Origin of the sequence: Aureimonas sp. D3, assembly GCF_001463805.1 — a bacterium.
Lineage (GTDB): Bacteria > Pseudomonadota > Alphaproteobacteria > Rhizobiales > Rhizobiaceae > Aureimonas > Aureimonas ureilytica_A.
The window spans coordinates 1-57,671 of the sequence record NZ_BBWM01000014.1 but is presented as its reverse complement, the minus strand read 5'-3'; the positions used below and the strand labels follow the sequence as shown (position 1 = coordinate 57,671).

General features: G+C 66.6%; 45 protein-coding genes and 1 pseudogene (1 of these 46 running past the window's edge). 32 read left to right on the top strand and 14 right to left on the bottom strand.

Annotation, left to right across the window (positions count from 1 at the left end):
• The 3 genes from AUL36_RS04525 to puuE all read right to left on the bottom strand — a co-directional run.
• Positions 1-492, bottom strand: partial view of a phosphatase PAP2 family protein gene (locus AUL36_RS04525; protein ID WP_082655555.1) — the 5' portion only. The gene continues 438 nt to the left of window position 1, outside the view; only the first 492 of its 930 coding nucleotides appear in the window; its start codon is at positions 490-492; the stop codon falls past the left edge of the window.
• A 285-nt stretch (positions 493-777) separates the two neighbouring features.
• Positions 778-1,272: an ureidoglycolate lyase gene (locus AUL36_RS04520; protein WP_062218479.1), complete on the bottom strand. Its 495-nt coding sequence runs from the start codon at positions 1,270-1,272 to the stop codon at positions 778-780.
• Between the two features lie 4 nt (positions 1,273-1,276).
• Positions 1,277-2,710 (bottom strand): allantoinase PuuE, encoded by a 1,434-nt coding sequence (gene puuE, locus AUL36_RS04515; protein WP_062218478.1) that lies wholly within the window; start codon positions 2,708-2,710, stop codon positions 1,277-1,279.
• A 187-nt stretch (positions 2,711-2,897) separates the two neighbouring features.
• On the opposite strand from puuE, the gene uraH reads away from it, so the two are divergent.
• The 14 genes from uraH to glgB all read left to right on the top strand — a co-directional run bounded on the left by uraH (position 2,898) and on the right by glgB (position 22,746).
• Positions 2,898-3,269 carry a hydroxyisourate hydrolase gene (gene uraH, locus AUL36_RS04510; protein ID WP_058635148.1) on the top strand — a complete coding sequence of 124 codons (372 nt, stop codon included), beginning with the start codon at positions 2,898-2,900 and terminating at the stop codon, positions 3,267-3,269.
• Positions 3,270-3,274: 5 nt separating this feature from the next.
• Positions 3,275-4,717, top strand: coding sequence for a xanthine dehydrogenase small subunit (xdhA, locus tag AUL36_RS04505; RefSeq protein ID WP_062218476.1), 1,443 nt, complete (start codon positions 3,275-3,277; stop codon positions 4,715-4,717).
• The gene (xdhB, locus tag AUL36_RS04500) at positions 4,717-7,119 is read left to right on the top strand and encodes a xanthine dehydrogenase molybdopterin binding subunit (RefSeq protein ID WP_156418256.1); all 2,403 of its coding nucleotides are present in this window, start codon (positions 4,717-4,719) and stop codon (positions 7,117-7,119) included. The genes xdhA and xdhB overlap by 1 nt, the downstream gene beginning before the upstream one ends.
• On the top strand, positions 7,116-7,985 hold the full coding sequence (gene xdhC / locus AUL36_RS04495) for a xanthine dehydrogenase accessory protein XdhC (RefSeq protein WP_062218474.1): 870 nt from the start codon (positions 7,116-7,118) through the stop codon (positions 7,983-7,985). The genes xdhB and xdhC overlap by 4 nt, the downstream gene beginning before the upstream one ends.
• A 13-nt stretch (positions 7,986-7,998) precedes the next feature.
• Complete coding sequence (locus tag AUL36_RS04490; protein ID WP_062218472.1) at positions 7,999-9,525, top strand: ABC transporter ATP-binding protein; 1,527 nt, start codon at positions 7,999-8,001, stop codon at positions 9,523-9,525.
• Positions 9,525-10,676 (top strand): ABC transporter permease, encoded by a 1,152-nt coding sequence (locus tag AUL36_RS04485; RefSeq protein ID WP_062218470.1) that lies wholly within the window; start codon positions 9,525-9,527, stop codon positions 10,674-10,676. Before AUL36_RS04490 ends, AUL36_RS04485 begins: the two co-directional genes overlap by 1 nt.
• A complete protein-coding gene (locus AUL36_RS04480) occupies positions 10,673-11,596 on the top strand; it encodes an ABC transporter permease (RefSeq protein WP_058601324.1) in 924 nt (307 codons plus the stop codon). Before AUL36_RS04485 ends, AUL36_RS04480 begins: the two co-directional genes overlap by 4 nt.
• Positions 11,597-11,622: 26 nt before the next feature.
• Positions 11,623-12,708: a BMP family ABC transporter substrate-binding protein gene (locus AUL36_RS04475; protein ID WP_062218468.1), complete on the top strand. Its 1,086-nt coding sequence runs from the start codon at positions 11,623-11,625 to the stop codon at positions 12,706-12,708.
• Between the two features lie 305 nt (positions 12,709-13,013).
• The gene (locus AUL36_RS04470; RefSeq protein ID WP_062218466.1) at positions 13,014-14,276 is read left to right on the top strand and encodes a urate hydroxylase PuuD; all 1,263 of its coding nucleotides are present in this window, start codon (positions 13,014-13,016) and stop codon (positions 14,274-14,276) included.
• A 39-nt stretch (positions 14,277-14,315) separates the two neighbouring features.
• Positions 14,316-15,683, top strand: coding sequence for a guanine deaminase (gene guaD / locus AUL36_RS04465; RefSeq protein WP_062218464.1), 1,368 nt, complete (start codon positions 14,316-14,318; stop codon positions 15,681-15,683).
• A 107-nt stretch (positions 15,684-15,790) separates the two neighbouring features.
• Positions 15,791-16,639, top strand: a complete 849-nt coding sequence (locus tag AUL36_RS04460) for a fumarylacetoacetate hydrolase family protein (RefSeq protein WP_062218462.1) — start codon at positions 15,791-15,793, stop codon at positions 16,637-16,639.
• Between the two features lie 131 nt (positions 16,640-16,770).
• Complete coding sequence (locus AUL36_RS04455; RefSeq protein ID WP_082655553.1) at positions 16,771-18,819, top strand: alpha-1,4-glucan--maltose-1-phosphate maltosyltransferase; 2,049 nt, start codon at positions 16,771-16,773, stop codon at positions 18,817-18,819.
• Between the two features lie 94 nt (positions 18,820-18,913).
• Entirely contained in the window at positions 18,914-20,467 is a 1,554-nt protein-coding gene (locus AUL36_RS04450; protein WP_062218460.1) for a maltokinase N-terminal cap-like domain-containing protein, read from the top strand.
• Positions 20,467-22,746: a 1,4-alpha-glucan branching protein GlgB gene (gene glgB / locus AUL36_RS04445; protein WP_062218458.1), complete on the top strand. Its 2,280-nt coding sequence runs from the start codon at positions 20,467-20,469 to the stop codon at positions 22,744-22,746. The genes AUL36_RS04450 and glgB overlap by 1 nt, the downstream gene beginning before the upstream one ends.
• Before the next feature lie 50 nt (positions 22,747-22,796).
• Here glgB and AUL36_RS04440 read toward each other — a convergent pair whose 3' ends face one another.
• From AUL36_RS04440 to AUL36_RS04425, 4 genes are all read right to left on the bottom strand, one after another.
• Positions 22,797-23,978 (bottom strand): GGDEF domain-containing protein, encoded by a 1,182-nt coding sequence (locus AUL36_RS04440; RefSeq protein WP_062218456.1) that lies wholly within the window; start codon positions 23,976-23,978, stop codon positions 22,797-22,799.
• Positions 23,979-24,097: 119 nt separating this feature from the next.
• Positions 24,098-24,991, bottom strand: coding sequence for a transglutaminase family protein (locus AUL36_RS04435; protein ID WP_062218454.1), 894 nt, complete (start codon positions 24,989-24,991; stop codon positions 24,098-24,100).
• Positions 24,992-24,998: 7 nt separating this feature from the next.
• Entirely contained in the window at positions 24,999-27,371 is a 2,373-nt protein-coding gene (locus tag AUL36_RS04430; protein ID WP_244497026.1) for a circularly permuted type 2 ATP-grasp protein, read from the bottom strand.
• On the bottom strand, positions 27,361-30,678 hold the full coding sequence (locus AUL36_RS04425; protein ID WP_062218452.1) for a transglutaminase family protein: 3,318 nt from the start codon (positions 30,676-30,678) through the stop codon (positions 27,361-27,363). Before AUL36_RS04425 ends, AUL36_RS04430 begins: the two co-directional genes overlap by 11 nt.
• A 194-nt stretch (positions 30,679-30,872) precedes the next feature.
• On the opposite strand from AUL36_RS04425, the gene AUL36_RS04420 reads away from it, so the two are divergent.
• The 7 genes from AUL36_RS04420 to AUL36_RS04390 all read left to right on the top strand — a co-directional run bounded on the left by AUL36_RS04420 (position 30,873) and on the right by AUL36_RS04390 (position 41,991).
• Positions 30,873-32,054 (top strand): zinc-binding metallopeptidase family protein, encoded by a 1,182-nt coding sequence (locus AUL36_RS04420; RefSeq protein WP_062218450.1) that lies wholly within the window; start codon positions 30,873-30,875, stop codon positions 32,052-32,054.
• Positions 32,055-32,216: 162 nt separating this feature from the next.
• The gene (treZ, locus tag AUL36_RS04415) at positions 32,217-34,100 is read left to right on the top strand and encodes a malto-oligosyltrehalose trehalohydrolase (protein WP_062218448.1); all 1,884 of its coding nucleotides are present in this window, start codon (positions 32,217-32,219) and stop codon (positions 34,098-34,100) included.
• Positions 34,093-35,949: a 4-alpha-glucanotransferase gene (malQ, locus tag AUL36_RS04410; RefSeq protein ID WP_062218446.1), complete on the top strand. Its 1,857-nt coding sequence runs from the start codon at positions 34,093-34,095 to the stop codon at positions 35,947-35,949. Before treZ ends, malQ begins: the two co-directional genes overlap by 8 nt.
• The gene (treY, locus tag AUL36_RS04405; RefSeq protein WP_062218444.1) at positions 35,946-38,669 is read left to right on the top strand and encodes a malto-oligosyltrehalose synthase; all 2,724 of its coding nucleotides are present in this window, start codon (positions 35,946-35,948) and stop codon (positions 38,667-38,669) included. Before malQ ends, treY begins: the two co-directional genes overlap by 4 nt.
• A gap of 178 nt (positions 38,670-38,847) precedes the next feature.
• On the top strand, positions 38,848-39,633 hold the full coding sequence (locus AUL36_RS04400) for a ThuA domain-containing protein (RefSeq protein ID WP_062218442.1): 786 nt from the start codon (positions 38,848-38,850) through the stop codon (positions 39,631-39,633).
• The gene (locus tag AUL36_RS04395) at positions 39,630-40,688 is read left to right on the top strand and encodes a Gfo/Idh/MocA family protein (protein WP_062218440.1); all 1,059 of its coding nucleotides are present in this window, start codon (positions 39,630-39,632) and stop codon (positions 40,686-40,688) included. The genes AUL36_RS04400 and AUL36_RS04395 overlap by 4 nt, the downstream gene beginning before the upstream one ends.
• Positions 40,689-41,100: 412 nt before the next feature.
• Positions 41,101-41,991, top strand: a complete 891-nt coding sequence (locus tag AUL36_RS04390) for a DMT family transporter (protein ID WP_058598929.1) — start codon at positions 41,101-41,103, stop codon at positions 41,989-41,991.
• A gap of 150 nt (positions 41,992-42,141) precedes the next feature.
• Here AUL36_RS04390 and AUL36_RS04385 read toward each other — a convergent pair whose 3' ends face one another.
• Entirely contained in the window at positions 42,142-43,053 is a 912-nt protein-coding gene (locus AUL36_RS04385) for a glycosyltransferase family 2 protein (RefSeq protein WP_062218438.1), read from the bottom strand.
• A 311-nt stretch (positions 43,054-43,364) separates the two neighbouring features.
• Between AUL36_RS04385 and AUL36_RS04380 the strand changes: the two genes are divergently transcribed.
• Together AUL36_RS04380 and AUL36_RS04375 are read left to right on the top strand one after the other, a co-directional pair.
• The gene (locus AUL36_RS04380; protein WP_062218437.1) at positions 43,365-44,192 is read left to right on the top strand and encodes a DeoR/GlpR family DNA-binding transcription regulator; all 828 of its coding nucleotides are present in this window, start codon (positions 43,365-43,367) and stop codon (positions 44,190-44,192) included.
• A 129-nt stretch (positions 44,193-44,321) separates the two neighbouring features.
• Complete coding sequence (locus AUL36_RS04375) at positions 44,322-45,542, top strand: MFS transporter (protein WP_244497025.1); 1,221 nt, start codon at positions 44,322-44,324, stop codon at positions 45,540-45,542.
• Positions 45,543-45,580: 38 nt separating this feature from the next.
• Here AUL36_RS04375 and AUL36_RS23125 read toward each other — a convergent pair whose 3' ends face one another.
• Positions 45,581-45,739 carry a DUF3309 family protein gene (locus AUL36_RS23125; protein ID WP_082640506.1) on the bottom strand — a complete coding sequence of 53 codons (159 nt, stop codon included), beginning with the start codon at positions 45,737-45,739 and terminating at the stop codon, positions 45,581-45,583.
• A gap of 98 nt (positions 45,740-45,837) precedes the next feature.
• A complete protein-coding gene (locus AUL36_RS23120) occupies positions 45,838-45,996 on the bottom strand; it encodes a DUF3309 family protein (RefSeq protein ID WP_192843472.1) in 159 nt (52 codons plus the stop codon).
• Positions 45,997-46,246: 250 nt separating this feature from the next.
• On the opposite strand from AUL36_RS23120, the gene ispG reads away from it, so the two are divergent.
• The 3 genes from ispG to AUL36_RS04360 are packed head-to-tail and all read left to right on the top strand — an operon-like array spanning position 46,247 to position 48,957.
• Entirely contained in the window at positions 46,247-47,515 is a 1,269-nt protein-coding gene (gene ispG / locus AUL36_RS04370; protein ID WP_058598886.1) for a flavodoxin-dependent (E)-4-hydroxy-3-methylbut-2-enyl-diphosphate synthase, read from the top strand.
• On the top strand, positions 47,512-48,375 hold the full coding sequence (locus AUL36_RS04365) for a lytic transglycosylase domain-containing protein (RefSeq protein WP_062218431.1): 864 nt from the start codon (positions 47,512-47,514) through the stop codon (positions 48,373-48,375). Before ispG ends, AUL36_RS04365 begins: the two co-directional genes overlap by 4 nt.
• Positions 48,376-48,378: 3 nt before the next feature.
• Complete coding sequence (locus AUL36_RS04360; RefSeq protein WP_062218429.1) at positions 48,379-48,957, top strand: histidine phosphatase family protein; 579 nt, start codon at positions 48,379-48,381, stop codon at positions 48,955-48,957.
• Between the two features lie 5 nt (positions 48,958-48,962).
• On the opposite strand, the gene AUL36_RS04355 is transcribed toward AUL36_RS04360, so the two are convergent.
• The 3 genes from AUL36_RS04355 to AUL36_RS04345 are packed head-to-tail and all read right to left on the bottom strand — an operon-like array spanning position 48,963 to position 51,758.
• On the bottom strand, positions 48,963-50,108 hold the full coding sequence (locus AUL36_RS04355; RefSeq protein WP_062218427.1) for an amidohydrolase: 1,146 nt from the start codon (positions 50,106-50,108) through the stop codon (positions 48,963-48,965).
• An 11-nt stretch (positions 50,109-50,119) separates the two neighbouring features.
• Positions 50,120-50,824, bottom strand: a complete 705-nt coding sequence (locus AUL36_RS04350; RefSeq protein ID WP_062218425.1) for a helix-turn-helix transcriptional regulator — start codon at positions 50,822-50,824, stop codon at positions 50,120-50,122.
• Positions 50,825-50,843: 19 nt separating this feature from the next.
• Positions 50,844-51,758: a polyprenyl synthetase family protein gene (locus AUL36_RS04345; protein WP_062218423.1), complete on the bottom strand. Its 915-nt coding sequence runs from the start codon at positions 51,756-51,758 to the stop codon at positions 50,844-50,846.
• A gap of 326 nt (positions 51,759-52,084) precedes the next feature.
• Here AUL36_RS04345 and mtgA point away from each other — a divergent pair, with 326 nt between their 5' ends.
• Both mtgA and rpmF read left to right on the top strand, forming a co-directional pair.
• Complete coding sequence (gene mtgA / locus AUL36_RS04340) at positions 52,085-52,771, top strand: monofunctional biosynthetic peptidoglycan transglycosylase (RefSeq protein WP_058598927.1); 687 nt, start codon at positions 52,085-52,087, stop codon at positions 52,769-52,771.
• Between the two features lie 264 nt (positions 52,772-53,035).
• Positions 53,036-53,221 (top strand): 50S ribosomal protein L32, encoded by a 186-nt coding sequence (gene rpmF, locus AUL36_RS04335; protein WP_019998007.1) that lies wholly within the window; start codon positions 53,036-53,038, stop codon positions 53,219-53,221.
• A gap of 487 nt (positions 53,222-53,708) precedes the next feature.
• Here the strand turns inward: rpmF and phaR are convergent, their stop codons facing one another.
• Complete coding sequence (phaR, locus tag AUL36_RS04330) at positions 53,709-54,311, bottom strand: polyhydroxyalkanoate synthesis repressor PhaR (RefSeq protein ID WP_062218421.1); 603 nt, start codon at positions 54,309-54,311, stop codon at positions 53,709-53,711.
• A gap of 267 nt (positions 54,312-54,578) precedes the next feature.
• On the opposite strand from phaR, the gene AUL36_RS04325 reads away from it, so the two are divergent.
• The 4 genes and pseudogenes from AUL36_RS04325 to AUL36_RS04310 all read left to right on the top strand — a co-directional run.
• The gene (locus AUL36_RS04325) at positions 54,579-55,763 is read left to right on the top strand and encodes an acetyl-CoA C-acetyltransferase (RefSeq protein WP_062218419.1); all 1,185 of its coding nucleotides are present in this window, start codon (positions 54,579-54,581) and stop codon (positions 55,761-55,763) included.
• 218 nt (positions 55,764-55,981) lie between these two features.
• Positions 55,982-56,707, top strand: coding sequence for a beta-ketoacyl-ACP reductase (locus AUL36_RS04320; RefSeq protein ID WP_062218417.1), 726 nt, complete (start codon positions 55,982-55,984; stop codon positions 56,705-56,707).
• A gap of 125 nt (positions 56,708-56,832) precedes the next feature.
• Positions 56,833-57,168, top strand: coding sequence for a PepSY domain-containing protein (locus tag AUL36_RS04315; protein ID WP_058601260.1), 336 nt, complete (start codon positions 56,833-56,835; stop codon positions 57,166-57,168).
• 320 nt (positions 57,169-57,488) lie between these two features.
• Positions 57,489-57,671 (top strand): annotated as a pseudogene (locus tag AUL36_RS04310) (hypothetical protein); the annotation flags it as partial.

The following is a 57,671-nucleotide window of genomic DNA, read 5'->3' as shown; positions in this document are numbered from 1 at the left end:
CAAAACGCCATAGCTGGTCACCATCGCATAAGCCCGTGCCGGTTGCGAGAAAACGGCTAGCAGAACCGGCACGAGAACCAATTGCAAGGCGAAGCTTTGGTAGGCTTGTAAAAGAGCCTCCGCCAGAAGCCAGCGAGCATCGACGAAACGGATGAAGCCGTTCCAGTCGAAGCCGAGGGTCGCGTCCATGCGGGCCAGCGCCTCGTCCGCGAGGAGATGGTCGGCGCCCATCGCGATATAGGTCGAGATGCCGACCGGCACCGTCAGAAGAAGACCGCACATCACGCAATCCAGAGCGACGCGCAGCATCTCCATCCGCTGACGGATCGCGTAGAGGACGACACCGCAGGCAAACGGAAGGCTGATCCCATAAAGCTTGGCCAGTTCCCCGAAATCGATCGCGAGATCCGCGAGCCATGCGAGCGGAAAGACGACCAAATGCGAGAGAGCCGTCAGTCCATAAAGCAACCGACGGGGACTTGTCGTAGCCATGCCAACACCGAATCGAACGCGCCATGATTGTGGTTACGTTCGCATGCGGCTGTGAAGAAGGCCTCAACGCAAGAGATTGAAAAGATGAGGTATTGTCGGCTTTTGGGTGCAGGTTGGACCTGATGATCCGCGATCCTGATGATATGGATCGGGAGCCATAACACTCAAGGCGGGTGCAAAATGCCGGATGTTGGAAAGGCGCGATGGCCATCGCATCCGGCCTCAGGTCTGATCGAAACCTGTCGCCTGTTCCGGTCAGTCCCGTCGGGTTCGAGAGCCCGTGATCTACGCCGCCTCGATGCGCACGGGCTCGGGCAGGAAGAATTCCACGAGATTGCTGCCCGTGCCGCCCCGGTCCACGACGAGGAAGTCGGACATGTCCTCCAGCGAGATCAGGGGGTGGTGCCAGGTGCCCTTGGCATAGGAGACGCCCTGCTTGCCGCTGGCGAGAAACGCCACCGGCTCGCCCGGCTGGCCGCCCTCGTCGGGCGCTACGACCACGAGATAGGGGCGGGCGTCGAGGGGCATGAAGGCCTGGCTGCCGAGCGGGTGGCGCTCCAGCATGGCGATCTCCAGCGGCAGCGCGAAGGGCTTGCCCCGGAAGATCGAGATGAGCGCATGGCCGCCGCCCGACGCCACGTCCACCGGCGCAATGTCGTGGAAGCGCGTCGTCGTGCCATTGTTGATGAGGCGGATTTCGGTCGCGTTGTCGGGCTCGATCACCTCGCCGAAGGGGCGGAAGCTGTCGGCGTCGAGCGGGCGGGGCGTCAGGCGCTTCAAGGATTTATTCTCCGAGGATCGCGGTGATGCGCAGGCGGGCGATCTTCTCGACCTCGCGGCAGGCGGTGGCCAATTCCGTGGCCGGATCGTTCTCCACCCGCGCCTCGAAGGCCCGAAGGATCGCGTGTTTGTCGAGGCCCCGGACGGCGATGATAAAGGGGAAGCCGAAGCGCCCGACATAGCGCGCGTTCAGCTCGGTGAAGCGGGTCAGTTCGTCCGGCGTCAATTGGTCGAGCCCGGCGGAGGCCTGCTCGGCCGAGGATTCGGCGGTGAGGCCGCCGGCGAGCGCGAGGCGACCGGCGAGATCGGGATGGGCGCGCAGAACGGCGAGCCGCTCGACCTCGCTGGCGCGCCGGAAGGCGACCGCGAAGGCGGCCGAGAGTCCCTGCGCCGTGTCATGCGCCTGACCGATGCCGCGCTCCAGCACGCGCTCGGCCAGATAGGGCGAATGCTCGAACACGCCGCCGAACATGCGCAGAAAGATGTCGCGCTCCAGCCGGCTCGGCTGGATGGAGGGCTTGTAGGGGAAATGCTCGCGCCAGTGCTTGGCGATGTCGGCGCGCGTGGCGACCCAGACATCGGGCTTCGAGCCGATATAATCGAGGAAGCGGGCCAGCGCCTGCGCCCGTCCCGGGCGGCCGACGAGCCGGCAATGCAGGCCGATGTTCAGCATCTTGGCCTGACCCTTCTCGCCTTCCTCGTAGAGGCAGTCGAAGGCGTCCTTCAGATAGGTGTAGAACTGCTCGCCCGTGTTGAAGCCCTGGGGCGTGGCAAAGCGCATGTCGTTGGAATCGAGCGTATAGGGCAGGATGAGAAGCGGCTTGGTGCGCGTTTCCTGCCAATAGGGCAGATCGTCGGCATAGGCGTCGGAGGCGTAGAGGAAGTCGCGCTCGGCGGCGAGTTCCAGCGTGTGCTGCGAGGAGCGGCCGGTGTACCAGCCGAGGGGCTTTTCGCCCGTCACCGCCTCATGAAGCTCAAGCGCCTCGTCCATATCGGCGCGCTCGGCCTCGATCGTGTGGTCGCGGTAGTCGATCCATTTCAACCCGTGCGAGGCGATCTCCCAGCCGGCTTCCTGCATGGCGGCCACCTGCTCGGGGCTGCGCTCCAGGGCGCTCGCGACGCCATAGACTGTGACGGGAAGGCTGCGCTCGGTGAACATGCGCCAGAGCCGCCAGAAGCCCGCCCTCGCGCCATATTCGTAGATCGATTCCATGTTCATGTGGCGCAGGCCCGGCCAGGGAGCCGCGCCGACGATCTCCGACAGAAAGGCTTCGGAGGCCTTGTCGCCATGAATGATCGCGTTCTCGCCGCCTTCCTCGTAGTTCACCACGAACTGCACGCAGATCTTGGCCGAGCCCGCGCCGCCGGGGTTGGGCCAGCGCGGATCGGGCGCCCGGCGGCCATATCCAAGCATGTCGCGGGGATAGGAAGTCGTCATGGCGCTTGGTCTCCGGGAACGTGAGGTCGCTTCTGCGATACGACGATCGCACGGCAATTTCCATGCCGCCGTTTTTCGCCGGTGTTTTCCGGCTTCTCACATTGGAGGCGTTCGAAGGCTGGACGAGCATGGGCGAACCGGTGCAGACTACCTGACCGGATGGTCAAAACCAAAGGTTCCTCGATTCATGGCAGCCAATGACGCGCCGGCCGGCCGGCTGACGACGCATGTCCTCGATACGGCGCGCGGTGTGCCCGCGAGCGGGCTCGAGCTCGTTCTCCACCGGGTGGAAGGCGATCGGCGCGAGCTGGTGGTGGAAACCCGCACCAATGCGGACGGGCGCTGCGACAAGCCGCTGCTGGAGGGCGAGACCTGCCGCTTCGGCGTCTATGAGCTGACCTTCTTCTGCGGCCCGTATTTCGACCGCTCCGGGCTTCAGCTGACGGAGCCGAAGTTCCTGGACGACGTGGTGATCCGCTTCGGCGTGGCGGAGGCCAAGCACTATCATGTGCCTCTGCTGATCTCGCCCTTCGGCTATTCCACCTATCGCGGGAGCTGAACCAGATGGGCGAGGCGATCCGCTTTCTGCTGAACGGCGAAGAGCGCATGGTGGAAGGTCTACCGCCGACCACCACGGTTCTCGAATATCTGCGCGGCGCGCGCGAGCGGCTGACCGGCACCAAGGAAGGCTGCGCGGAAGGGGATTGCGGCGCCTGCACCGTGCTTCTCGAAGAGCCTGACGGCGAAGGGGGTCTCCAGCGCCGCGCCGTCAACGCCTGCATCCTGTTTCTGCCGGCGCTGCATGGGCGCTCGGTCGTCACGGTCGAGCATCTCGGCCGGGACGGGCTGCATCCGATTCAGGAGGCGATGGTCGAGCGCCATGCTAGCCAATGCGGCTTCTGCACGCCCGGCTTCGTGATGCAGCTTTATTCCGGCTGGCGCACGGGCGCGCTCAGCGACCGGCAGTCGGTCAAGGACGTCATCTCGGGCAATCTCTGCCGCTGCACCGGCTATGGGCCGATCGTGGAGGCCGGGCTCGACCTCGCGCGCCGGCCCTTGCCGGACACGTCCGCCGAGGATGCCGCGACGGCCGAAGCTCTGCGCGCGGCGCGCGGCGAGGGCGTCTTCCGCTACGAGGCGGACGGGCGGCTCTGGCTCTCCCCCGGCAATGTGGACGATCTCGCCGACACCTATGCCGCGCACCCGGAGGCGACGCTGGTGGCCGGCGCGACGGATGTCGGCCTCTGGGTCACGAAGCAGCATCGCGATTTTCCCGTCATGATCGACGTTTCGCGCGTGGAGGATCTCCGCCATATCGAGGAGGGGCCGCATTCGCTCTTTTTCGGCGCTGCGGTCACACATCGCGAAGCGCGGGCGCGGCTTGCCGACATCCACCCCGATCTCGACGAGGTCATGCGCCGCTTCGCCGGCTATCAGATTCGCAACACGGGCACGGTCGGCGGCAATATCGCCAATGGCTCGCCGATCGGCGACCTGCCGCCCATGCTGATTGCGCTCGGCGCCAATCTCTTCCTGCGCCGGGGCGAGACGATGCGAAACCTGCCGCTGGAGGATTTCTTCATCCAGTACGGCAAGCAGGACCGCGCACCGGGCGAATTCGTCGCCGCCGTGGAGGTGCCGCTTCTGGAAGCGAACGAGCGCTTTGCGGCCTACAAGATTTCCAAACGCCTGGACTCGGACATTTCGGCCGTGCTCGCGGCCTTCAAGCTGACGCTGGACGGTGGCGTGGTGATGAGCGCGCGCCTTGCCTTCGGCGGCATGGCGGGCACACCCAAGCGCGCGGCGGCGGCGGAAGCGGCGCTGATCGGCCGGCCCTTCGATGCGGACAGCGTGGCGCGGGCGGCCGAGGCTTTGCGAGAGGATTTCCAGCCGCTGGACGATCTGCGCGCCAGCGCGGACTATCGCCTGCAAGCCGCCGCCGGATGCCTGGAGCGCTTTCGGCTGCAACTCGCCGGCGTTCCCTCGCGGATCGAAGAGGTGGCCTGATGGACGAGACCCGCGTTCAGGACCGGGGCGAGGCCGGCACGGTCGGCATCGAGGCGCTGGACGAAGCGCCTGCTCTGCCGCAGACCCGGCTGAAGGGCGGCGTCGGCCAGCCGATCCGCCATGACAGTGGAGCCAAGCACGTCTCGGGCGAGGCGCACTACCTGGACGACGATCCGGAGCTTCCCGGCACGTTGCAGGTCTATCTTGCCATGAGCCCCAAGGCCCATGCGCGCATCCGCGCGATGGATCTTGCCCCCGTGCGCGCGGGCGAGGGCGTCGTCTGCGTGCTCTCGGCCGAGGATGTGCCGGGCATCAACGATTATTCGCCCGTCTTCGGGGACGATCCGATCTTCGCAGACGGCATCGTGCAATTCGTCGGCCAGCCGCTTTTTGCGGTCGCCGCACCCAGCCTGAAACAGGCCCGCGCCGCTGCAAAGCTGGCCGTGGTGGATTACGAAGACCTGCCCGCCGCCGTGACGATGGACGAGGGCGTCGCCTTCGCCGATGCGGCCGGCGAGGACCTTCTAACCCCACACGAGATGCGTTTAGGCGACGCGGCCTCGGCGCTGGCCGGCGCCCCGCATATCGTGGAAGGCCGGGTCGAGACGGGCGGGCAGGATCATTTCTATCTCGAAGGCCAGATCGCCTATGCCTGGCCGCAGGAGGATGGCGACGTCGTCGTGCGCTCCTCCACACAGCATCCGTCCGAAGTGCAGCACAATGTGGCGAAAGCCATCGGCCGCGCCGACCATGCGGTGACGATCGAGGTCCGGCGCATGGGCGGCGGCTTCGGCGGCAAGGAATCGCAGCCCGCGCTGTTTGCCTCCGTCGCGGCGCTGGTCGCGCTGAAGACCGGCCGCCCGGCCAAATGCCGGCTCGACCGCGACGACGACATGGAGATGACCGGCAAGCGGCACGAGTGCCGGACGGACTATCGCGTCGGCCATGACGGCGAGGGGCGGCTGGTGGGCGCTGAGTTCCAGCAGTTCATTCGCTGCGGCTATTCCAAGGACCTGTCGGGCGCGATCGCCGACCGGGCCATGTTCCATGCCGACAATGCCTATGACCTGAAGGCCGCCCATATCCATTCGCGCCGCCTGAAGACGCACACCGTCTCCAACACCGCCTTTCGCGGCTTCGGCGGGCCGCAGGGTATGGTCGCGATCGAGCGGGCGATCGACCGGATCGGCTTCGACCTCGGCCTCGATCCGCTGGATGTGCGAAAGCGCAATTTCTACGCCGCGATGGGCACAGGCGAGCCGGGCCTGACGCCTTATCATCAGAAGGTGGAGGATAGCGTCATCGCGGAGATGGTGGAGGAACTCGAAGTCTCTTCCGACTACCGCGCCCGGCGCGAGGCCGTGCGGGCGTTCAATGCCAAAAGCCCGATCCTCAAGAAGGGTCTGGCGCTGACGCCGGTGAAGTTCGGCATTTCCTTCACGACCTCGCATCTCAACCAGGCCGGCGCGCTGGTGCATGTCTACAAGGACGGCTCGGTTCACTTGAACCATGGCGGCACGGAGATGGGGCAGGGGCTCTTCACCAAGGTCGCGCAGGTGGTGGCCGAGGAGTTCCAGATCGACGTGGAACGGGTGAAGATCACCGCGACCACGACGGCCAAGGTGCCCAACACCTCGGCGACGGCCGCGTCCTCCGGCTCGGACCTCAACGGCATGGCCGCGCAGGCCGCCGCGCGCACGATCAAGGAGCGTCTGATCGCCTTTGCCGCCGAGCGCTACCGCGTCGCGCCTGATGCCATCGAGTTCCTGCCGAACCGGGTGCGGATCGGCGCGGTGGAAAAGCGCTTCTCCGATCTCGTCGGCGAAGCCTATCTCGGCCGCGTTTCGCTCTCCTCTACCGGCTTCTACGCCACACCCGGCATCCGCTACGACCGCGAAACGGCGAGCGGCAAGCCGTTCTATTACTACGCCTATGGCGCGGCCTGCGCGGAGGTCGTGATCGACACGCTGACGGGCGAGAACCGCTTGTTGCGTGCCGATATCCTCCACGATGTCGGCCAGTCCTTGAACCCGGCGCTCGATCTCGGCCAGATCGAAGGCGGCTTCATTCAGGGCATGGGCTGGCTGACGACGGAGGAACTCGTCTGGGACAAGGCCGGACGGCTGCGCACCCACGCGCCCTCCACCTACAAGATCCCGACCGCCAACGACCGGCCGGACGATCTGCGCGTGAAGCTCTGGGACAAAGGGCGCAACCCGGCCGCCACGATCTTCCGCTCCAAGGCGGTGGGCGAGCCGCCCTTCATGCTGGCGCTCTCGGTCTTTTCGGCGCTGATGGATGCGGTGATCGCGGCTGGCGAAGGGCGGCGCTTCCCCGCGCTCGACGCCCCGGCGACGCCCGAGCGCATTCTCGCGGCCGTGCGCGCGGTACGCGCCGCATGAGCGCGCTGCCCGCCCTTCGCACGGCCATGGCCGAGGGGCGGCCTGCGGTTTTCGTGCGGGTCGAGGAGGCGCGCGGCTCCACCCCGCGCGAGGTCGGCGCTTTCATGCTGGTGACGGCAGAGGCTTGCGAAGGCACGGTCGGCGGCGGCGCGCTGGAGATGGAAGGCATTGTGGAGGCCCGGCGGCTGCTGGCCTCCGGCGAGAGTGAAAGCCGCCTCGCGATCCCGCTCGGCCCCGCCATCGGCCAATGCTGCGGCGGCCATGTGACTCTCGGGTTTCGTCGTCTCGACGCCGCGCTTCTGTCGGACATGGAAGCCTTGGAAGCGCGCGAGCGCGAGGCCTATCCTCCTGTCTATGTGTTCGGGGCCGGCCATACAGGGCAGGCGCTGGCGCGCGCGCTTCTGCCGCTGCCGCTTCAGGTCGTGGTGATCGACACACGCGCCGACCGGCTGGCGACGCTGCCAGACGGCGTCGAGCGCCGCTTGCGCGCCGTGCCCGAGGCCGAGGTGCCGGGCGCGCCCGCAGGCTCGGCTTTCGTCGTCCTGACGCACGATCATGCGCTGGACTTCCTGATCGCGGCCGAAGCGCTGCGGCGCACGGACGCCGCCTATGTCGGAATGATCGGCTCGCGGACCAAGCGGGAAACCTTCCGCCGCCGCCTGGACGAGGCGGGGGAGGGGGCTCTGGTGGGGCGGCTCGTCCTGCCGATCGGCGGTGGTCGGGTGCGCGACAAACGCCCGGCCGTGATCGCCGCTTTGGCAGCTGCCGAAATCTTGACCGCCCTCGCATCCTCCTGTGAGGAAAACCACTGCTCAGGCTTTGCGCTTGTGCAAAACGAGTGCAATAACATCTCGGTTGAACCGTAGCGGACCTTTGCCCATGGCGCCTCGTCTTGAGCTTCAGTCGATTTCGAAGCGTTTTCCAGGCGTCGTGGCCAACGATGACATTTCCTTTTCCGTCGCGCCCGGCGCCATCCATGCCCTGCTCGGGGAAAACGGGGCCGGCAAGTCCACGCTGGTGAAGATCATCTACGGCGTGCAGCAGGCCGACGAGGGCACGATGCTCTTCGACGGACAGGCCGTGCGTATCCAGTCGCCCCGCGAGGCGCGCCGGCTCGGCATCGGCATGGTGTTCCAGCATTTCTGCCTGTTCGAGGCGATGACGGTGCTGGAGAATATCGCGCTCGGCATGGACGATCCGCCGCCCCGGCGCGAGCTGGAGGCGCGCGTGCGCGAGGTCATGAGCGCCTACGGGTTGGGGCTCGACCCGCATCGCGAAGTCCACACGCTTTCGGTCGGCGAGCGCCAGCGCATCGAGATCGTGCGCGCGCTTCTGGGCAAGCCGAAGCTTCTGATCATGGACGAGCCGACATCCGTTCTGACGCCGCAGGAGGTGGACGCGCTGTTCGGCGTTCTCAGGCAGTTGCAGGGCGAAGGCTGCTCGATCCTCTATATCTCGCACAAGCTGGACGAGATCCGCACCCTCTGCTCGACGGCGACGATTCTGCGCGGCGGTCGGGTGGTGGGCACTTGCGATCCGCGGCAGGAAACCGCGCGCTCCATGGCCGAACTGATGATCGGCGGCTCGCTCAAGGCTCTGTCGGAAAAGCCGGCTTCCAGCCTCGGCCGGGAGCGTTTTTCCGTCTCCGGCCTCTCGGCGCCCGGCCTGCCGCCCTTCGGCACGAGCCTCAAGGCCATTTCCTTCTCCGTGCGCTCGGGCGAGATTCTGGGCATCGCGGGCGTCGCCGGCAACGGGCAGAACGAGCTTCTGGAAGTGCTCTCCGGCGAGCGCACGGCGGGCGTTTCGGGCAACGTGCGCATCGACGGGCAGGATTTGGCACGCCTCGGCGTCTCCGCGCGCCGCCGCGCCGGGCTCGCCACCGTGCCGGAAGAGCGCAACGGCCACGCCGCCGTGCCGGATATGACGCTTTATGAAAACGCCATTCTCTCGGCCCGCGCGCGCAAGGGGCTGGCCTCGGGCGGTTTGTTGCGCATGGGCGCGGCGAAGAGCTTTGCCGAAAGCGTCATCAAGGGTTTCGGCGTCAAGGCGACGGGGCCGCGCGCCGCCGCGCGCTCGCTGTCCGGCGGCAATTTGCAGAAATTCATCATGGGTCGCGAGATCGGGCAGGAGCCGACGGTTCTCGTCGTCTCGCAGCCGACCTGGGGCGTCGATGCCGGCGCGGCCGGCTTCATCCGGCAGGCCATGCTGGATCTGGCCGCCAAGGGCACGGCCATCGTCGTCGTCAGCCAGGATCTGGACGAGCTTCTGGAACTCTGCGACCGGCTCGCCGTCATCAACGAAGGGCGTCTGTCGCCGGCCATGGACGTGAAGGGCATTTCGATCGAGCGCGTCGGCCTTCTCATGGGCGGCATCCATGGCGAGACTCATGCGGAGGTGGCGGCCTGATGGCTCTTCGCTTCGTTCCCCGGCGCGAGCCGAGCCGCGCCATGCTGATTGCGACGCCGGTTCTGGCTGTCGTGCTGACGCTGCTCGTCGGCGCGATCGTCTTCACCCTGCTGGGCTATGACGGGCTCGGCGCGGTGCGCGAGATTTTCGTCACGCCGCTCTTCGATCCCTATCGCTGGCAAGACCTTCTGGTGAAGGCCGCGCCGCTCGCCATGATCGCCGTCGGATTGTCGGTCGGCTTCCGCGCCAATGTCTGGAACATCGGCGCGGAGGGGCAATACGTCATGGGCGGCCTTGCCGGCACGGGCGTCGCGCTCATGACGCTCGACATGACCGGGCCGTGGATTCTGCCGCTCATGGTCGTCGCGGGCATCATCGGCGGCATGGTCTGGGCCGCTATTCCCGCCTTCCTGCGCACGGCGCTGGGCGTCTCGGAAATCCTGTCCAGCCTGATGCTGAACTATGTCGCCATCCAGATTCTCTATTATCTGATGCGCGGTCCCTGGAAGGACCCGATGGGGTTCAACTTCCCGCAGACGGCCATGTTCTCGCCCGACCAGACGCTGCCCTTCGTCGTGCCGGGCACGCTGATCCATCTCGGCATTCCGGTGGCGCTCGCGCTGGCGCTCGCGCTCTGGTTCGCGGTGTCGCGCACGGTCGCGGGCTTTCAGGTGCGCGTCGTAGGTCTCAGCCCGCAGGCCGCCCGCTATGGCGGCTTCCGCGAAACGCGCGTCGTCTGGATGACCATGGCGCTCGGCGGCGCGCTGGCCGGTCTCGCGGGTATCTTCGAGGCCGCCGGCCCGTTCGGTCAGATGGTCCCGGCCTTTCCGGTCGGCTACGGCTTCACCGCCATCATCGTCGCCTTTCTCGGTCGCCTCCATCCGCTCGGCATCGTGCTGGCCGCGCTCGTTCTGGCGCTGACCTATGTCGGGGGCGAAAGCGCGCAGACGGCCATCGGCCTGCCGGCCGCCGCCATCGGCGTGTTCCAGGCCATGATGCTCTTCTTCCTGCTGGCGGTGGACATTCTCGTGCGCTACCGCCTGACCGCGTCGGGCGGCGGCAGCGGCGCGCCGGTCGGCCTGCCGGCCAAGAGCGGCCCGGCCACCGTGCCCGCCGCTGAGACCAAGACCGGAAGCGGAGTGCCGGCATGAACGAGGCTCTGATCGTCGCCATCATCGTCGCGGTCGTGACTTCGGCGACGCCCATCCTGATCGCCGCGCTCGGCGAACTCGTGGTGGAGAAGTCGGGCGTTCTCAATCTCGGCGTCGAAGGCATGATGCTGATCGGGGCCGTCACCGGCTTCATCGTCTCGGTGTCGACAGGCGTTCCGGCGCTCGGCGCGCTGGGCGGCATGGCGGCGGCCGCCGCCGCCTCGCTGATCTTCGCCTATCTGACGCTGACGCTCACCGCCAATCAGGTGGCGACGGGTCTGGCGCTGACGATCTTCGGCACGGGCGTTTCGGCGCTGGCGGGCGCATCTTTCGTCGGGATCACCACGCCGGTCTTCGGCTCGGTCTTTCCCGCAAGCTTGAGCGACGATCCGATCTGGCGCGTCCTGTTCGGCTATTCGCCCATCGTCTACGCCTCCTTCGCGCTGACCTTCGCCGTCTGGTGGTTTCTCAAGCACAGCAGAGCCGGCCTCGTGCTGCGGGCGGTCGGCGAAAGCGATTCCTCGGCCCATTCGATCGGCTATCCCGTGTTGAAGGTGCGCTATCTCGCGGTGCTCTTCGGCGGGGCCATGGCCGGGCTGGCGGGGGCTTACTATTCGCTGGTGCTGACGCCCATGTGGGCCGAGCGGCTGACCGCCGGGCGCGGCTGGATCGCCATCGCGCTCGTGGTCTTCGCCTCCTGGCGGCCGGGGCGGCTTCTGCTCGGGGCCTATCTCTTCGGCGCGGTCATCACGCTGGAGCTTCAGGCCAAGGCGGCCGGTTGGTCGCTGCTGGCACCCGAGTTCCTGACCAGCCTTCCTTATCTGGCGACGATCCTCGTCCTCGCTGTTATCTCGGGGCGGTCGCGCACGCGCAGCGCGGCGCCGGCCTGCCTCGGCAAACCCTTCCGGGCTTCGGCCTGATATCCGATCATCTCAAGGAGTTCTCGATGATCCTTCTCAACCGCCGTCAGGTTCTTCTGGGAGGCGCCGCTCTCGCCGCCACGCTCGCGATCGGCGCTCCGGCCTTCGCGCAGGTGAAGGATCGCCCGGTGAAGGCCGCCTTCGTCTATGTCGGCCCGGTCGGCGATTTCGGCTATTCCTTCGCCCATGACCAGGGTCGCAAATATCTGGCCGAGAAGCTGGGTGATAAGGTGCAGACGACCTTCGTCGAGAACGTCGCCGAAGGGCCGGACGCCGAGCGCGTCATCCGCAAGCTCGCGCAGGACGGCAACGACATCATCTTCTCGACTTCCTTCGGCTTCATGAATCCGACGCTGAAGGTCGCCAAGCAGTTCCCGAAGGTGAAGTTCGAGCACGCGACGGGCTATCAGACCGCGCCGAACATGGCGGCCTACAATTCCAAATTCTACCAGGGCCGCGCCGTGCTCGGCACCATCGCCGGCATGATGTCGAAAACCGGCAAGGCCGGCTATGTCGCTTCCTTCCCGATCCCGGAAGTCGTGATGGGCATCAACGCCTTCACGCTGGCGGCGCGCAAGGTGAACCCGAATTTCGAGACGCAGGTCGTCTGGGTGAACTCCTGGTACGACCCGGCCAAGGAAGCGCAGGCCGCCGGCGCGCTGCTCGATCAGGGCGCGGATGTCATCACCCAGCACACCGACTCGCCCGGCCCCTTGCAGGAAGCCGAGAAGCGCGGCGCCATCGCCTTCGGCCAGGCTTGGGACATGACCAAGTTCGCCCCGAACGCACACATGACCGCGATCGTCGACAATTGGGGGCCCTATTATGTCAGCCGCGTCAACGCGGTGGCCGATGGCACCTGGAAGACGCAGGACGTCTGGCTCGGCATGAAGGAAGGCGAGGTCGAGATGGCCCCCTTCAACTCCAAGATGCCGGACAACGTGAAGGCCGCCGCGCAGAAGATCGTGGACGAGACCAAGGCCGGCACCTACGAGGTCTTCACCGGCCCGATCAAGGACCAGTCGGGCGCCGACAAGATCCCGGCGGGTCAGGTCATCCCGGATGCGGACTTGCTCAAGATGGACTGGTACGTCCAAGGCGTGCGTAACTAAGACGGCTCGCGCTGGCGGTCATCCAGCGCGGTTCGCTGCGCTTCCGATGCTCGCGGACACAAAGTCCGCTCCGCTTCGGGTCTCGCGACTCCACGCTGGCTGACTCGCCATCACGACCCTCCGGTCGGCGCCCTATAACGGGAGGCCGGCCGAGCGAGCGACGAGTTCCGAAAGGGCGTTACGCGCCCTTTCCCAAACGCCTGGCTCCTCCCACCGTCTCCTGAACGGCGAGGGGCCCGCAAAGGCACATCGGATTCATTTTGAGGCGTTCCGCGACAAGGGGGCGGCGTCTCGGGGGTCATCCCATGTGGACTTATCTTTCCGAATGGCTGCAATTTGGCGTGCGTTGGGTGCACGTCGTCACCGCGATCGCCTGGATCGGATCGTCCTTCTATTTCATCGCGCTCGATCTGGGCCTTCGAAAGCCGCATGGCGCGCCCATGGTGGGCGTCGGCGGCGAGGCTTGGCAGGTCCATGGCGGCGGCTTCTACCATATCCAGAAATACATGGTCGCCCCGCCGCACATGCCGGAGGACCTGACCTGGTTCAAATGGGAGAGCTACGCGACTTGGCTGTCGGGCGCGGCGCTGCTCTTCCTCGTTTACTATCTCGGCGCCGATCTTTATCTGATCGATCCCGCCAAGGCCGATCTTCCGGCCTGGGCCGCAGTGCTCATCGGCGTCGCCGGGCTGGCGCTTGGCTGGGTCGTCTATGACCGGATCTGCAAGTCGCCGCTCGGCAAGAACGACTCGGTGCTGCTCGGCATCGTCTTCGTCTATGTCGTGGCGGCGAGCTTCGTGTTCAGCCAGCTCTTTTCGGGGCGCGGGGCCATGCTGCACACGGGCGCCATGATCGCGACGATCATGACCGCCAATGTCGCCATGCTCATCATCCCCAACCAGAAGATCGTGGTGGCGGACCTCAAGGCCGGGCGCTCGCCCGACCCGCGCCTCGGAGCGGCGGCCAAGCAGCGCTCGCTCCACAACAACTACCTGACCCTGCCGGTCATCTTCCTGATGCTGTCCAACCATTATCCGCTCGCCTTCGCGACGGAATGGAACTGGGCTATCGCCGGGCTGGTGCTCCTGATCGGCGCGGTCGTGCGCCACTTCTTCAACACCAAGCACAAGACCGGGCAGCATCTCTGGTGGTGCTGGGCTGTGGCGGGCGTGCTCTTCGTTCTCGTCATGGCTCTATCGGGCGCGCCGGGTTGGCGCGCCTCATCCACGGGCGAGGCCTCGTCCACGTCCAGTGCCAGCCTCGACTTCCAGGCCGATCCGCAACTCGCGCTCGCCCGCTCGCCTCTGTTTCAGGAGGCCGAGGGCATCGTCCAGTCGCGCTGTTCCATGTGCCACGCGCGCAAGCCGCTCTGGCCGGGCATGGGCCACGCACCCAAGGGCGTGCTCTTGGAAAACGGCCGCGACATCGTCCTGAACGCCTCCTTGATCGAGCGTCAGGCCGTGCGCTCTCACGCCATGCCGCCGGGCAATATTACCGGTATGGAGCCTTCGGAGCGTCTGGCGCTGGCCCGCTGGCTGGAAACCAGCAGCGGCCTTTATCGGCCTTGAGCCTATCTCGGCGCACTCACAGAGTTTAGTCTCCCAGATATGACCGACATCACGATTCCAGCGGGCGGTACGCTCGCCCTTCGCGCGCGCGTTCTGTCCTATGACGTGCAGCATCTTCAGCCGGGCGAGACGCCGGTGGCGCGCTTCATCGAAGACGGGCTCGTCGTCATTCGCGACGGCCTCATCCAGGCCGTGGGCGAGGCGAGCGAGCTTCTCGACGGGCTCGGCCCCGACCAGCCCGTGACGGACTATCGCCCGTTTCTGCTGACCGCCGGCTTCATCGACCCGCATCTCCACATGCCGCAGACGCAGGTTATCGCCTCCTACGGCACGGAACTGATGGAATGGCTCGCCAAGTACACGTTCCCCGAGGAGTCGCGCTATGGCGACCCAGCGGTGGCGGACGCGGCGGCGCAGTTCCTGCTGCGCGAACTCCTGCGCAACGGGACGACCACGGCGGTCGCGTTCTGCACCTCGCATCCGCAATCGGCGGAGAGCTTCTTTTCCGAGAGCGCGCGGCTGGGCCTGCGCATGATCGGCGGCAAGGTCATGATGGACCGCAACGCGCCGCCCGAACTCACCGACACGCCCGAGCGCGCCCATGACGAGACGTTGGCGCTCGTCCAGCGCTGGCACGGGGCGGGGCGGCTGGAAGTCGCCATCACACCGCGCTTCGCGCCGACCTCCACCGAGGCGCAGCTGGAGGTGGCCGGCGCTCTGGCGAAGGACCATCCCGATCTTGCGATCCAGACGCATCTCTCCGAGAATCTTGGCGAGATCGATTTCGTGCGCGAGCTTTTCCCTTGGGCGGAGGACTATACGGCGGTCTACGAGCGCTACGGCCTCGTGCGCCGCCGCGCCCTGTTCGGCCATTGCATCCACCTGTCGGAGCGCGAGCGCAGGGCGCTGGCCGAGCATCAGGCGACGGCCGTGTTCTGCCCGACCTCGAACCTGTTTCTGGGCTCCGGTCTCTTCGATCGGGACGGCGCTTTGGCTGCAAACCTGCGCATGGGTCTCGCCACCGATATCGGCGGCGGCACGTCCTATTCCATGCTGCAGACGGCCGGCGAGGGCTACAAGGTTCTGGCCCTGCGCGGCCAGCGTCTGCCCGGCCATGCCGCCTTCTACATGATGACATCAGGCAATGCCGATGCGATCGGCTTCGGCGACCGCATCGGGCAGGTCGCGCCGGGCTTCGAGGCGGATTTGACGATCCTCGACGCGCGCGCCACGGCCGCGTTGCGCCAGCGTATGGAGCGGGTGGAGACGCTGGAAGAAGAACTCTTCGCGCTGACCGTGCTCGGAGACGAGCGTGCCGTGGTCGCGACCTATGCGGCCGGCCGCCGGCTGCACGCGCGGGGCCTAGCCGAGCCGCCGCCGCTGGCCCATGGCGGGTTGGCTGCTTAAACCCTGGCGCGATTGCGCTAGATAGCGCCTGCGGCGCTTTGCCTTGAGCGGGCGCCGCTATCAGAACGAGCCGGCCGGAGAAACCGGCGCGGGGCAGGAGGACGGGCATGAGACTGGTGCGTTTCGGAGAGCCGGGGGCCGAGAAGCCGGGGCTGATCGACGAGGAAAACCGCATTCGTGACCTGTCGGGCGAGATCGACGATATCGGCGGCGCGGTTCTCTCCCGGCATGGGCTGGAGAAGCTGCGCGCGCTGGACCCCAAGAGCCTGCCCAAGGCCGATCCGAGCCATCGCCTCGGCCCACCCGTCGCGGGCATCCGAAACTTCATCGCCGTCGGCCGCAACTATGCCGAACACGCCGCCGAGACCGGCTCCGAGACACCGAGCGAGCCGCTTCTGTTCAACAAGGCGGTCTCCTGCATCGCCGGGCCGCGCGACGGCTTCGCCATCCCGAACGGCGCCACCAAGGTCGACTGGGAGGTCGAGGTCGCCATCGTCATCGGCGAGCGCTGCTATCAGGTCTCCAAGGACGAGGCGCTGGATTACGTCGCCGGCTTCTGCCTGTGCAACGATGTGTCCGAGCGCACCTGGCAGAAGGAGCGCGGCGGCCAATGGCTGAAGGGCAAGAGCGCGCCCGGCTTCGGCCCGCTCGGCCCTTGGCTGGTGACGCGGGACGAGATCGAGAACCCGGCCGCGCTGGAACTCTGGCTCGACGTGAACGGCCAGCGGATGCAGACCGGCACCACGGCCGACATGATCTTCGACTTCGCCACCATCGTCTCCTACACGTCGGAGTTTTTGGCGCTGGAGCCGGGCGACGTCATTACCACGGGCACCCCGGCGGGCGTCGGCGCGGGCATGAAGCCTCCCGTGTTCCTCAAGGCCGGCGATATCGTCACGCTCGGCAACGCGCATCTGGGCGAACAGCGTCAGGTCGTTTCCAGCCCAGCGGAATAAGTCCGGCAGCGGGAGAGAAACCCCGCCGCCTCTCTGGATGAATCGGGTTTGGCCCCTATTCCTTTGGCAGGAAGCGGGGCCATCCTCCCGCACTGGCTTCCCCGCCCTGCAACGGCAAAGAAGGTTCGTCCATGGCTCTCCCGGAACCCGTCGCGGCCAAGCCCAAGAAGCGCTCCGCATCCTCCATCGCCAGCCGCGAGGCTTCGATCGCGCTCTTGAAGGATTTGGCTGCCAGCCGCGTCGTGATCGAGGGTGTCGAGCCCCTGATCGATGGCGGCCGCTTCGCCGTGAAGCGGATGGAAAACGAGCCGCTGACCGTGACGGCCGACATCTTCTCAGACGGGCACGAGATCATCGCGGCCGCGCTGGTGACGCATGGCGGCGAAGTGGAAGGGCTGGAAACGCCCTTCGTCTTCATCGGCAACGACCGATGGGGCGCGACGGTGCGCCTTGCGACCCCCGGCCCCTATCGCTATTCCATCATCGCCTGGCGCGACGTGTTCGGCACCTGGGCGAGCGACACCAAGAAGAAGCGGGACGCTGGCGTCGATATCGCGCTGGAGCTGCGCGAGGGCGAGGCGATCCTCGAACAGGCCGCCGAATCCGGCCGTGGCTCGCGTGAAGATGCCAAGGCGCTGAAGGCCCTGCGCGCCCGCGTCGAGAAGTTCCGCAAGCTGAAGGACGAGGCGGCGCTTTATGCCGTCTTCACCGACGCGGAGACGATCGAGCTTCTGCGCCGCTGCGGCGTGCGCGCCAATCTCTCGCGCTATCCCGTCCAAGTACCCGTCTGGGTGGATCGCGAGGCCGCCGGCTTCTCGGCCTGGTACGAGTTGATGCCGCGCTCGCAGTCGGGCGATCCGAAGCGCCACGGCACGTTCGACGACGTGATCGCGCGCCTCCCCGATATCCGGGAGATGGGCTTCGACGTTCTCTATTTCCCGCCGATCCATCCGATCGGCAAGTCCAACCGCAAGGGCAAGAACAACAGCGTCACGGCCAAAGAAGGCGAGCCGGGCAGCCCCTATGCGATCGGTTCGCATGAGGGTGGCCACAACGACATCCATCCGGAGCTCGGCTCCTTCGCCGATTTCCAGCGCCTCGTGACGCGCGCGGCCGATCATGGGCTGGAGCTCGCGCTCGACTTCGCCATCCAATGCTCGCCCGACCATCCCTGGATCAAGCAGCACAAGGGCTGGTTCGACTGGCGGCCCGATGGCTCGATCAAATATGCGGAGAATCCGCCCAAGAAATATCAGGACATCGTCAATGTCGACTTCTACGGGCCGGACGCGATCCCTTCGCTCTGGGTCGAACTGCGCGACATCGTCCTGTTCTGGCTGGACAAGGGCGTTCGTATCTTCCGCGTCGACAATCCGCACACCAAGCCCTTCCCCTTCTGGGAATGGATGATCGCGGAGGTGCGCGCGGTGGACCCCGGCGTGATCTTCCTGGCGGAGGCCTTCACCCGGCCCAAACTCATGAAGCGCCTCGCCAAGGTCGGCTATAACCAGAGCTATTCCTATTTCACCTGGCGCAACCTGAAATGGGAGCTGCGCGAGTATCTGACCGAACTGACGAAGGAAGAATGCGCCGAATACATGCGGCCGAACTTCTTCGTGAACACGCCCGATATCAACCCGCTCTTCCTCCATACGAGCGGGCGGCCGGGCTTTCGCATCCGCGCCGCGCTGGCCGCGACGCTGGCGGGCAATTACGGCGTCTATTCCGGCTTCGAGCTTTGCGAATACGAGCCTCTCGTGACCGGCAAGGAAGAATATAAGGACTCGGAGAAATACGAGATCCGCGCCTTCGACTGGAAGCGTGAGGGCCATATCCGGGACGATCTCGCGCTTCTCAACCGGCTGCGCCAGTCCGAGCCGGCGCTGCGGGATTTCCGCAATCTGGAATTCTACCAGTTCTGGAACGACAACGTTCTTTACTACGGCAAGCGGACGGCCGATCTCTCCTCTTTCATCCTCGTCATGGTGACGCTCGACCCGCATCAGCCGCAGGGCGGCCATTTCGAAGTGCCGCTCTGGGAATTCGGCCTGCCCGACAATGGCACGGTCAAGGTCGAGGACCTCGTGAACGACCGCCAGTTCGTCTGGTCCGGCAAGGTTCAGCATTGGTGGTTCGAGCCGGCGGAACTTCCCTACGCCATTTTCCGTCTATCCGTCTGACGGGAGAGAGGGCGGGCTTCGAGCCCGCTTCGCTTCTCCTGTCTTGTTTCTTCCACGGTCCGGCCCGGCCGACCGCAGACGACGATGGATGCGCATGACCGACACCGCCTCTCCCAAGGCCGGGGACATTTCGCCCGACGCTCTTCCGGCCTTCGCCGATGCCTCGCTGCCCGATCTCGCGTCCGGCCCGGAGCTCAGCTCGGCGCTGGCGCGCTTTCTGGGCCATCAGCGCTGGTTCGCCGCCAAGTCCGAGCGATTGAGCGGCACTCGCTTCGTCCCGGCCGGCGCGGTCGAGGGCGCGGACGGAGCCTTGGCCGGCGAGGCCGTGATCCAGACCGGCGAAGGCGAGCAGCATTATTTCCTGCCGCTGGCGCTGCGCCCGCGCGGCGAGGGCATCGAGCCCAAGCTGATCGGCACGCTCGCGGGCGACCGGCAATTGATCGACGCGACGCGCGACCCCGCCTTCTGCCGCGCCATCGTCAGTCTGATCGCGCAGGGCGGGCGGATCGAGGCAGGCGGCACGGCGCTTCTCGCCAAGGCATCCAGCGCCAAGGCCGACCGTCTGGAAGCGGCCGCTGCCGTCGAAGCCGCCGAGATCAAGCCTCTGTCGGGCGAGCAGTCCAACACGTCGATCGGCATCGGCCGCGTCGCGATCCTGAAATTCTACCGTCTCCTGCGCGATGGCGAACAGCCTGAACTGGAGGTGACGGAGTTCCTGACCGAGAACACCGGCTTTCCCGCCGCGCCCGCGCTGCTCGGCTCGCTGGAACTGGCGCGGCCCGATGGCAGCCACGCCGCCGTCGCGGCCCTGTTCGAGCGTATCACCGAGGCCGAAGACGCCTGGGCCAGCGTCACCGGCGCCTTGGCCGAGCGCTTGCGGGCCGGGGAGGGGACGAAGGCCGGCGCTCAAACGTTCGACCCCGGCCGCACGATCGGCCGTCGTACGGGCGAGATGCACGCGGCACTCGGGACGGAAACCGGCCAATCCGCCTTCGACCCCGAGCCGCTCGACCGCGTCTCGCTGGCGCGCATCGTGGATGAGGCCAAACACGAGGGGTCGGGCGCGATCTCAGTTCTGCGCAGCGTTCAAGGGGGCGCGGATGTCAGCGCCGACATCGCGGCCCTGAGCGCCCGCGAAGCCGAGATTGCCGCTTGGTTCGAGAGCTTCAAGCAGCTGGAGCCCGCCGGGCGACGCACGCGCATTCACGGCGACTATCATCTCGGCCAGCTTCTGGTGCGGGGCGAGGATATCGTGATCCTCGATTTCGAGGGCGAGCCGGGCCGCACCTTGCCCGAGCGCCGCGCCAAGACCTCGCCCTTGCGCGATGTCGCGGGGATGCTGCGCTCCTACGATTATGCCGCCTTCGCCGCGCTGGATGCGATCCGCAGCGACGATCCGGCGCTGGCCGAGCGCGCCAAGGGGGAGGCCGAGCGCTGGCGCGACGAAACCTCGGCGGCGTTTCTTTCAGCCTGGGAAGAGGCCAGCGGCGTCGATCTCTCCGACGAGGGGAACGCCAGGCTTCTCGATCTCTTCCTTCTGCAGAAAGCCTTCTACGAACTGCGCTACGAGGCGGCGATGCGCCCCGCCTGGCTTTCGATTCCGCTGCGCGGGATCGTCTCCCTTCTCCAGAAACGACAGGTCCTTTGATGAGCGAGTCTCTTTCCGCCGGTTCCGGCATCGATTACGGCCTGCATGGGGACGAGGCGCGCGCGCTGGCGCAGGGCCGTCACGAAAACCCCTTCGCCGTTCTCGGCCCCCATCGCACGGGCGATGGCAGCGCCGTGGTGCGGGTCTTCCGCCCCGGGGCCGAGCGCGCCGCGGTCATCGACCGCCAAGGCCAGGTTCTGGCCGAATTGGAGCGCGGCGAGGTGGACGGCCTGTTCTCCGGCCTCGTGTCGCAGGCGTTCGACGACCATCTCTTCCGCTTCTGGCATGGCGACAGCTCGTGGGAGGAAGAGGACACCTACCGCTTCGGCCCGATCCTCGGCGATCTCGACACCTATCTAATGCGCGAGGGGCGGCATTATCGCCTTTATGAAAAGCTCGGCGCGCATCCGACCGAGATGGACGGGGTGAAGGGCGTGGCCTTCGCGGTCTGGGCGCCCGATGCCCGCCGCGTGTCGGTGGTCGGCAATTTCAACGCCTGGGACGGGCGGCGCCATGTCATGCGCAAGCGCGTCGATGCGGGCGTGTTCGAAATCTTCGTTCCCGGCCTCGGGCGCGGCGAGGTCTATAAATACGAGTTGATCGGCGGGCATGGCGAGGTTCTGCCGCTGAAGGCCGATCCGGTCGGCTTCCGCCAGGAACTCGCGCCCTCCACCGCCTCCGTCGTGGATGGGCTGGTGGAGCACGAATGGAAGGACGACGCCTTCCGCTCCAAGTGGAGCGACTGGCAGTCCGCCGACAAGCCCGTCTCGATCTACGAGGTGCATCTGGGTTCGTGGAAGCGCGGCGACCACAATTCCTTCCTCGACTACGACGCGCTGGCGCGCGAGCTGGTCGCCTATGTCAAGGATATGGGCTTCACCCATGTCGAGTTCCTGCCCGTGTCCGAGCACCCGTTCTACGGTTCCTGGGGCTATCAGCCGATCGGCCTCTATGCGCCGACCGCCCGATATGGCGACCCGGCCGGCTTCGCGCGGTTGGTGGACGCCTTCCATCAGGCCGATATCGGCGTTCTGCTCGACTGGGTGCCCGGCCATTTTCCGACCGACATTCACGGGCTCGGCCGCTTCGACGGCACGGCGCTTTATGAACACGCCGATCCGCGCCGTGGCTTTCACAAGGACTGGAACACGCTGATCTACGACTACGGTCGGACGGAGGTGAAGAACTATCTCGTCTCCAACGGGCTCTACTGGCTCGACCGCTTTCATATCGACGGGCTTCGCGTCGATGCCGTCGCCTCCATGCTCTATCTCGACTATTCGCGCAGCCATGGCGAATGGGAGCCCAATATCTATGGCGGGCGCGAGAATCTGGAGGCCATGGCCTTCCTGAAGGAGACGAACGAGCAGGTCGGTGGGCAATTCCCGAACGCCACGACCCATGCGGAGGAATCCACCTCCTTCCCCAATGTGTCACGCCCGACCTATGCCGGCGGCCTCGGCTTCCACTTCAAGTGGAACATGGGCTGGATGCACGACACGCTGCATTTCATGCAGGAAGACCCGATCAACCGCAAATACCACATGCACCATATGACCTTCGGAATGGTCTATGCCTATTCCGAGAACTTCGTCCTGCCGCTCAGCCATGACGAAGTGGTCTATGGAAAGGGCTCCATTCTCGGGAAGATGCCGGGCGACTGGTGGCAGAAATTCGCCAATCTGCGCGCCTATTACGGGTTCATGTGGACCCATCCCGGCAAGAAGCTGCTCTTCATGGGCGGCGAGTTCGGCCAGTCGGCGGAGTGGAACCACGACCAGTCGCTCGACTGGCACCTGCTCGACCATGGCGAGCATCGGGGCGTCCTGCGCCTCGTGCGCGACCTCAACACGCTTTATCGCGGCTTGCCGGCGCTGCATGAAAACGACTGCGACCCGCATGGCTTCGAGTGGGTGGACACGTCCAATGTCGAGCAGTCGGTTCTGGCTTTTCTGCGCAAGGACCGCGAAGGCCGTCCGGCGCTGGTGGTCTGCAACTTCACGCCCAATGTCCACCATGGCTACCGCGTCGGCGTGCCCCATGGTGGCTTCTGGGAAGAGGTCATGAACACCGACGCTGAGATCTATGGCGGCTCGAATGTCGGCAATATGGGCGGGCGCGAGGCCGAGGAGGTCCATTGCAACGGCCGGCCCTTCTCGCTGTCGCTCAGCCTGCCGCCGCTCTCCACCATCGTGCTCGCGCCCCCGCGTGCCCGTCAGGAGGCTGAGGCTCTGGTGGAAAGCGAAGGCCTGGCGAGCAGCGATCTCGCCAAGGCCTGAACCTGACGCACCGGATCGCTCCCCACGGGCGGTCCGGTCTCCCTTCAAGATCAGGCGACGGCGGCCAGCCCCGGCGCCTGCTCGACGCGGTTTCGGCCGAGCGCCTTGGCGCGGTAGAGCGCCGCGTCCGCTTCGGCCAGAAGCGTCTCGAAGCCACGATCGGCATGGGCGCAATGCACCAGCCCCACGCTGACCGTCGCATTGATGGCCAAGCCATCGAAACGCGCGGCTTCGACGGCGAAGGCACGCGCAACGCGCTGGGCGAGTTCGCGCGTTTCCTCGCGCGTCTGTCCGGTCAGAAGAACCACGAATTCCTCGCCGCCGAACCGGGCCGCCAGATCGCTGGAGCGCAACTCGCTGTCCAGAATGCCGGCAAAAAGCTTCAGCACGTCGTCCCCGGTCTGATGGCCATGCGTGTCGTTGATCAGTTTGAAATGGTCGAGATCGAACACCATGACGGAGACGCTCGCGCCATCCGAGCGCGCTTCCTGAATGCGGCGCACGGAGCGATCGAACAGCGCGCGTCGGTTGGGCAGGCCGGTGAGATAGTCGGTGTTCGATGCTTCGAGAATGCGTGCCTCGCCCTCCTCGCGCACCAGCGACAAAAGCAGCATGGGAGCGGCGATGGCAAAAAGCACGCCCTCGAACATGGTGATCTTGGCGAGCGCGGTGAAGAATTCGGGAAAGGATGCCAGGCTTTCGCCCATCAGCCCGCTGGCAAGGAAGAGCGTGACCCGCGCGGCGTAGAAGATGGCATGGAAGCCGAACACCAGAACGGCGGGCTTGCGCGAGCGAAGCGCTGAGAACGAGCAACCGCGCAGCAGCGTGACGGTCGCTGCCCCGCAGATGGGAGCGATCGCGGCCGAGCAGAGCAGGCTCCAGGTCTCGTAGCTCAAATAGGGGAACAGCGCGAAGCAGAGGCCGGCGAAGGGCAGGCTGGCCCAGCGCAGGCGGAGCGGCAAAGCCCGCCCGTTCAAACGCAGAACGCCATCGAGCAGCGCCACATAACCGAACAGATTGAGCAGGAAAGCCGGAGCCCGTTGATAGGGGGTCGGGATGATCGCGAAGATCAGAAGGGCGCAACCGAGGGTGAAGGCGGCATAGGCCAGTGCCCATTCCGCCAGAACGTCCTTGCGCAGCGGATGAAACCGACGCTCCCAGAAGGTCAGAGCGCCCGACACGGCGAGCGAGGCGAACATGAACGCATAGATGGTGGACAGGTCGATATACATGTGTCCCACATCTCTCCTTCGGTGCCTGAGATTAGGCGTCTGCCTGGAAAGGATACCTTACAAGAATCAGAAGATTTAAACGAGATGTGTGGCTGGGTCTGGAAAATTCGGCGAATGGCCTAGCTTCGTACCGCTTCACCGATCGGGATCATGTCCACCGCATGATGGTGGCGCTGCGGCCCGGACGTGATCAACACGCCGTCGATCGGCGCAACATCGGAATAGTCGCGCCCGCGCGCCACGAGCACGTGATCCTCGCCTGCAAAACACCCATTGGTCGGATCGAAGCCGATCCAGCCCATTTGCGGCCCGGCCCAGACCTCTACCCAGGCGTGCATGGCGTCCGCCCCTTCGAGGCGCGGCTGGCCCGGCGGCGGCTCGGTGCGCAGGAAGCCGCTGGCATAGGCCGCCGGAAGGCCGAGCCCACGCAGGCCCGCGATCATCAGATGCGAGAAATCCTGGCAGACGCCGCGCCGGGCGGTGAAGGTTTCCTCGACGCCCGTGGAAATCGTGGTGACACCCGCCTCGAAGCGAAACTCGCTCCGAATGCGCCGCGCCAGCGCCAGCATGGCCTCGCCGATCGGCTGATCGGGCTCCAGCCCTTCGGCGCAATAGGCGGCGACCGCCGGCGAGGGAGCGACGAGCCGGCCTGCGCCCAGAAAGTGCAGCGGGCTTTCACCCTCGCTGTCGCGCGAGGCCCGGGCCAGGGCGCGGATCGTCTCGACATGCAGGGTTTGCCCCAGCGCCGGAAGCGGGCGGTCGACACGAACCCGCGCGCGCATTTCGACCGAGAGTGTCTCGTGCGGTTCGTCGATCAGGACATGATCGGTCCGATTGCCGAAAAAATCCCGCTCGGATGCCGTTTCGCGCGGGGTCGGTTTGATGTCGAGCGTGAAGCGCTCGACACGCTGCCCGCTGGCTTTCAGCGGCGCGATGCGCAGGATATGCCGGGCGTCGCGGACGAAGCCGGGATAGGTGTAGCCGATCGAAAGGCGGATGTCGTAGCGGCTCATGCCCGGTCTATTCCGTGTCCTGACGCTCGACCGCGCCGCGCGGCGCCAAGGCGAAGTAGCGCTGGGAGAGAAGGTCGGAAATCTCGAAACCGTCCCGCGCGACGCGGCTCAGAAAGGCGGGCGTGACCTCGCGCGGCTCGGCGGTGCGCAGGCGCACGAGCAGTCGCGCCAGCCGGCGCGAGGCGGGGTCGAGGCTTTCGCCTGCGTGATTTCCCGGCAGATCGGCCATCACGGTTTCGAGCGTGCGCGCCTGAAAGGTCAGCGAGCGCGGGTTGAGCGGGTCGAGCAGGGCGAGGTCGAGCACCGTGTCCGGCCCGAGCTCCACCGAGAAGCGCCGGCGATAGGTCATGCGGCTATCGGTGAATTCCAGAAGCGCCTCGAACACGCCGTCGCCACCCGCCGCCAGAAAGGCGCTCGCCGCCCCCGCCGTCTGCGACAGGCGCTCCAGCCGCCGACCGCATTCGAGGAAGCGCCAGCCGATGAACTGGTACATGTTCTCGTGAACGAGGCCGGCAAAGCCGGCGAGCCGCGTCAGCACCCGCCCGGCCAGAAGCGTGTCGTCGCGCTCGTCCGAGGGCTGATGCAGCGCCTCGCCCGTCAGATCGGCGATCTCGGCCAAAGCGCGCCAGGCGTCGGGGGAGAAGCGGTCGCGAATGCGCGAGGCCAGCTGGAAGGCGCTGTCGGCATGGTCTCTCAAGCCATGGATCGGATCGGCGCCGCCGAAGCCGACGCCCGAAATCCGCAGGAGCGAGATGCGCGCCTCATCCACGGGCGCCGGGTCTTCGCCGGCCTCCGCGCGCGCGATCGCGGCGCGCCAATGGCGAAAGGCGACCTCCAGCCGCTCGACATAGCGGCCGAGCCAGAAGAGGTTGTCGGCCGCGCGGGCGGGAAGCGAGCCCGGCAGGCGGCGTTGATAGCTCTCGCCCCGCGCGCCGAGCAGCGTCACGGGCCGCTCGTCCGGGTCGCCCGCAACCCAGACATCGAGCGAGCGACCGCCCGACGCGATCGCCAGCGCGCTGCCGTCTTCCTCATGCGCGGCGCGTGCGAAGCCACCGGGCATGACGTCCCACCCGTCCTCGCCGCGCGCCAGAAAGACACGCAGCGTGATCGGCCGGCTTTCCAGCCCCGCATCCCCGAACACGGGCGCGGTGGACAGCGGCAGGGAGCGCGTCGCCACGATATCGGCATCGCCGCCGCGAGCGCGCTCAACCAGCGTGGACTCATCAAGCGACTTGTGCGGGCCGGACGGCGCGGGCAGGGCTTCGGCGAGCCGCCAGCCGGGGGGCAGGTCCTGGGCGAAATCCTTCCACAAGGGATCGCCCAGCCAGCGGGTTTCGACGGAGGGAAGCTGCAGCCGCTCGCCGATCAGCGCCTCGGCCATGGCGTTTTCGAAGGGCGCGAAAGCGGGTGTTTCCAGAAGGCCGGAGCCGAGCGCGTTGACGAGGTCCAGCTTGCCCGCGCGGATGGCGCGGACCAGGCCGGGCGTGCCGATGCGCGACTGGGCGTGAAGCTCCAGCGGATCGGCATAGTCGGCGTCGAGACGGCGCCAGAGAACACGCACGGAGCGAAGCCCATCGACGGTGCGGATCTTGGCCTCGTCGCCACGCACCACGAGATCGCCGCCTTCCAGAAGGTGAAAGCCGAGATAGCGGGCAAGGTAGGAATGCTCGAAATAGGTCTCGTTGAGGGGGCCGGGCGTCAGGAGGCCGACCCGCGCGCCTTCCGTGCCGTTGAGATCGTTCAACGTTTCGCGAAAGCGCCCGAAGAAGCCGGCGAGGCGGCGCACATGCAGCGCGCGCGCCAGATCGGGAAAGGCGCGGGAGGTGGCGACGCGGTTTTCCAGCGCGAAGCCCGAGCCCGAAGGAGCCTGCGTGCGGTCCTTGATGACATGCCATCGCCCGTTGGGCGCGCGGCCGAGATCGATGGCGATGAAGCGAATGAGCGGCCGACCGGCGCGGCCCTGATCGGCCAGCGGGCGCAGGAACTCGGGATTGCTGGCCAGCAAAACGCCCGGCAGATGGCCCTCGCGCACCATGCGCCGCTCGCCGTAGAGATCGGCCAGGAGCGTTTCGAGATAGAGCGCGCGCTGGCGCAGGCCCGCTTCCAGCCGCCGCCATTCCTCCGCCTCGATCACGACAGGCGGAAAGGCGATCGGCCACAAGCGCTCGCGGCTTTCCGCGCCGACGCGATAGAAGACGCCGGCCTCGCTCAGATATTGGCGCGCGGTGCGAAATCGCCCCTCGCGCTCGGCCTCGCTCAGACCGTCGAGCGCGTTCAGGAGGGCGCGATAATGCGGACGCACCGAGCCGTCCTCCGCGCGCATTTCGTCGTAGCGGCGCAGAACGCTGGCCGGCTTGGGCTTGGCAAGGTCAGACAGCAAGGAAGGCCGGTCGTCTGAGATCGAGCGTATGGGGGAAGCTCGGATCGGGGATTTCCTGAGGCGGCTGGAAGGCCCCCGGCGTGTGGCCAATGGCTTCGAACCGAGCGAGGCGGCGCGACTCCGCCTCGTTGGCGTTGATGGGGAACGTGTCGTAGGAGCGCCCGCCGGGATGGGCGACATGATAGACGCAGCCGCCGAGCGAGCGGCCCGACCAGCGATCGTAGATATCGAAGGTCAGAGGCGCATGGACGGGGATGGTCGGGTGCAGGCCGGACGCCGGCTGCCACGCCTTGAAGCGCACGCCGCCGACGAACTGGCCGACCGTCTGCGTCGGCCCGAGCGGCACCGGCCGCCCGTTGCAGGTGACGATATGGCGCGCGGGGTCGTAGCCCTCGGCCCGGACCTGAAGCCGCTCCACCGAGGAATCCACGAAGCGCACCGTGCCGCCGATGGCGCCCGTTTCGCCCATGACATGCCAGGGCTCCAGCGCCTGACGCAGTTCCAGCCGCACGCCCTCGTGGCGGACCTCGCCGCAGAAGGGGAAGCGGAACTCCCACTGCGCCTCGAACCATTCCGGCCGGACGGGATAGCCCGAGCGGTCGAGATCGGCGAGAACCGAGAGGAAATCCTCCCAGATCAGCGCCGGCAGCATGAAGCGGTCGTGAAGCTGCGTGCCCCAGCGGGCAAAGCGCCCCGACTGCGGCTCGCGCCAGAACTTGGCGATCAACGCGCGGATCAGAAGCTGCTGGGCCAAGCTCATGCGCGCGTCTGGCGGCATCTCGAAGCCGCGGAACTCCACGAGGCCGAGGCGGCCCGTCGGCCCATCGGGCGAATAAAGCTTGTCGATGCAGATTTCCGAGCGATGCGTGTTGCCCGTCACGTCCACGAGGAGGTTGCGGAACAGGCGATCCACCAGCCAGGGCGGCGGGGCCAGCCCTTCGCCGGGCGAGGGCACCTGCGCCATCGCGATTTCCAGTTCGTAGAGCCCGTCATGGCGCGCCTCGTCGATGCGCGGGGCCTGGCTGGTCGGTCCGACGAAGAGGCCGGAGAAGAGGTAGGACAGCGAAGGATGGCGCTGCCAGTAGAGCACCAGCGACTTCAGAAGGTCGGGCCGGCGCAGGAAGGGGCTGTCGAGCGGCGTCGCCCCGCCGATCACGACGTGGTTGCCGCCGCCGGTGCCGGCATGACGCCCGTCCACCATGAACTTGTCGGTGCCGAGCCGAGACTGGCGCGCGTCCTCATAGACGCCTTGCGTGATCGCGACCGCCTCGCCCCAGGAGGCGGCGGGATGCACGTTCACCTCAATCACGCCGGGGTCCGGCGCGACGCGCATGACGTTCAGGCGCGGGTCGAAGGGCGGGGCATAGCCTTCGATGCGCACGAAAAGGCCGAGCGCCTCCGCCTCGTCTTCCACGGCGGCGAGAAGGTCGAGATAGGCCACGGCCGATTCCAGCGGCGGCATGAACACATGCAGGATGCCGTCGCGCGGCTCGATGGCGAGCGCGGTGCGCACATAGCCGCCGATCTCGGCTTCCGGGCCGGGCTCGGGGGGCGACCAGGCGGGAGCCGGGTCCGCCTGCGAAATGCGCTTCTGCACCTGACCCAGGATTTCGCGCTCGGGCAGTTCGGGCAGGCGCTGCATCGGGTCGGCCGGATGCGTGTAGGGATAGCGGGCGGGCGAGAGATAGGGGAGGGAGGCCAGCGGCAGGCGATAGCCGAGCGCGGAGTCGCCCGGCACGAGGAAGAGCTTGCCGCGCCGGGTCGACCAGCGCTCCGACATCCAGCGCGCGGGGAGCGCCTGCCACGCCTGAACCGGCATGACATAGCCGACCGGATTGTTCAGCCCCCGGTCGAAGACGCGGGCAAGGCGCGCGCGCTCTTCCGGGTTTTCGAGCTTGGAATTGTCCGGCGAGACGTTCTCGGGCAGCTGCGCCTCGCGCACCAGCCAGTAGGACGGGTCTTCATAAGCGGGCAAAGCGTTGCCGGGCTCGACACCCAGCCGCGCGGCGACGCCCTCCAGCAGTGCGCGTGCATCGTCGGCCACGGCCGGCGGCGCCCCCTCTTCCGGCGCGAAAAGGGCGGGGTTGCGCCAGATCGGCTGCCCGTCCTTGCGCCAATAGAGGGAATAGGTCCAGCGCGGCAGGGATTCGCCGGGATACCACTTGCCCTGCCCGTGGTGCAGGAAGCCGCCTTGCGCAAAGCGCGTCTGGAGCCGGCGCAGGAGCCCGTCGGCGAGGCCCCGCTTGCGGGGGCCGGTCGCGTCGGCGTTCCACTCCGCGCCTTCGAAATCGTCGATCGAGACGAAGGTCGGCTCGCCGCCCATAGTGAGGCGCACATCCATCGCCTGAAGGTCGCCATCGACCTTCAGGCCCAAGGCGTCCAGCGCCTCCCAGCTTTCGTCCGAGAAGGGCTTGGACACGCGCGGCGCTTCGGAAACGCGCGTCACCTCCATGGCGAAGTCGAATTCGGTCTCTGCGAAATCCACCCCGCCGGCGATCGGCGCGGCGGAACGATAATGGGGGGTGGCCGCCAGCGGCACGTGGCTCTCGCCGGTCATCAGGCCCGAGGTCGGGTCGAAGCCGATCCAGCCCGCGCCCGGCACATAGACCTCGACCCAGGCATGGAGATCGCAGAAGTCGACCGCCGTGCCGGCCGGCCCGTCGATGGCCACGCGATCGGGTTTCAACTGGATCAGGTAGCCCGACACGAAGCGCGCGGCGAGGCCGAGATGGCGCAGCGTGTTGACCAGCAGCCAAGAGGAGTCTCGGCAGGAGCCCGAGGCCTTTTCCAGCGTTTCCTCGGGCGTCTGCACGCCCGGCTCCATGCGGATGAGATAATCGACGCGCTGCTCGACCAGCCGGTTCAGATCGACCAGGAAATCCACCGTGCGGCGCGGCGTGCGATCCACCGTTTCGAGGAAGCTCTGAAGCTTCGGCCCGGCCGGTTCGAGCGCCAGATAGGGCTTCAGATCGACGGCGAGATCGTCGCCATAGGCAAAGGGGAATTCCTCCGCCCAGGGCTCGATGAAGAAGTCGAACGGATTATACACCGTCATGTCGGCGAGGAGATCGACCTCGATGCGGAACTCGCGCACCTTCTCGGGGAAGACGACACGTGCCAGCCAGTTGCCGAACGGGTCCTGCTGCCAGTTGACGAAATGGTTCGCGGGTTCGATGCGCAGCGCATAGGCCGGGGTGCGCGTGCGCGAATGAGGCGCGGGGCGCAGCCGGATACTTTGAGGACCCAGAGTGACCGGGCGATCATAGCGGTAATGCGTCAGGTGGCGGAGGGCAGCGAGGATTGGCATCTGATCCCTTGCGCATGAACGGTCGACGCGCCAGCATAGGCATTCAAGGGGCCTGCTGGAAACCTTCGCGGCGCACAAAGCGCGGCGTTTGATGGAAATTGTGTTCGAAATCAGGTGCGCTGCGGAACCGGAGTCACATACTGGAGTTGAGCCGGCGAATCCGCGCCCCTCCCGGCCGCCCAGGAACGCTCCTCATGAAGCTCTTTTCTTGCCCGTCCTGCGATCAGGTCGTCTTCTTCAACAACGTGGTTTGCGAGCGCTGCGGTCATGCGCTCGGCTACGAGCCACGCTCCAACCGCGTCCTGGCGCTGGAAGCGGCCGATGACGGCTGGCTTTCGGTCGGTCGCGGCAGCGACGGCTCTCACTGGCGCTACTGCGACAATTACCAATACGGCGTCTGCAACTGGCTCGTGCCGGCCGACTCCGGCGAGCGGATGTGCGTGGCCGACCGGCACAATCTCATGGTCCCCGATCTCTCGAACCCCGACAATCAGGCGCTCTGGGCCAAGATGGAAGCGGCCAAGCATCGTCTCTTCTACACGCTGCTGCGCCTGAACCTGCCGCTCTATACGCGCGACGAGCATCCCGAGGGTCTCGGCTTCAAGTTCCTGGCCGACGATCCGGCGACGGGACAGAAGGTGATGACCGGGCATGACGAGGGCATCATCACGGTGGCGCTGGCCGAGGCCGACGATGCCGAGCGCGAGCAGCGCCGCACCGCCATGGGCGAGCCCTACCGTACCCTGCTCGGCCATTTCCGCCACGAAGTCGGCCATTGGTACTGGGACATTCTCGTGCGCGACGGGAATCTTCTGGACGCCTGCCGCGCCGTGTTCGGCGACGACCGCGAGGATTACGGGCAGGCGCTTCAGAACCACTACAACAACGGGCCGAAGCTCAACTGGCAGGAGGAATACGTCTCCGCCTATGCCGGCTCGCACGCCTGGGAGGACTTCGCCGAGACCTGGGCGCACTATCTCCACATCATCGACACGCTGGAGGTCGGCGGCTCCTACGGCATCGCCATCCAGCCCCGGCTGGACCGCGACGGCATTCTGACGACGGACCTGGACGTGAAGGTCTACGATCCGAATACGACCATGGAGGAGATCGCCGACGCCTGGCTGGCGCTGAGCCAGGCGCTGAACTCCATGAACCGCGCCATGGGCCTGCCCGACCTCTATCCCTTCGTGCTGTCGCCGACCGTCATCAGCAAGCTCGGCTTCATCCATGACCTCGTGCATAGCCGCGTCGGCAACAGCGCTTCGACGGGCGAGGGCCTGTCCAAGGAGGCGGAGGACATGGGCCGCCAGTCCAACGCCGCCAACGAGCCGCAGGCAGCCCCCGAGCCGCAGGCCCTGGCGGCGGCCGGCTGATCCGGTCCCATGGGCAAGGGCTGGCAGCCGAGCGGAAAAAATCCTTCGTTCGGTCCTGCCCTTGTCCCTGCGCGCCCCAGTTAGGTCAGGCGCGATCCGCGGCCCTTCGCATCGGCGAGAGGGGGCGCATCTCATGACATGTTGCGAAATGGCGGAGCCCTTATGGACGCTGGCAGGACTTTCTCTTTCGACCTGAGTTGGGGCGCGCAATACGAGGACGGCAAGGCGCGCTTTCGCATCTGGGCGCCGGGCGCGAAAAGCGTCGAGGTCGCCAGCGCCGAATCCGACGACTACCAGTGCGAAAGCTTCGAGCCCATGGCGCGGGGCGAAAGCGGCTGGTGGGAACTCGTGACGGACAAGGTGCAGCCGGGCGAGGGGTACGGCTTCCGCTTCGACGGCGGCAAGGTCCGGCCGGACCCGGCGGCCCGCGCCCAAGGGGGCGACGTCCATTGGCTCTCGCGCCTCGTCGATCCCAAAGCGCATGAATGGCGCACGGGAGATTGGAAAGGCCGTCCTTGGCAGGAATGCGTCTTCTACGAACTGCATGTCGGCACGTTCACGCCCGAGGGCACGTTCGAGGCCATCATTCCCAAGCTGGAGCACCTGCGCGAGACCGGCATCACCGCGATCGAGCTTCTGCCCGTCGCCCAGTTCGGCGGCCAGCGCGGCTGGGGCTATGACGGCGTTCTTCTTTATGCGCCGCATCAGGCCTATGGCGGGCCGGAAGGGCTGAAGCGCCTCGTGGACGCCGCGCATGAGCGCGGAATCATGGTCTTTCTGGACGTCGTCTACAATCACTTCGGCCCGGACGGGAACTATCTGCCGGAATATCTGCCGGAGTTCTTCCATCAGGAAATCTCGACGCCCTGGGGCGCGGCCATCGCCTATGACGAAGCGCCGGTGCGCGACTTCATGATCGAGAACGCGCTCTACTGGCTGACCGAATATCGCATCGACGGGCTGCGGCTCGACGCGATCGATTCCATCAAGGACACGACCGACACGCCCCTCGTGAAGGAACTGGCGACGCGGGTGCGCGAGACGGTCACGGATCGCCACGTCCACATCACCACCGAGGACGACCGCAACATCACCTGGCATATCGAGCGGTGCGAGGACGGCGCGGTGCCGCTCGTCTCGGGCGAGTGGAACGACGATTTCCACCACACGGCCCATGTGATCGCCACCAACGATCAGGAAGGCTACTACACGGACTACGACCCGAACTCGGCCGAGCAGATGGCGACCGCGCTCGCCACCGGCTTCGTGTTCCAAGGGCAGCAGTCCGAGCATCGCGAGCGGCGCGTCGGCACCGATTCCTCCGAACTGCCGCCCACCGCCTTCGTCAACTTCCTCCAGAACCACGACCAGATCGGCAACCGCGCCTTCGGCGACCGGATGCGCTCTCTGACCTCGGGCCGTGTCTATGACTGCCTTCAGGCGATTCTTCTGCTCTCGCCGCAGATCCCCCTGATGTTCCAGGGCGACGAGTTCGGCGACACCAACTCCTTCTGCTTCTTCACCGATTTCGACGGCGAACTCGCCAATGCCGTGTCCAAGGGTCGCAAGAAGGAGTTCAAGAGCTTCGCCGCCTTCGAAGACCCGGAAGCCGCCGATATCTTCCCCGACCCCAATGACGAGCGCACCTTCGAGGTCTCGCGCCTCGACTGGACGCGCCTTGCCCAGCCCATCCATAAGCGCCGCCTTCAGGTGACGCGCAAGCTGCTCGGCATCCGCGCCAAGACGCTGGTTCCGCTCTTGGACAAGGTGCAGGGCGGCACGGGCATGGCGATGGTGGAAGGGCTCGGCTTCGTCGTCGCCTGGGAGCTGCAACCCGGCCGCTTCTGGCATCTCGTGGTCAATCTGGCCGACGAAGCCTGGGATGTGGAAGGTGCGTTCCACCAAGGCGCGCTGGAAGGCGCGGAATGCGTCTACACCAACCACAAGAACGCCTTCGAGTCACTCTCGCAAGGTACGATGTGCGCGACCTGCGTGATCGCCATCCTGGCCGACACGCTCCTGATCGCGGAGCCTGACGATGAATGAGCGCCTCGAAACCCTGGCCGAAAGCCACGGCATTCAAATCCGATATGTTTCGGAAATGGGCGAGCCCAAGGCGATCGACGCGGCCGCGCAGTCCGGCCTCCTGAGCGCGCTTCAGGTCGATCCCGAAGGAGGCGAGGAAGGGGGCTTTGCCCGCGAGGAGCAGAAGCCCAGTCTTGCCTGCGCCCTGCCGGAGGGGCTGGCGTCGAGCCGTTCCTGGGGTGTGACCTGCCAGCTCTACAGCCTGCGCTCGGAGCGCAATCTCGGCATCGGCGATTTCGAGGATCTGGCACGGTTGGCCGAGGTCGCGGCGCAGACCGGCGCGTCCTTTGTCGGCGTCAATCCGCTTCATGCGCTCTTCTTGGCCGATGCCGGGCGCTACAGCCCCTATTCGCCCTCGACGCGCCGCTTCATCAATCCGTTCTATCTCGCGATCGACACGATCGAAGGCGGGGAGGCGGCCATCGCGGCCCTGCGCACGGAGAAGCCCGACCTCTTCGAAGGGCTGGACGGCGAGCTGGTGGACTATCCCGCTGTCGCGGCCGCGAAGGTGCCGCTGCTGCGCGAGGTCTATGCGAGCGCCAAGGATGGGCTCACATCCGACGAAAGCTTCCGCGCCTTCACCGAGAAGGGCGGCGACGCGCTGCGCGGCTTCGCGCTGTTCGAGGCGATCTCGGAGGCGATGCGCGCGGAGGGCGGCAGCGCCGGTTGGCACAATTGGCCCGACGAACTGCGCGACCGCACGGGCGAGGCGGTGATCTCCTTCGAGGCGGGCCATGAAGACGCGATCCGCTTCCACATCTGGCTGCAATATCTGTGCGACCGGCAGCTGGGCGAGGCGCAGCGCCGCGCCAAGGCGGCCGGAATGCGCATCGGCCTTTATCTCGACTTCGCCGTCGGCGTCTCGCCCGATGGGGCGGAGACCTGGGCCGACCCGGCGCTGACGGTGCGCGCAGCGCGCGTCGGCTCGCCGCCCGACATGTTCAATTCGGACGGGCAGGACTGGGGTCTGGCACCGCTTTCGCCCAAGGCTCTCGCCGAGCGCCATTACGCCCCGCTCGCCGCCGCCTATGCCGGTCTCATGGAACATGCGGGCGCCATCCGCATCGACCATGCGATGGGCCTCGCGCGGCTCTGGTGGATTCCCGAAGGCACGAATTCGGGAGGCGGCGGCTATGTCCGCTATCCTCTCGGCGCCATGGTGGACGCCTTGGCCCGCGTGTCGCAGGACACGAACTGCCTCGTCATCGGCGAGGATCTGGGCACAGTGCCCGAAGGCTTCCGCGAGGCCATGGCCGACAGCCATATCCTCTCCTACAAGGTTCTCTATTTCGAGCGTTGGAAGGACGGGCTGTTCAAGGCGACGGGGGAATATCCGCAGGCCTCGCTCGCCTGTATCTCGACCCACGACCTCGCCACGCTGTCGGGCTGGTGGCATGGCTCCGACGTTCGGCTGCGCTCCGAAACCGGCCGGCAGAACGCTGCCGCCACCGAGCGCGATCTGGCCGAGCGGGACCGCGACCGGCGCACACTTCTGGCCGCGTTGCAGTACGAGCGGCTCCTGCCGCCCGACTATCACGCGGCGAACGAAGGCGCGGACCTGCCGGAGCGCCTGCCTTTTGAGCTAGCGATCGCGATCCATCGCTTCGGCGCGCGCACGCGCTCCATGCTTTTTGCGGTGCAGGTGGAGGACATGATCGCCTCCGAGAAGCAGCCCAACTTGCCAGGCACGACCGACGAATACCCCAATTGGCGCGTTCGCTCCGACATCCGTCTGGATGATCTGGCCGCCGACGAACGCTTCCAAGCCATGGCTCGCGCGATGCGCGACGAGAGACCGGAGACCCCATGAGCCGTCCGCTGATCGCGACCTATCGCCTGCAGTTCCGCGAGGGGACCGGCTTTTCGGAAGCCGAGGGGCTCGTGCCCTATCTCAAGACGCTGGGGGCGAGCCATCTCTACGCCTCGCCCGTCTTCGCGGCCTCGCCCGGCTCCACCCATGGCTACGACGTCGTGGACTATAACCGCTTCGAGGAAGAACTGGGCGGCGATGCGGGGCTGGGCTCCTTGAGCGATCAGCTGATGAAGGCCGATCTCGGCCTGATCCTCGACTTCGTGCCGAACCATATGGGCGTCTCGCAGGAGAACCGCTGGTGGGAGGATGTCCTGCGCTGGGGCCGCGAAAGCCGCTATGCGCAGACCTTCGACATTTCCTGGGACGAGGAGAAAATCCTCATCCCGACCCTCGGCACGCCCTATGGCGAGGCGCTGCGGGGCGGCGCGCTGGAGGTCGTCTATGACGAGGATCGGGGCGAGGTCCGCTTCTCCGCCAATGGCTATGGCCTGCCGGTGGACCCGCGCACGCTGAGCCACGTCTTCTCCTTCGTGGATCACCCCGAGCGCGACAGTCTGGTGCGCCGCTTCTCGGCCGCCGTGCCGGCCGATGGCGAGGAACTGGGCGAGCGCTTCGCCGAGCATGTCGCCGACCCCGCCTTCCTCGCCGCTCTAAAGGCCGGCATCGAGGCGCTGAACGCCGACCGCAATGCGCTCCATGCCTTCCACGAGGCGCAGGCCTGGCGGCTCGCCTGGTGGCGTCTGGCGCGCGAAAAGCTTTCCTATCGCCGCTTCTTCGAGATCGCCGATCTCATCGGCGTGCGCCAGGAGATGCGCCGCGTCTTCCGCGACTCGCACCGCACGATCTACCAGCTGGCGCGCGAGCGCCGGCTGGACGGCATCCGCATCGACCATGTGGACGGTGTGGCCGACCCCAAGGGCTATCTGGCAGAGCTTGCCGCCGGCTTCGAGGCGCTGCGCCGGGACGTCGCGATCCATGTCGAGAAGATCCTGACCGGGCCGGAGCGCCTGCGTAAAAACTGGAACATCGCGGGCACCACAGGCTACGAGTTCATCACCGCCGTCGCGGGCCTTTATGTCGACGGGTCGCAGGAAGAGGCCATGACACGCGCCTATGCCGAGTTCGTCGGCGGCGACGAAGACCTGCGGGCGATGATCGCGGACCAGAAGCGCGCGATCTTTACGCATAATCTCGCCGGCGAGCTTCAGGTTCTGACTGAAACCGCCATGCAGGTCGCGGCGAGCGATCTCGAAACGCGCGATTTCGGCCGCGACGACATGAGCCGGTCGATCGTTGAGGTGGCGACCGCCCTGCCGGTCTATCGCACCTATTGCGGCGTGGCGGGCGTGCCGGAGGACGACATCATCGTCATCGACGAGACGGTGGAGCGCGCCAAGGGAACCCGCAAGGTCGAGGCCGACGAGCCGATCGACTTCGTTGGTCGCCTGCTCAAGCTGAATTTCGAGGATGGACGCGATGTCACGGGCGCGCTGAACTTCACCCGCCGCTTTCAGCAGACGACCGGCGCGGTCATGGCCAAGGCGGTGGAGGACACGGTCTTCTATCGCTACAACCGTCTGATCGCGCTCAACGAAGTCGGCGGCGAGCCGGATCATTACGGCAGCTCGCCCGAGCGCTTCCACGAGGACATGGCGATCCGGCTGGAGGACCAGCCCGAAGGGCTCATGGCTTCCTCCACCCACGACACCAAGCGCGGCGAGGACGCGCGCGCGCGCCTCTACACCTTGAGCGAAGCGCCCGAGCGCTGGGCCGCGCTGGTCAAGAACATGGCCGAGGCCATGCAGCCCTGGCGCAAGAGCATGGGCGACCCCGCCATGGGCGAAAGCCATGTCTCGCCCGACCCCGCGACGGAATGGGGCTTCTACCAGTCGCTGCTCGGCGTCATCCCCGCCGATTTCGACCCGGCCGACGCCAAGCTGCGTGAGGAGTTGGAGAGCCGGCTTCTGGCCTTTGCCGAAAAGGCCGTGCGCGAGGCCAAGCGTTATACGAGCTGGACTGCGCCCAACGAGGCTTACGAGAGTGCGCTGAAGGGCTTCGTTTCGGCCATTCTCTCGCAGAAGGAGACGGGCGATCTTCTGGCTCGCTTCTGGAAGCAGTCGCAGTCCTTCGTCGTGGCCGGCGCGCTGAATTCGCTGTCGCAGACGCTGATCAAGCTGACCGCGCCGGGCGTTCCCGATATCTACCAGGGCACCGAGTTCTACGATCTCAGCCTCGTGGACCCTGACAATCGCCGCAAGATCGACTTCGCCGCCCGCCAGCGCGCGATGGAAGACGGCGAGACGATCGCGGCCAGCCTGCCGCATTGGCGCGACGGGCGCGTGAAGGCCAAGCTCACCGCAGCTGCGCTGAAGGCCCGCATCCGCGCGCCCGAGCTGTTCACCAAGGGCCGCTACATCCCGCTGGAGGTGACGGGCGCAAAGGCGGACCATGTGGTCGCCTTCGCGCGCACCGACAACGAGGGCCATGTCGCGGTGACGATCGCGCCGCGTCTCGCCTTGCAGCTTCTGAGAGAGGGCGCCGACATCCCGATGCTGGAGGCGTCCGAGTGGGGCGATACGGCGGTTCGTTTGCCGTCTCACCTGGCGGGGGCGCGCTTCGAGGACATCTTGGCGAGCAGGGAGGTCGGCAGCGGGGCCAGCTTCAAGCTCGCCGACATCTTGTCCGAACTGCCCGTGGCGCTGCTTCTGGCCGACTGACGCGTTCGGGTGGTCGGGTCCATGCTCCGGCCACCCCGTGATGCGACACGAGCAGGGGACTGAAGCGGTCGCAATGAGGTCCGATTCATCGCGAAGGTTTCAGTCCCGAAGGCCGTTCATATCAGGCTGAGAACGACGCGGACCATCCCGCGACGGGCCGAGGAGGAGGGAAGCCAGGATGCCGATCCGTGTGACCGTGTGGAACGAATATCTGCATGAAAAGGAAAACGAGACCGTCCGATCGATCTACCCGGACGGGATTCATCGCACCATCGCGGACGGGCTGGTCGAGGATGGCGAGCTGACCCTTTCCACCGCGACCCTGGAAGAGCCCGAACATGGGCTGACCCAGGAAAAGCTCGACGCCACGGACGTTCTCGTCTGGTGGGGACACAAGGCGCATGGCCGGGTCGAGGACGCGATCGTCGAGCGTGTGGCGCAGCGCGTTCATGAAGGCATGGGCCTTCTCGTCCTCCATTCCGGCCATTTCTCCAAGATCTTCAAACGCCTGATGGGCACGCCCTGTTCGCTGCGCTGGCGCGAGGCGGGGGAGCGCGAGCGGCTTTGGGTGATCAATCCGAGCCACCCGATCACACAAGGCATCGACAAGGCGATCGAACTGCCGAACTCGGAAATGTATGGCGAGCCCTTCCTCGTCCCCGAGCCGCTCGAGACCATCTTCGTCTCCTGGTTCGAGGGCGGCGAGGTGTTCCGCTCCGGCCTCACCTACCAGCGCGGGGCGGGACGCATCTTCTATTTCGAGCCCGGCCACGAGACCTATCCGATCTATCACGATCCCAATATTCGCCGCGTTCTGCGCAATGCCGTCCATTGGGCCTACAATTCCGCCAAGCCTTGGCGAGAGGTGGCCGAGGCACCCAACGTGCCGATCGATCAGGCGCGTGAAAAGATCGAGAAGAAGGGCGGCTCGCTCCACAAGGCCGGCGAGGCCGGCTATCGATGAGCGAGGAACGGCGCATCCTCATCCTCGGCACGGGTGGCATCGCGGCCCGCCATGCCGAGCATTTCTCCTCCATCCCCGGCATGACGGTGGTCGCGGCGGTCGATACGAATATCGAGCGCGCCCGTCTCTTCGCGCTCGAGCATTCCATCCCGCAGACCTTCGGCTCGCTGGCCGACGCCATCGCTTGGGGTGAGTTCGACGCGGCCGTGAACTCGACGCCCGACGGCGTTCACAAGCCGACGACGCTGCAACTTCTCGCCGCCGGAAAGCCGGTCTTCTGCGAGAAACCCCTGGCGGTGAACTTTCCCGACGCGATGGCGATGACGGAGGCTGCAGAGGCGGCGGGGCTCATCAACATGGTGAACCTCACCTATCGCAATGCTCATGCGATCCAGATGGCGCGGCGCATGGTGGATGACGGGCGCATCGGCACGATCCGGCATCTGGAGGCGAGCTATCTCCAGAGCTGGCTCACGGCCGGCCATTGGGGCGATTGGCGCACGGACGAACGCTGGCTGTGGCGCCTGTCGTCCGAGCATGGCTCGAAGGGCGTACTCGGCGATATCGGCATTCATATCCTCGATTTCGTAAGCTTCGGCACGGGGCTCGACTTCGCCGCGCTTCAGGCGCGCATGAAAACCTATGACAAGGCCGAGGGCGGGGCGATCGGCCCCTACAAGCTGGATGTCAACGACAGTGTCGCCATGACGGTCGAGATGTCGAACGGCGCGCTCGGCGTCGTGCATATGTCACGCTATGCCACGGGCAATCTGAACGACCTGAACCTCGCCATCTACGGAGAGCGGGGCGCGCTACGCATCTGGGCCAACCATCAGGACTCGCGCCTCGAAGCCTGCCTCGGGGCCGATATGGAAACGCAGACCTGGGTTCGCGTGGACTGCCCGGTGACGCCGCGCAACGAGCACCGCTTCGCCATGGCGCTTCTGTCGGGCGAGAACGGCCAGCCGAACTTCCGCCATGCCGCCGGCATCCAGAAGCTTCTCGATCTCTGCTTCGTGTCGGATGCGGAAGGGCGGATGTTGGCCGTCGATTGAGTGCTGACACCCGATAGCGTTTTTGAGGGCGGGTGCGGTGACGCATCCGCCCTTTTTGCAGGTGCGAAGTCGAGTGGAGGTTCGTAACTTTCGCGCCTGTCGGGAGGGGTGACGGGCGCGGGCGCGCTGTCCTGGCATCATCTCCAAATTCTTATTTCCGCCACGCCCTTTTCCTTGGTTTTGCCGCAGTTTCGCGGGGCGCGCTGTGTCATCACGCCGCGCGTGACAGCGTAAGATTATATGATCGCTACGTGTGGCGAAGGGGCGTTGCGGCGCGGCGCGGAAAAGGATTTATCAAGGCCCAGGTGCCATGATGTGCCTGCCGACCTCCCCGTCCCGAATGCGCGCCCGCAAGGGCAAACGATCGTCCGCTCGCGATGCCGGCCTTTCCTTTTTTGCAAAGTCGCATCCGATGCAGTCCGGCATTCTCCTCGCGTTCCTCGCGTATTTTTCCTATTCCTGTTCCGACGCGGCCGGAAAGCTGCTCGGCAGTCAGCTCCCAGTGTTCGAGATCGGCTTCTTCGTCTCGCTGATCGCGCTCGGGCCCGCGCTTCTGTCCAAGCGCGCCGATGAGAGCTGGCGCTCGATCCTGCGCCCGCATCGCCCCTGGATGGTTCTGGCGCGCATGACGACCGGCACGGTCGGCGGCATGTCGGCGATCTACGCCTTCACCCATCTGCCGATGGCGGAAGCCTACTCTCTGATCTTCCTGCTTCCGGTCTTCGTCGCCGTTCTCTCCATGGTGCTCCTGAAGGAGACGGTCGGCCCCTCGCGCTGGCTGGCGCTGCTCGGCGGCTTGGCGGGCGTCATGCTGGTCGTGCGCCCCGGCTTCAACGCGCTGACGCTCGGCCATCTGGCCGCCATCGTGTGCGCCTTCAGCGGCGCGCTCAGCGCCATTCTCCTGCGCTCGCTCGGGCAGACGGAAAAGCGCCTGACGCTGGTGGGCGGCGTGCTGACGGCGGCGACGCTGACCAACGGCCTCCTGATGATCCCGCATTTCGTGATGCCGTCCGTGCAGCATTGGCCTATCCTGGTCGTGGGCGGCCTGTGCGCGGGCATCGGCAATATCACGATGGTGGTCGCGGCCCGCCTGACGCCCGCCAGCCGCATCGCGCCGACGCAGTACAGCCAGATCGTCTGGGCCGCGCTTCTGGGCGCCGTGCTCTTCGGCGAGTTCCCCGATCCGCTGGCCGTCGCCGGCATGGCGTTGGTCGGCTTCTGCGGAATGATGACGCTCAGCGGCGGCGACGACCGGCGCGTGGTGCCCGCTCTGCCCAAGCCCGCCGGTTCGCTCGGCGCCTGATCGCCCCTTCGCTTCAAACGCAAAGGCCGCGCTTCCTCCCAGATGGGAACGGAAGCGCGGCCTTTTTTGTGAGAGGGCGAAGCGGCGCGCTGCTTTGGGGAGCGTGACTGACGCGCAGCATCGAGGGTCCGAGAGCGCGCTGCGCCTGACCTATCGCTTGGCGTATCGGGACGTGTTGCCGCCGACCATGCCGACGAGGCGGCCGGCGTGATGGGCGACCGACAGGAGGTTCTTGGCGATCGGATCCTTGCGAAGCCTCGGCAGCGACAGGGCGAGACGGGCGAGCGAACCGACACTGCCCTTCACGGCCAAGCGCCAGGCCGCACCCGCGCCGTCATAGCTCTGGTCGATCTTCGCCATGTAGATGCCGGTCGTGTAGTAGCGCTCCAGCACCTTGGCCGTGCGCAGTAGCGGGGTCGGCGTCGGCTCGTAGACCACGGCCTCCTCGCACCAGACGATCTCACCACCTGCCGCGCGTACCCGGCGGAAGAAGTCGTAATCCTCCCCGCCGGAGGATTTATAGGCGTTGCGGAAAAGGGGGCGTTCCACGAGGTCGAGCAGGCGGCGCGAGATCAGAAGATTCTGCGCGCCGCGCAGGAGCTTGGTCGGCCCCGTCCTGGTGCCGCGCCGGCTGGCATAGATGCTGTTGCGCGCGAAAAGCCCGGCATCGGACGGGAGCAGACCCTCGACCGGACCGCCCAGAAGATGCGGCTCGTAGGCATCGGCGCAGCCGAGCAGGGTCGCCAGCCAGCCTTCCGCCACATGCCCGTCATCGTCCAGCATGATGAGCCGCCGCCAGTCCGGCGCCTCGCGTAAGGCCGCGTCCACGAGGCTGTTGCGAACCGGAGACAGGCCCCGTTCGGACACAGGCACATAGACGAAGCGCTGCCCGCCTTCGCGCGGAAAGGCGGCGACGAGCGCCTCGATCGCGGGATCGCAATCATTGTCGGCGACGAGAACCGTCACCATACGGCCGGCGATCTCCGGCCGGAGACTTTCGAGCAGCTTGGTCAGAAGGGCGGGGCGCCGAAAGGTTGGTATCCCGATGACAAGGTCCGTCATGCCAAAAGCGATCCGATCTACGTCCCATCGGCTCCCAGCGAAGCGGATTGGCCTTCGAAAGCCCATCCCAAATCACGAAGCGCGCCTGTCTGTTCCTCATACTTCATTCTTTAAAGGATGGGTGAAGTTTCTTGGTGGCAGGCCGACACGTCACACGTGGCTCTCATCACACCGAATGACCCTTCATGCAGTGCCGATAAAGCAGGATAGGGAGACGTCGAATGATGCCGAATTCGGCATTATTCCCCCTTGTAATTGACTGATCGGGCACCATCGTGCATCTCCCCATATGAATAGCGAGAGATAACCAGATGAACATGATGCCGATGACGCCCGAACGGCACGGGCGCATTCGCGAGCGGCTGTCGCTCGAAGGCCGCGTGCTGGCGTCGGAGCTCGCCCGAGACTTCGGCGTCTCGGAGGACACGATCCGGCGGGACTTGCGCGAGCTCGCCTCGGCCGGGCTCTGCCGCCGTGTCTATGGCGGAGCGCTGCCGCCCGCGCCGGCCGTCGTGCCTCTCAACCTTCGCCGGGCGGAGGCGAGCGGGCGCAAGAGGGCACTGGCGCAAGCCCTGGGCGAGCGCATCGCCGATATGGCCGGGCCGGACGCGACGCTCTTCATCGACGCCGGCTCGACCAATATCCTCGTGGCCGAGGCACTGCCGACCGATCGCGCCCTGACCGTCGTGACCCATTCCCCCGCCATCGCCTGCGCTTTGGAGGATCGGCCACAAGTCGAAGTCATCCTGCTCGGCGGACGGGTCAACCCGCGCACGGGCGCGTGTCTTGACGCCGCCAGCTTGCGCGCCGCCGAAGCGCTGCGCGCGAGCCTTCTGGTTCTCGGCGTCTGCGCGGTCGATGCCGAAATCGGCATCACCGCGCAAGACTACGAGGACGCCGAGTTCAAGCGCGTTCTGAGCGCTCAAGCCGGGGCGGTCGTGGCGGCCGTGGTCAACGAGAGACTGGCCAGCGTCGCGCCCTTCCATGTCCTGCCCACGGCGGGATTGGACACGCTCGTCGTGGAGCATGATGCACCGGAGGCGAGCGTTTCGGCGCTGGAAGCGGCCGGTCTTCGTATTCTCCGCGCCCGGCCGCCTGTGGGAGAGGGCGGCGTGCCGCGAGCGAAGTCACGAGCCTGACGGCGCGCGGCCCCGCAATCCCGAACGGCCGTTGCTCCGCCGCTTCCGCGGCTTGCGGCTCCCAAGGCTCGACCTCGCGCGCTTTTGATTCATAACGAACTGAGGCTCGCGCCCGTCTCAATGAAGGAAATGATTTTGTCCCACGCTTCGGACCTCGAGCGCCCTCGCATGGCCGCCTGGCCCGCGCGCCGGATCGCGGTGTCGCTGGCGTTTCTAGTGAACGGGTTCGTGCTCGGCAACTGGACGCCGCAGGTGCCGCTTCTGGCCGAGCGGCTGGGCCTGAGCGAAAGCCGGCTGGGCCTTTTGATTCTCGTCTTCGGCCTCGGCGCCATCGCGGCCATGCCGTTGGTCGGCGCGGCGACGGCGCGCTTCGGCTCGCGCAAGCCGACCCTCGTGCTTCAGGCGCTTCTGGCCTTTGCGCTGCTTCTTCTGGTGCTCGCGCCGAGCCCGCTCTGGGCGGCCGCCGCGATTCTCTTTTTCGGCATGACGATGGGCGGCATGGATGTCGCGATGAACGCCAATGCGGTAGCGACCGAGCGCACGCTGCATCAGGCCATGATGTCATCGTGCCATGGGTTCTGGTCGGTCGGCGGGGTTCTGGGCGCGGCTGTGGGCGGCCCCCTCATCGGGGCGGTCGGCTCGGTGGGGCAGGCGAGCGTGGTCGCCCTCGTCATGCTGGCCGCGCTCTGGCCGATCAGCCGGTCGCTGATGGAGGATCAAACGTCACCCCACGACGCGCCGGCCGCGGCCGAGACGGACGGGCAAAGCGCTCCCGTGACGTCCAGCCGTGGGCGTCTGATCGCGGTGGCGCTCGGCGTCTGCGCGCTCTTCTCCATGATTCCGGAAGGGGCGACGATCGACTGGAGCGCCATCTATCTCGTGCGCGAACTCGGCATCGACATCGAAATGTCCGGCCTCGCCTTCGCGGCCTTCTCGGCCACCATGGCGCTGTTTCGCTTTCTGGGAGACGGGCTGCGGGACCGGCTCGGCGCGGTTCGCACGATCCGCCTGTCGATCGGCTTCGCGGTGGCGGGGCTGGTTCTGGTGAGCTTTGCCGGGGGCCTCACCGTCGCGCTGATCGGCTTTGCGATCCTCGGGATCGGGCTTTCCAATCTCGTGCCGATCGCCTTTTCGGCGGCGGGCAATATCGAGGGGTTGAAGCCGGGCGTCGCCATCTCGATCGCGACCTCGATCGGCTATAGCGGCATTCTCGTCGCGCCGTCGGCCATCGGCTATTTCGCCCAGCATTTCGGCTTCTCGCCGGTGTTCCTCGGGCTTTGCGTCTGCTTGCTCGTGATCCTCGTCCTGTCCGGGCTGATGCACGGCGCGGACCGGCGCGGTGGGCATTAGATAAAAATGGGGCCGCCGAAACGGCGGCCCCGAAATTCTTATATGCGTCCCATCAGGAGCAGCACGATCACGACCACGAGCAGGAAGCCCAGAAGGCCGCTCGGGCCGTAGCCCCAGCCGCGCGAGTAGCCCCAGCCGGGAAAGGCGCCGATCAGGAGCAGGATCAGGACGATCAGAAGAATGGTGCCGATGGACATGGGGAACTCCGTAGAAAACACGATGCCCCCAGAACTCACGCGGACGTGTTCGGTTCCACAAAATCGTCACAATTGACTTACGATCGCCGCATCGGCCTTCAAACGAGGATGGTGACCCAGACCATGATCGCGAAGGTGAAGATCACCCCGAGCAGGATGGCCGGCCGGAAGCTCCAGCCGCGCGACCACGGCCAGATCGGCAGGAAACCGACCAGCATGAGAAGGCAGAACAGGGCAAGGGCGGCGCCGGGCGTCATGGGCTCTCCTGTTGAACGCGGTGGGCGGACATTGGGCATCCCCGGCCGGGAGGCGTGCTCCGCCCGCGACAGGTGCCAGTCCGGCCTTCGACACGCAAGCCGCCGAAGCTGGCCCGTGTCATGCTCGCGACACGAAGTCTCTGCAAGAACGCCCTCTCTTCATTTGACAGATATGCGCGGCGATATAGACCAAAGCGGCACTCGGCCTTGTGCCGGGAGCCATCGCCCTTTTCGCTGGAAAGCCGACCCGATGACGTCAGCCACGCCGATCGACCCCGTTCTCGCCGACCCGTTGCCCCGCCGCCGCACGGTGGGCGTGAATGTCGGCGGCGTTCTCGTCGGCGGACCGGCTCCGGTGGTCGTTCAGTCCATGACCAATACGGACACGGCGGATGTGGATTCCACCGTCGCACAGGTCGCCCAGCTGGCGCGCGCGGGCTCGGAGATCGTGCGGATCACCGTGGACCGGCCGGAATCGGCCGCCGCCGTGCCGCGCATTCGCGAGCGGCTGGACCGGCTGGGTCTCTCCGTGCCGCTGGTCGGCGACTTTCACTATATCGGCCACAAGCTGCTGGCCGATTATCCCGACTGCGCGGCAGCGCTCGCGAAGTACCGCATCAATCCCGGCAATGTCGGCTTCAAGGACAAGAAGGACCGGCAGTTCGTCGACATCATCGAAATGGCCATCCGGCACGACAAGCCGGTGCGCATCGGCGTCAACTGGGGCTCGCTCGACCAGGAACTCTTGACCCGGCTGATGGACGAGAATTCGGCCCTCGCGCAGCCGCTTTCGGCGCGCGCGGTCATGCGGGAATCGATCATCCAGTCCGCGCTTCATTCCGCCGCGCTGGCGGAGGAGACGGGCCTTGCGCGCGAGAAGATCATTCTGTCCGCCAAGGTCTCCAACGTTCAGGACCTCATCGCCGTCTATCGCGACCTGTCGCGGCGCACCGACCATGCGATCCATCTCGGCCTGACGGAAGCGGGCATGGGCTCGAAGGGCATCGTCGCCTCCTCCGCCGCCATGGGCATTCTCCTGCAGGAAGGCATCGGCGACACGATCCGCGTGTCGCTGACGCCCGAGCCCGGCGGCGACCGCACCAAGGAAGTGCAGGTCGCGCAGGAACTTCTCCAGACCATGGGCTTCCGGCAGTTCATTCCGATCGTCGCGGCTTGCCCCGGCTGCGGGCGCACGACCTCGACCTTGTTCCAAGAGTTGGCCGAGACGATCCAGAACGATATCCGTCGCAACATGCCCGAATGGCGCGAGCGCTATCCCGGCGTCGAGGCGCTGTCGGTCGCCGTCATGGGCTGCATCGTCAACGGGCCGGGCGAGTCCAAACATGCCGATATCGGCATCTCGCTGCCGGGCACCGCCGAGGTGCCCTCCGCCCCGGTCTATATGGACGGGGTGAAGGTCGCCACCTTACGCGGCGCGGGCATCGCGCAGGAATTCCACGAGATGGTGCTCGCCTATATCGAGCGCCGCTTCGGGGGCGGGCGCGCCGCCGCCGAATGACAGGACGTCGTCTTTCTCTCGCCGCCGTTGCCTTGGCGCTCGCCCTCACGCCAAGCGCCAGGGCCGAGGACAAGACGGGCGAGAAGAACAATCCGCGCGTGGCCGAAATCTGCGATCTCATCGCCGAGAACGCCAAGTCCGTGGGCATGGCGCCGGAATTCTTCGCGCGCCTGATCTGGAAGGAATCGCGCTTCGACGAATCCGCCCAGTCCCCCGTCGGCGCGCAGGGCATCGCCCAGTTCATGCCTTTTACGGCCAAGGAGCGCGGCCTGTCGGATCCGTTCGACAAGCGCGAGGCGCTGCGCCATTCCGCGACCTATCTGCGCGATCTGCGCTCGGAACTCGGCTCCTGGGGGCTGGCGGCGGCGGCCTATAATGGCGGCATCAACCGCGTGAAGCGCTGGATGCAGAGCGGCGGGCGGCTCCCCTATGAGACCGAGGATTACGTCCTCTCCATCACCGCGCAGCCGGCGTCCTGGTTTCGCGAGGAAAAACGCGAGGCGGCCGTGGAGCCGCTGGTGAAGGATTTGGACTTCGCGCTCGCCTGCCGCCGGCTGCCCATTCTGCCGACACGCGCTGTCTTCGCGGCGGCCGAGAGCGCGCCCATGCGCCCCTGGGGCGCGCAGGTCGCCGGCCATCCGAACGAGGCCATCGCCGTTCGCCTCTATCGCAAGCTTCAGGATCGCTATCCCGGCATTCTCGGCGGGGTCGAGCCGATCGTGATGCGCACGCGGCCGCTCTCCGGCCCGCGCCGCATCACCGCCATTCGCATCGGCGCCAACACGCGCGGCGCGGCCGACGCCTTCTGCAACAAATATCGCAATGTCGGCGGCTCCTGCGTCGTCATCAAGAACCGCTGAGCTATGCCCACACTCTTCTTCATCAGCCATCCCGAGGTCGTGGTCGATCCGCTGGTGCCGGTCGAGCGCTGGCACCTCGCGCCCTCCGGCATCGAGCGCATGCGCCGTTTCGCCGGGCAACAGGCGCTAAGCGGCCTCCGCCAGATCTGGGCGAGCACCGAAACCAAGGCCATCGAGGCCGCCGGCATCCTGGCCGGGCGCTGGGGGCTCGGCGTCGAGGTCTTGGCGGAACTCGGCGAGAACGACCGCAGCGCGACGGGCTTCCTCCCGCCGGCGGAGTTCGAGACCGTGGCCGACGCCTTCTTTGCCGAGCCGCAGACGAGCGTGCGCGGCTGGGAGCGCGCGGTGGATGCGCAGACCCGTATCACCGATGCGGTGCGCGGCATCGTCCGGCAGCATGAAGGGGGAGGCGATCTCGCCATCGTCGCTCATGGCGCGGTCGGCACGCTGCTCTTCTGCGCGCTGGCGGGACGCGCCATCTCGCGCGCCGAGGATCAGCCGTTTCAGGGCCATGTCTGGAGCGCCAATCTGCCGGATCTCACGATCCGCCATGGCTGGGAGCCCATCGCGCCAAGGGCGTGAGGGGGCTAGCCCAAGGCCTCGCGCACCGCTCTCAGAAACACCCGCGCGCCGATGGGGATGAGATCGTCGGGGAAGTCGTAGTCGGGATTGTGCAGGCGCGGGTGGTCGAGGCCTGCGCCCAGAAAGAACATGGCCGAGCGCGAGACGGAAGCGAAGCGGCCGAAATCTTCTGAGGGGTACATCGGCTCGCCCGGCCGATTCGCGATGCCTTCCGCGTCCAGCGCGCTGCGCAGGAGCGCGACGGCTGCGGGGTGGTTCTCGCAATGGGTGAAGATGTCCTCGTAGGCGAGGGCATGGCCGAGGCCCGCCGCATCGGCTTCGCTGATGACGAGCCGCTCGGCTTCCTCAATCAGCGCCGCCATCGCCTCGTCGCGGAGCGTGCGCAGCGTCGCCCAGATTTCGCCCGTTCCAGGCGCGATGCCGAAGGCAGGCTCGCCGAGGCGCGCATGGGTGATCGTGACCAGACGAAAACTCTCGTCCAAAGCGCCGCCCGGCCCGAGTGCCGCGAGCGCGGGCATGAGGCGGGTCATGGCGGCCATGGGCGAGAGCCCGTCCTGCGGCATGGAGGCATGGGCCGTCTTGCCCGAGAGTGTGATCCGCAGGCCGCGCGAGGCGCAATTGACTGGCCCTTCGCGCAAGGTCGCTTCGCCCAAGGGTAGGCCGGGCAGATTGTGCAGCGACAGCGCCATGTCGGGCCGGATCGCGGCGAAGGCGGGGTCGGCCAGAACGGCCGCCGCGCCTGCGCCGGTTTCCTCCGCCGGCTGGAACAGGAGGATGACGCGTCCGCGCGCCGGGCGACGTTGGGAGAGTGCGGAGGCGACCAGCGTCAGGATGGCCGAATGCCCGTCATGGCCGCAGAGATGACCCTTGCCGGGAATGCGTGAGCGATGCGGCGCATCGCTGAGTTCCTCGATCGGCAGCGCGTCGAGTTCGCACCGCAGAAGCAGACTCGGCCCCGGCTCTGCGCCTTCGAAGGTGCAGGCAACGCCATGGCCGCCGAGGCCTGTGAGGAGTTGGTCGGGCGCAAATCCGTGCAGCCGCGCCGCCACCGTCTCGGCCGTGCGCGCTTCCTCGCCGGACAGTTCGGGCGCTTGATGCAGCGCGCGGCGAAAGGCGATGGCCTGGCTCAAAGCCTGCCGGTCGAACTCCATCCGATTCCCTTTCATGCGCCGATCTCGCGACCGGCCTTGATGCCCTCAGCAACGCGCCATTCCTTGAGAAGGACGGGCGGACGCTTGGGGCTTCGCTCCGTCAAAAGCTCGGCCGAGACGATACGATCGGTGCGGAAGTTGCGGAAGCTTTCTCTCAACTCGCACCAGCCGAGCAGTAGTCGCACCCCCTCGAAGAAGGCCAGCGCGAAGGGCCAGATGACCCGCTCCGACGCCAAGTCCGAGGCATCGCGATAGGAGAGGCGCAGCTTGCGCCCGCCCCGGATCGCCTGTCGCAGCAGCGCCGTGTTCACGCTATCGCTCACGAATCCCGTGGCCGGGCCGAGAAGAAGGGCGGAAGCGTCGAGATCGGGTTTGAGATCGGGCGGCAGGACGGCGGAGATGCGCGACAGGGCGCTCAGCGCCGCCTCGCTCAATTCCGCATCCGCCCGATCCGCCACCCAGCGCGCGCCGAGCGCCAAGGCCTGCAACTCGTCCGGCCGGAACATGAGGGGCGGCAGATGGAATCCGGGCTTCAGGACATAGCCGAGCCCGGCCTCGCCCTCGATCTCGGCCCCCATGGCCTGAAGGCTGGCGATATCGCGGTAGAGCGTGCGCAGGCTGACGCCGAGCTCTTCCGCCAGCGCCCGCCCGCTCACCGGCTGGCGATGGCGACGCAGAAGCTGGAGGAGATCGAGCAGGCGTTCGGAGCGCGACATGGCCGGGGCGGTGCGCGGCCTACCGGGTGCGCAAGGCGACGAAACGCGCGGTCTGGCGCAGCGTCTCGGCCCGCTCGCCATAGGGGGCGAGGAGGGCTTCGGCTTCGGCCACGAGCCGGGCGAGTTCGCCGCGCGTCCAGTCCTGGCCGCGCAGGGCGGGCAGGGTCTTCTTGCCGCGCGCCTGATCCTTACCGACCGCTTTGCCGAGCGTCGCGGCATCGGCCGTCTCGTCCAGGAGATCGTCCGCCAGCTGAAAGGCGAGGCCGATGATCTCGCCATAGCGACGGAGCGTCTTACGATCAGCCTCTGGCGCGCCGGCCAGAATTGGCCCGGCCTCGGCCGCGAAGGCCAGAAGCGCGCCGGTCTTCATCGCCTGCATTCGCGCGATCTCGGCTTCTGTCAGCGTCTGCGTTTCGGCCGCCAGATCCAGCGCCTGTCCACCCGCCATGCCGGCTGCCCCGGCCTCGCGGGAGAGAAGTTGGACGAGCGACAGACGGGCCTCGGCGGGCAGGGCACTGGCCTCGGCGACCAAGCCGAAGGCGAGCGTCAGCAGCGCGTCGCCGGCCAGAATCGCCGTCGCCTCGTCGAAGGCGCGGTGAACGGTCGGGCGGCCCCGGCGCAGATCGTCGTCGTCCATCGCCGGCAGATCGTCATGCACCAGCGAATAGCAGTGGATGCATTCGAGCGCGGCGGCGACGGGCGCTGCGGCCTGCGCGGAGGCGCCGAACAGCGCGGCACTCTCCTCGACCAGGAATGGGCGCAGGCGCTTGCCGCCACCGAGCGCGCCGTGGCGCATGGCCTCCAGCAAGCGCTCGGGCGCGCCCGAAAGCAACGCCGTGTCTCTGGCGAGGGCCTGTTGGAGCACCTCTTCCATGCGCGCGGCGGATTGGCCGAGTTGCGTTTCGAAGGCGGGCCGCGCGGCGCTGTCGGACATGGAAGCTCGCAAGCAGGAGGAGATGTGAGGCGATCAGGCGCCTTCTGTGCCTTTCGCCGCGCCCTGCCGCAAGTCGTGTTCGGCGGAGCGATTGCCTCGCTTTCCAAGAGCTTGCTATGACGGACCGTAACAATCGGCCGTGAGGCGCGAGGAGATCATGGGCGAGATGCGTGGCCGACCGGCTTGAACGAGGCGCTGGCGACGGCGCTTTCCATCGGGAGACTGCTGGCTTTGCGGACGAGGTCGAGCGCCATGACGGCTATGCTTCGGGCGGCTTCGGCGAAGAGCACGAGGCTCCGCCCGCTCGCCGCCATGCGCAGGTGCCGATGATCCGGCGGCTGGTCTATGCCGCGCTGTTCGCCGTGGTCGGCCTTGCCGCGATTCCGGCGGTGCTCGTGCCGATCTACGCGATTCCCGCCGTGCATCCGGTCTCGACGCTGATGCTGGCCGAGCATTTCTCCTTCCAGCCCTATGAGCGGGAATGGACGCCGATCGACCAGATCGCGCCCGTCATGATCGCCTCCGTCATGATGTCGGAGGACGGGCAATATTGCTTCCATGGCGGCGTGGATTGGGATGCGCTCGGAACCGTGGTGGATCAGGCCGTGAACGAGGGGGAGGCGGGGCGCGGGGCGTCCACCATTCCCATGCAGACGGCCAAGAACCTGTTTCTGTGGAACGGGCGCTCCTTCCTGCGCAAGGCGCTGGAACTGCCGCTCGCGACCTATGCCGACTTCGTCTGGTCCAAGCGCCGCACGATGGAAATCTATCTCAACATCGCCGAGTGGGGCGATGGCATCTATGGGATCGGCGCGGCCTCGCGCTTCTATTTCAACAAGCCGGCTTCGCAGCTGACGGCGCGCCAAGCCGCGCTTCTGGCCGTCGCGTTGCCCTCGCCCCTGACGCGCGATCCGGCCCGGCCCTCGGCCGGCCTGCGGCGTCTGGCGAGCGTCGTGGAGGCGCGCGCGCGCGCGTCCGGCGATTATACCGGCTGCGTGTTGCGGGCTCGCTAGGGCTTTGCGGGCCGGGCGGCGAGGGAGCGGGTCGATAAAAACCCGCTCGCCCCTTTCCAAGCGGGGGCATCTTTGCTAAGGGCAGGGCCGAATTCCCGTCAATTCGATAGGGCCGAATTCGAACCCTCTGGGCTTCGTCGGTCTGTCGTTGGATAGGGATCGGCTTTCGCAGCGCTTCCGCGCCGGCCAAAGCTCAAACAACAACCATTCGACGCGGTTCGTCCTCGACGGAACTCAGCGCCGCCGACGTGAACGGAGAAACCGATGGCCGTCCCTAAACGCAAAACCTCCCCCTCCAAGCGTGGCATGCGCCGTTCGGCCGACGCGCTCAAGGCCCCGACCTATGTCGAGGACAAGAACTCGGGCGAACTGCGCCGTCCGCACCACATCGACCTGAAGTCGGGCATGTATCGCGGCCGCCAGATCCTCGCGGTCAAGCAGGACGCCTGATTCCTCGATCGGCTTTCGGGCCATCGATATCGTGAAAGCCGGATGCGCAAGCGTCCGGCTTTTTTGTTGTTGGCGTTGGGCCGCGCGGCTCGGCGGAGAGAACAACGCCGGCGATGCGCGTGTGGCAGGAGACGGGTGTCGCTCGTCTCGCAGACGAGCCGCAAGCCAACTGACGTGAGACAGCTGTCGAGTTGGGGAGGGCGCGGCGAACAGGACCGCCGCTTCAGCTGTGCTCCCTCGAACGATCGTCCGCGATGGCGGCGAATGCGTTCCGAGCCTTGAATGTCGGCGGCCCTTGCCGGCTCGAATTCGGGCAGCACTGTCCGGCCGTCCTTGTGAAGCCGGCCTTGCGCGAACCGGCGCGCGCCCTTGCCGCTGGAGCGTTCGGAGAATTGGAACGCGCCAACTTCCCGAAGCCTGAAGGGCCGGACGAATCCGGCCCTCGCGCAAGCATCGAGCGTTGCGGGCGGAGCCGACGCTGCCGGACTCAGTTGCCCTTCTTGTCCATTTCCTCCAGCCGGCGCTGCATGGCGGCGAGTTGATCGCGCATCGTGGCGAAATCGTCCGCCGTCGGCCCTGCCGCAGCGGCGGCATCGGGCGCGCGCTCGGGCGGGCGGGCGCTCGGCTTCTCCGGCATGCCCATGGCGCTGGCGAGGAAGGGGTTGAACATGCCCATCGCCTCGCGGAACATCTCCGTGTTGCGGCGCACCTGCGTTTCCATCATCTGGAGCGGGTTGCTGTTGCCGGCTCCACGATAGGATTCCTGCTCGCGCGAGAAGGCGGCCATGGATTGTTCGAGATAGGCGGGAATGACCATCTGCATCTGGTCGCCGTAGAAGCGGATGAGCTGGCGCAGGAAGGCGATGGGCATGAGGTTCTGCCCGCCCTTGTTCTCCTGCTCGAAAATGATCTGGGTCAGGACGGAATGGGTGATGTCCTCGCCGGTCTTGGCGTCCTGCACCACGAAGTCCTCGTTGCCCTTCACCATGGCGGCGAGGTTCTCCAGCGTCACGTACATGCTGGTGCCGGTGTTGTAGAGACGGCGGTTGGCGTATTTCTTGATAATGGTGGTTTCGTTATGGCGTGCCATCCGCTCTCTCCCAAGGCGATCGAATCCGGGCCGTCTTTCGCTGCCCCTGCGAAAGGATAGCCTTGTTTTTGTCCTCTTTCCAAACGGTTCCGACTGTTTTTCTTGGGAAAATTCGCTTCGGGTTTCTCGCAGCCGCACCATGGCTGGGGACGAGATCATGAAATCTGTCGTTGTGTTTGACAGGTTCCTAACCACTCTGCGAAGGTCTGACCGAATGCCGCCGCGCGCAAGCCAAAAGGCGGCAGGATCGGGAGAAAAGGGCAGGGCATGAGCGCATCTCAGCGAATCGTCATTGTCGGGGCGGCGCGCACGCCGGTCGGCTCGTTCAACGGAGCCTTCGCCTCCGTTCCCGCCCATCATCTCGGCGCGGCCGCCGTCACCGAGGCGCTGCGGCGCGCCGGGGTCGAGGCCGGCGATGTGGACGAAGTGATTCTCGGTCAGGTCCTTCAGGCGGCCGAGGGGCAGAACCCGGCTCGTCAGGCCGCCATGAAGGCGGGCGTTCCGAAGGAAGCCAGCGCCTGGGGCCTCAACCAGCTCTGCGGATCGGGCCTTCGCGCCGTGGCGCTCGGCGCGCAGCAGATCATGACGGGCGATGCGCGCATCGTCGTGGCGGGCGGCCAGGAATCCATGTCCATGGCCCCCCATGCCGCGCATCTGCGCGCCGGCCAGAAGATGGGCGATCTGAAATTCATCGACACGATGTTGAAGGACGGCCTGATCGACGCCTTCCAAGGCTATCACATGGGCAACACGGCCGAGAACGTGGCGCGCCAGTGGCAGATCACGCGCGAGGAGCAGGACGAGTTCGCCGTTCGCTCGCAGAACAAGGCGGAAGCCGCGCAGAAGGCCGGCCGCTTCAAGGACGAGATCGTTCCCTTCACCGTCGCCAGCCGCAAGGGCGACGTGGTGGTGGAAGAGGACGAGTACATCAAGGCCGGCACGACGCTGGACAAGGTGCAGAAGCTCAAGCCCGCCTTCGACAAGGAGGGCACGGTGACGGCCGGCAACGCGTCGGGCATCAATGACGGCGCGGCCGCTCTGGTGCTGATGACGGAAGAGGAGGCCGCGCGCCGTGGCCTCTCGCCGCTGGCGCGCATCGCCTCCTTCGCGACGGTCGGCGTCGACCCGGCGGTGATGGGCTCGGGCCCGATCCCCGCATCGCGCCGCGCGCTGGAACGCGCCGGCTGGCGCATCGAGGATCTCGAGCTCGTGGAGGCCAACGAGGCCTTCGCCGCACAGGCCTGCGCGGTGAACAAGGATCTCGGCTGGAACCCGGATATCGTCAATGTCAATGGCGGCGCCATCGCGATCGGACATCCGATCGGCGCGTCGGGCGCGCGCTGCCTCAACACGCTTCTGTTCGAGATGGGGCGCCGCGAGGCCAAGCGCGGCCTCGTCACGCTCTGCGTCGGTGGCGGCATGGGCGTCGCCATGTGCCTCGAGCGTTTCTAGCTGCTCGCGCCACGCGCCCGGGCGGTCATGCTCCCGGGCGTTCCGACCGCTGTCTGCGGTTGAGGGCTTGATCGGCGGCCGGAGATGCGAGGTCTGACCTCCAGCGCTCCGCCGCCCGTTCTTCGATGATCCCGAAGATTTCGCTTTTCGGCTCGCGGCCTCGCATGGCTGCGGCCCGTTTTGCGTCATCCCTGCACCTATAAAAATGGAGGAAGCAAATGAGTCGAGTGGCGATCGTAACGGGTGGAACGCGCGGCATCGGCGCGGCCGTGTCCAAGGCGCTGAAAGACGCCGGCTACACCGTGGCGGCCAATTATGCCGGCAACGACGCGGCGGCAGAGGCCTTCCGCGAGGAAACCGGCATTGCCGTCTACAAGTGGGACGTCAGTTCCTATGAGGCTTGCGCCGAGGGTGTCGCCAAGGTCGAGGCCGATCTCGGCCCGCTCCGGGTTCTCGTCAACAATGCCGGCATTACGCGCGATGCCATGTTCCACAAGATGACGCCCGAGCAGTGGAGCGCGGTGATCAACACCAATCTCAACAGCCTCTTCAACATGACGCGCCCGGCCTGGGATGGGATGCGCGAGCGCAAGTTCGGCCGTGTGATCAACATTTCCTCGATCAACGGCCAGAAGGGGCAGGCGGGGCAGGTGAACTATTCTTCCGCCAAGGCGGGCGATATCGGCTTCACCAAGGCCCTGGCGCAGGAAGGCGCGCGCGTCGGCATCACGGTCAATGCGATCTGCCCCGGCTATATCGGCACGGAGATGGTGCGCGCGATCGACGAAAAGGTGCTGAACGAGCGCATCCTGCCGCAGATTCCGGTCGGCCGCCTCGGCGAACCCGAGGAAATCGCCCGCACGGTTCTGTTCCTCGCCTCCAACGAGGCGGGCTTCATCACCGGTTCGACCCTGTCGATCAACGGCGGTCAGCACTTCGCCTGAACGAATCCCGCGTTGCGCTGCGGCGAAGTGGGTCGCCGCAGCAAAGGGAACCGATCCTCCAGCGGGGCATTTTGCCGGCGACATGCAACGGATGACCGTTGCGACCCCGTTTGAGGATTGACATCATGATCCGCAGAAACATCACCCTCGCGCTCGCTGCCGTCGCCCTGCTCGGCACCGCCGCCCCGACCCTGGCGCAGGGAATCGAGATCGGCCGCGACGGCGTGCGTCTGGTGGACCCGAACCAGCAGCAGCAGCGCGACATGCGCCGCGACGATCGCCGTGGCCGCGAGATCGGCGAGCGGGACGCCGTTCGCATCGCCCGTTCGGAAGGTGTGCGCGAGGTGGACGACGTGACCCGTATGCGCAACAGCTTCCGTGTCATGGGCACGGATCGTTCGGGCGACGACATCCAGGTCGATATCGACCGCCGTACCGGCGAAGTTCTCTCGGTTCGCTAAGGTGAAGCTCTGAGGGGTAAGGCCGCTCCGGTCCGGGCCAGATGGCACCGGCACGGAGCAACGCCCCGAACGGGCAGGATGCTGATTCCCGGCAAGCAACGCTTCAACGGGATCAGCCGAAATGTTTTCCAGTTCGGGAAAAGGTGGCGCCTTGGCGCCGCCTTTTTTGCGTTGCCAGCCTATGCCAGGTCGTGACCATCGACTATCTCGGTTCGACATGTATGCGATTCGTTGGACAGCCAAATTCCGGCGAAGCGCGCGATGGTCCTGCCCGCCTTTTCGTGCGCGCGCCCCAAGTGGGGCGTGGGGGAGTTGAACATATGGTGAAATCTGTCTGGCGCACGGGCCTCCTCGTCGCCTTGACCCTCGTCACGGCCGCTCCGGCCATGGCGCAAGCCTTGCAGATCGGGCCGAACGGCCTCCAGATCGTGCCGGGTGACGATGATCGTCGCGGCCCGCCGCCGCCCCCGCCGCCGCCCTATGGCGCGCCGCCCTATGGCGGC

Bases quoted from the DNA above. Each gene is read 5' to 3' on its own strand.
- puuE (WP_062218478.1), bottom strand. From the start codon at position 2,710: ATGACGACTTCCTATCCCCGCGACATGCTTGGATATGGCCGCCGGGCG.
- uraH (WP_058635148.1), top strand. From the start codon at position 2,898: ATGGCAGCCAATGACGCGCCGGCCGGCCGGCTGACGACGCATGTCCTC.
- xdhA (WP_062218476.1), top strand. From the start codon at position 3,275: ATGGGCGAGGCGATCCGCTTTCTGCTGAACGGCGAAGAGCGCATGGTG.
- xdhB (WP_156418256.1), top strand. From the start codon at position 4,717: ATGGACGAGACCCGCGTTCAGGACCGGGGCGAGGCCGGCACGGTCGGC.
- xdhC (WP_062218474.1), top strand. From the start codon at position 7,116: ATGAGCGCGCTGCCCGCCCTTCGCACGGCCATGGCCGAGGGGCGGCCT.
- AUL36_RS04490 (WP_062218472.1), top strand. From the start codon at position 7,999: ATGGCGCCTCGTCTTGAGCTTCAGTCGATTTCGAAGCGTTTTCCAGGC.
- AUL36_RS04485 (WP_062218470.1), top strand. From the start codon at position 9,525: ATGGCTCTTCGCTTCGTTCCCCGGCGCGAGCCGAGCCGCGCCATGCTG.
- AUL36_RS04480 (WP_058601324.1), top strand. From the start codon at position 10,673: ATGAACGAGGCTCTGATCGTCGCCATCATCGTCGCGGTCGTGACTTCG.
- AUL36_RS04475 (WP_062218468.1), top strand. From the start codon at position 11,623: ATGATCCTTCTCAACCGCCGTCAGGTTCTTCTGGGAGGCGCCGCTCTC.
- AUL36_RS04470 (WP_062218466.1), top strand. From the start codon at position 13,014: ATGTGGACTTATCTTTCCGAATGGCTGCAATTTGGCGTGCGTTGGGTG.
- guaD (WP_062218464.1), top strand. From the start codon at position 14,316: ATGACCGACATCACGATTCCAGCGGGCGGTACGCTCGCCCTTCGCGCG.
- AUL36_RS04460 (WP_062218462.1), top strand. From the start codon at position 15,791: ATGAGACTGGTGCGTTTCGGAGAGCCGGGGGCCGAGAAGCCGGGGCTG.
- AUL36_RS04455 (WP_082655553.1), top strand. From the start codon at position 16,771: ATGGCTCTCCCGGAACCCGTCGCGGCCAAGCCCAAGAAGCGCTCCGCA.
- AUL36_RS04450 (WP_062218460.1), top strand. From the start codon at position 18,914: ATGACCGACACCGCCTCTCCCAAGGCCGGGGACATTTCGCCCGACGCT.
- glgB (WP_062218458.1), top strand. From the start codon at position 20,467: ATGAGCGAGTCTCTTTCCGCCGGTTCCGGCATCGATTACGGCCTGCAT.
- AUL36_RS04440 (WP_062218456.1), bottom strand. From the start codon at position 23,978: ATGTATATCGACCTGTCCACCATCTATGCGTTCATGTTCGCCTCGCTC.
- AUL36_RS04435 (WP_062218454.1), bottom strand. From the start codon at position 24,991: ATGAGCCGCTACGACATCCGCCTTTCGATCGGCTACACCTATCCCGGC.
- AUL36_RS04425 (WP_062218452.1), bottom strand. From the start codon at position 30,678: ATGCCAATCCTCGCTGCCCTCCGCCACCTGACGCATTACCGCTATGAT.
- AUL36_RS04420 (WP_062218450.1), top strand. From the start codon at position 30,873: ATGAAGCTCTTTTCTTGCCCGTCCTGCGATCAGGTCGTCTTCTTCAAC.
- treZ (WP_062218448.1), top strand. From the start codon at position 32,217: ATGGACGCTGGCAGGACTTTCTCTTTCGACCTGAGTTGGGGCGCGCAA.
- malQ (WP_062218446.1), top strand. From the start codon at position 34,093: ATGAATGAGCGCCTCGAAACCCTGGCCGAAAGCCACGGCATTCAAATC.
- treY (WP_062218444.1), top strand. From the start codon at position 35,946: ATGAGCCGTCCGCTGATCGCGACCTATCGCCTGCAGTTCCGCGAGGGG.
- AUL36_RS04400 (WP_062218442.1), top strand. From the start codon at position 38,848: ATGCCGATCCGTGTGACCGTGTGGAACGAATATCTGCATGAAAAGGAA.
- AUL36_RS04395 (WP_062218440.1), top strand. From the start codon at position 39,630: ATGAGCGAGGAACGGCGCATCCTCATCCTCGGCACGGGTGGCATCGCG.
- AUL36_RS04390 (WP_058598929.1), top strand. From the start codon at position 41,101: ATGCAGTCCGGCATTCTCCTCGCGTTCCTCGCGTATTTTTCCTATTCC.
- AUL36_RS04385 (WP_062218438.1), bottom strand. From the start codon at position 43,053: ATGACGGACCTTGTCATCGGGATACCAACCTTTCGGCGCCCCGCCCTT.
- AUL36_RS04380 (WP_062218437.1), top strand. From the start codon at position 43,365: ATGAACATGATGCCGATGACGCCCGAACGGCACGGGCGCATTCGCGAG.
- AUL36_RS04375 (WP_244497025.1), top strand. From the start codon at position 44,322: ATGATTTTGTCCCACGCTTCGGACCTCGAGCGCCCTCGCATGGCCGCC.
- AUL36_RS23125 (WP_082640506.1), bottom strand. From the start codon at position 45,739: ATGTCCATCGGCACCATTCTTCTGATCGTCCTGATCCTGCTCCTGATC.
- AUL36_RS23120 (WP_192843472.1), bottom strand. From the start codon at position 45,996: ATGACGCCCGGCGCCGCCCTTGCCCTGTTCTGCCTTCTCATGCTGGTC.
- ispG (WP_058598886.1), top strand. From the start codon at position 46,247: ATGACGTCAGCCACGCCGATCGACCCCGTTCTCGCCGACCCGTTGCCC.
- AUL36_RS04365 (WP_062218431.1), top strand. From the start codon at position 47,512: ATGACAGGACGTCGTCTTTCTCTCGCCGCCGTTGCCTTGGCGCTCGCC.
- AUL36_RS04360 (WP_062218429.1), top strand. From the start codon at position 48,379: ATGCCCACACTCTTCTTCATCAGCCATCCCGAGGTCGTGGTCGATCCG.
- AUL36_RS04355 (WP_062218427.1), bottom strand. From the start codon at position 50,108: ATGGAGTTCGACCGGCAGGCTTTGAGCCAGGCCATCGCCTTTCGCCGC.
- AUL36_RS04350 (WP_062218425.1), bottom strand. From the start codon at position 50,824: ATGTCGCGCTCCGAACGCCTGCTCGATCTCCTCCAGCTTCTGCGTCGC.
- AUL36_RS04345 (WP_062218423.1), bottom strand. From the start codon at position 51,758: ATGTCCGACAGCGCCGCGCGGCCCGCCTTCGAAACGCAACTCGGCCAA.
- mtgA (WP_058598927.1), top strand. From the start codon at position 52,085: ATGATCCGGCGGCTGGTCTATGCCGCGCTGTTCGCCGTGGTCGGCCTT.
- rpmF (WP_019998007.1), top strand. From the start codon at position 53,036: ATGGCCGTCCCTAAACGCAAAACCTCCCCCTCCAAGCGTGGCATGCGC.
- phaR (WP_062218421.1), bottom strand. From the start codon at position 54,311: ATGGCACGCCATAACGAAACCACCATTATCAAGAAATACGCCAACCGC.
- AUL36_RS04325 (WP_062218419.1), top strand. From the start codon at position 54,579: ATGAGCGCATCTCAGCGAATCGTCATTGTCGGGGCGGCGCGCACGCCG.
- AUL36_RS04320 (WP_062218417.1), top strand. From the start codon at position 55,982: ATGAGTCGAGTGGCGATCGTAACGGGTGGAACGCGCGGCATCGGCGCG.
- AUL36_RS04315 (WP_058601260.1), top strand. From the start codon at position 56,833: ATGATCCGCAGAAACATCACCCTCGCGCTCGCTGCCGTCGCCCTGCTC.